Below are 56,532 nucleotides of genomic sequence, written 5' to 3'. Positions count from 1 at the left end.
CCGCTTATTCTCAAGTGCAACAGCTCCAACAGCCTTGCGACCGAAAAAGACCAGGCCGTAACCGGCACCGTGGCTGACGCGCTGCGTCTGGGCTGTGCTGGTATTGGCTTTACCATCTACCCCGGTTCTGAATACTGCTTCGACCAGATGGAAGAACTGCGTGAACTCGCAGCCGAAGCCAAGTCTGTTGGTCTGGCTGTGATCGCATGGAGCTACCCGCGCGGTCCGGTGCTGGACAAAAAGGCTGAAACCGCAGTGGACGTCTGTGCCTATGCCGCACATATGGCTGCCCTGTGTGGTGCGCACATCATCAAGGTCAAACCGCCGACCGATGTTGTTGCACTCGACGCCTGCAAACCTGTGTATGAAAAAAACAAGGTGGACGTGGCCACTCTGGCAGCCCGTATCAACCATGTTGTGCAGTCCAGCTTTGCTGGCCGCCGTATCGTCATCTTCTCGGGTGGGGAACATACCGGCACGGACAACCTGCTGGCGACCATTCAGGGTATTCATGACGGTGGCGGTTTTGGCTCCATCATTGGCCGTAACGTGTTCCAGCGCCCCAAGGCGGAAGCTCTGGCTCTGCTGGACCAGATCATCACCATCTTCAAGAGCTGAATGATGGATCAGCGCATCGTGTGGGAAAGGTAGCCGGAGTGTCGGAGCTTTATCTTGTTACGCCTCCGCTTTTGCATGCCGATGCGTTTTTGCCGGTGCTGGAACAGCGTCTGGCCCACCACCAGCCAGCAGCCCTGCTGCTGCGTCTGGGCGGTGGGCTCACGCCTGTTGCCGCCACCGACCTGATCGGGGCTATTCGCCCCGTTGTCCAGAACAGGGGCATTGCCCTGATGCTGGAAGACGCCCCCGCACTGGCCATACAGACCGGGTGCGATGGCGTTCATCTGTCCTCGGGTTATCAGGACGCCAATGTGCGCGATGTTCGTCGCCAGATCGGGGATGAACTGCAACTTGGCGTGGCCGTTGGCAGCAGCCGCGATGCCGCCATGCGTGCGGGGGAGGAAGGGGCGGATTACATCTGTTTTGCGCCAGATACCCCCGATAAGGCAGAGGCCACGCAGGCCGTGCAGGCCCTCGCCCAGTGGTGGTGCATGATGATGGAACTGCCCGCCGTAGCCTACGCCAGCACCCCGGAGGAAGCCCGCACGCTTGCTGGGTGTGATGTGGATTTTGTTATGCCAGATGCATGCTGGTGGGATGACCCCACTCCATGGGTGCTCTGAGCAGCCAGAACCCGGAATAAGGCCTCCGCCCCGCTTGTATGGGGGCGTCAGAGGCGCGCTGGTTTGTTACAGCGCACCTGCTGCTGAGGTATTGGGTACGGGAGCCGCCTGTGCCTTTGGTGGCAGCAGCAGCGCGCGCGTAAAATATAGCACACCATTGGATTGGGGAATGCCCATAACCCATAGCTGGCTGTTTACGCCATTGGGTGTGCCAACCATAATCTGATCTGTCGTCTGGTCCAGCCAGACCGTAAGTGGCTGCCCGCTCAGGGTCGGGAGCCGCAGGCTGTGGGCAGGGGCGGCATCAACCGCTGCACGCAGGGCCTTGTGTGGCCAGTTTCCTGCAACAATCGTGTACGCCAGTATGTCCCGCACCGTGTTGATGTGGGCCGGGTTGAGCAGTTGCCCCCCCATGCGCGTATTGTACTGTTCCAGTGCAGCATTGGGCAGGGCAAAAACCGTAAATGGTCCTGTCTGCTGCAAGGTGGCAAGCAGGCCGGAGCTGTCCAGCAGATGTGTGTAATCGGCCAGTTCCAGCGCACTGCGTAGTGTGTCCGGTAGCGGGCGGTCGCAGAAGGCGGGTGTCTGCGGGTTGCTATACGCTACCGCACTCTCAACCGGATTGTTGCCGGGGGTGGTGCCGGGCATGCCCCGGTACCCGTGTGTGCGGGTGCCGGAGACTGTTGGCATCATATAGGCACAGGTTGAAAGCGGAGTGATGTAACTATCCTGCCGGGCAGGGCTTTGTTGTTGACACCCCGCCAGAACACTCATGCCTGTGAGTGCCATCAGGCAGGCCACCCGCCCGCTCTGCTCTGTCAGGGAGCGTAGCGGGGCAGAGGGTGTCCGGGCAGCCATGGTGCCGTGTGTGTTGGATGGGCTGCTCAGATGGTGCATGGTGCAGATGGCCTAGCAGCCATCACCGCGCATGGTCCAGCTGATGACAAGGCCATTCACCACCTCAAAGTTGGTCTGGCAGCTGTAGGTATAAGCCGTGCCTATGCCGCCGCCCCAGCCACCCCATCCGCCGCCGTAGCCACCCCAGCCACCATAGCCCCATCCACCATCCCAGCCGGGGCCATAGCCCCATCCGCCGCCCATGGGCATGGTGTAGTCGGTCTCCTGCGTGATGTAGGCCAGAAAAGTGTGGTCCCCGGTGGTAAACTGGCGTGTGGGCACGCCAAATGTCCGGATGACATCCACGGTGGGGCGCCCGATCATGGAGTCAAGTTTGCGGCGCTCCTGCTCGCTGGGAACCTGGCAGCCGGCAAGGGCCAGAAGCCCGACCAGTAGAATTTTCTTTGCATGTGGCATGGCACGGACTTGCCTCTTGGTGGAATACGCCTTTGGTGTTCAGCGCAGGGGTGGATCATGCATCAGAACACCTGTGGAGGCTAAATGTTGCAGACTAATCCTGTATCCACAAGACATCCTGTATATGCCGCGCCCCACTGGCGAGCATGACCAGCCGGTCAAAGCCCAGTGCAATGCCCGAGCATGGGGGCATGTGGGGCAGGGCGTGGAGCAGTTTTTCGTCCATGGGCCAAGTGGGGCGGGTGGGGTAAAGGCTCTGGCGCTCGGCCCTGTCCTGCGCAAAGCGCTGGCGTTGTTCGGCGGGGTCTGTCAGCTCGTCAAACGCATTGGCCAGTTCCATGCCTGCGGCGTAGAGTTCAAAACGCAGGGCCACGCGCGGGTCGGTGGGGTCCTTGCGGGCTAGGGCAGCCTGACTGGCTGGCCAATGGGTTAAAAACGTGGGGCGTGTCCGGCCAATGGCGGGTTCGATTCGTTCCAGCAACAGGCGGAAGAACAGGTCCTCCCAGAGTTCCCCTTCACGCAGGGGGCAGCCTGCGGCTTGGGCCAGTGCCTGTGCATTGCTCTGTGTGGGCAGCAGGTCCACCCCCGCATGGCGGTGAAAAGCCTCCTCCATGCTCAGCCGTTCAAAGGGCTGGCTCATGTCCAGCGTGCAGGCGTTGCGGTGCAGGGTTGGTGGAAGGACCGCCTTGAGCAGGGCTTCGGTCTCATCCATCAGGCCGGTCAGGGGCATGCCGGGCTGGTACCACTCCAGCATGGTAAATTCCGGGGCATGCGTGGCGCTGGCCTCGCCATTGCGCCAGACGCGGGCAAACTGGAACACCGGCAGCCCGGTAGCCGCGACAATGCGCTTCATCGCGAACTCGGGACTCGTGTGCAGGAACAGGGGCTGGCGCTGGCCATCGGGCGTTTCGCGCATGGTCTGGAAAGGCAGCAGATGGACCTCTTCCCCCGGTGTGGGGGTGGCGCAGGGGGTTTCCACCTCCATGCAGCCGCGGGCCTCCAGAAAGGCGCGTGTGCCACGCAGGACCATGTTGCGGCGGCGTAAAAATGGCAGCCGGTCCCGAAGATGCTCAGGGTCCGGTGCGCCAACGGGCAGATGAGATGTTGCAGACACAGACATGGGCGGAGTAGAGGCGGTACATGTCTTCCCCGGTCAAGCCCCCTTTTGCGACCAGCCGAACGCTGCGCACCCCAGATGAACTGATTGCCGCCGGTATGGTGGCCCCCACGCAGGCGGCGGAGTTGCGGGCGGTTGCGCAACACTACGCAACAGCCATCCCCCCTGCCTTTGCAGCCCTGATGCAAAGCCCCGATGACCCGATTGGCGTACAGGTTGTGCCCAGTGCGCGCGAACTGGTGGTAACCCCCGAAGAACGTTCTGACCCGATAGGGGACGATGCCCTCTCCCCCGTGCCGGGTATTGTGCACCGCTACGCGGACCGTGCGCTGCTCAAGCCGCTGCTGGTGTGCCCGCTGTACTGCCGCTTCTGCTTCCGGCGTGAGCATGTGGGGCCAGACGGTGGGGTGTTGGATGAGAACGCCCTGCACCGTGCGCTGGAGTGGCTGCGCACGCATGAGCAGATCAGGGAAGTGATCCTGACCGGAGGAGACCCGCTGATGCTGTCCCCCCGTCGGTTGGGTGAGATTGTGGCAGCACTTTCCGCCATGGCGCATGTGAGCACCATTCGGGTGCATACGCGTGTTCCTGTGGCGGCTCCAGAGCGTGTGACGGACGCCTTGCTGGATGCGCTGGAAACAGAAAAAGCCATGTGGATGGCGATCCACGTCAATCATGCACGGGAGCTGGCACCCGCAGCGCGGGAGAGCCTGCGCCGTATTGTCCGGCGCGGCATACCCCTGCTTGGGCAGTCAGTCCTGCTGCGTGGTGTGAATGATAGCGAAGCTGCGCTGGAAGCCCTGTTCCGCACCATGGTGGAAAACCGTATGCGGCCCTATTACCTGCACCAGCTCGACCCCGCTCCGGGGACTGCGCATTTTCATGTTCCGGTAGAGGAGGGGCTGCGCCTTCTGGCCGGGCTGCGTGGGCGCGTTACGGGGCTGGCATGGCCGATTTATGTGCTGGATATTCCCGGTGGCTACGGCAAGGTCCCCCTTGGCCCGGACTATATTACCGGCGCGCATCAGGTGCGTGACCCGCAGGGGGTCACGCACAGGCTGGATCGTCTGTAAGGCAGGGGTGGGGGATTATTCCCCTATGGCCGCACCACCGGGGTGGCGGTGGTCGGAGCCGCCATAAAAGCGTGCAGGGCCGTGGCTGCTCAGGCTGGGGCCACCAACCAGAATCCCTTCGGGAATACCCCACGGTGCATGCAGGACAAAGCTGTACCCTTCCTGCTCCAGTGCCTGCTGTACCTGTGTGCTGAGTGCTCCGGCCTCCACTTCCACACTCTGGGGTATCCATTGTTCATGCAGGCGGGGCAGGTCTATGGCCTGCTGGATGTTCAGCCCATAATCCACCACGCCCAGAATGACCGACAGCACAATGGTGGGAATGCGCGACCCGCCGGGGCTGCCAATGACCATGACCGGCCTGTTTGCGCGGGAGACAATGGTCGGTGCCATGGAGGACAGCGGCGTTTTGCCCGGAGCAATGGCATTGGCCACGCTGCCGGGAATACCAAACATGTTGAGCGCGCCGGGTTTGATGGAAAAATCGTCCATCTCGTCATTCATGATAATGCCGGTATCGCCCCCCATGACCTTGGCACCAAACCAGCCGTTGAGTGTGTAGGTGGTGGAAATGGCAAAACCATGCTGGTCAATAACGGAAAACTGTGTGGTTTCTGGTTTTTCGGGTTCGGCAATGCCTGCACGTAGCGTGTCCGATGGGGTGGCGTGGTCTGTGGGCGTGTGGGCGCGCACGCTGGCAATATAAGCGGGGTCCAGCAGGCTGCTGACCGGGTTGTGGACAAAAGCCGGGTCGCCAAGGTTGCGTCGGTCGGAGTAGGCGCGGCGCATGGCCTCAATTTCGCGTTGGAGAGCGGGGGCGGAGTGCAGGCCCAGCGCGTGCATGTCATACCCGGCCAGAATTTCCAGCATTTCGCACAGGGCGATGCCGCCTGCGCTGGGTGGTGGTGCGGTTTCCACCAGCAGACCACGGTAGGAGCAGGTTATGGGGGGCAGTTCACGGGGTTTATAGTGCTCAAAATCCTCGGCCTGCAAAATGCCGCCATGCGCCTTGGACTGGGCCAGCAGGGTGGCGGCAATTGGTCCTTTGTAAAAGGCATCGGCCCCGTTGCGTGCGATCAGTTCCAGCGAGTGGGCCAGGTCTTTTTGCACCAGCCTGTCACCGGGTTGGAAGGGGGAACCATCGGGGCGCAAAAAGACTTTGCGGGCGTAGGGGTCTTTGGCCAATGCTGCGGTGGATGTGTTCAGGAGTTGCACATCGCCTTCGCCCAGCACAAATCCGTCACGCGCCAGTTTTATGGCAGGGTCCATGATGACCTGCCGGGGCAGGTGCCCCCAGTGTGTATGCACGGCCTCCAGCCCCGCAACCGTGCCGGGCACGGCAACGGCTTTCCACCCCAGAACAGACAGGTCGGGAATCACGTTGCCCTTGCTGTCCAGATACATGTCAGCCGTGGCGGCAAGTGGTGCTTTTTCCCGGAAGTCGAAAAAAATGGCGGGCTGGCCCGGTGGGCGCAGCATCATAAAGCCGCCGCCACCCAGATTGCCAGCAGCGGGGTAGACAACCGCCAGCGCATACCCCATGGCCACGGCCGCATCGGCTGCATTGCCGCCTTTGGCCAGAATACGCGCCCCGACCTCGGACGCCAGCTTCTGGGCGGAAACCGCCATGCCATGCTGCCCTGCAACCGGGGCCGCAGGGGCTACGGTGGCGGGAGTGCTCCCATAGGCCAGCGGGTCTGCAGCCGGGGCAGCCTGAGCGTGCAGGGTCGTAGCCCCGCCACCCAGACAGAGTGCCGCCAGCACCACATGACGCATGACAAGGGAGGAAAGCGTGGTGGAGGCGGCCTGCATGGAGTTTATCCTTCGGTCGGGTAGGGGGGGCAGTCGTAACCGGCGGGGGAGCGGGTAAAAATTTCATACCCGTTCTGTGTGACCGCCAGCATATGCTCGAACTGCGCAGACAGGGAACGGTCGCGTGTGACTGCGGTCCAGCCGTCTTCAAGAATTTTTACTTCGGGTTTGCCAATGTTGAGCATGGGCTCAATGGTAAACACCATACCGGCCTTTAACTTCATACCTTCGCCGGGGCGGCCGTAGTGCAGGACGTTTGGCTCGGCATGAAAAACCTGCCCGATGCCATGACCGCAAAAATCTTCCACAATGGAGTAGCGGTGTTTTTCGGCATGGCTTTGAATGGCATGGCCGATGTCACCAAGGGTTGCGCCGGGGCGCACCACCTCTATGCCACGCATCAGGCTTTCGTAAGTGGTGGTAATCAGCTTGGCTGCTTTTATGGAGACTTTGCCCACCGTGTACATGCGGCTTGTATCGCCAAACCAGCCGTTCAGCTTTGGGGTGACGTCAATATTGACAATGTCGCCTTCAATCAGCGGGCGGTCGCCCGGAATGCCGTGGCACACAACATGATTGACCGAAATACAGCAAGACTTGGGGTAGCCACGGTAGTTCAGCGGGCCGGGGGTGGCGCCGTGTTCAAGCGTATAGGCATGGATAATACGGTCCAGCTCACCCGTGGTTACGCCGGGTTTGACGTAAGGCGTAATCATGTCCAGCGTTGCAGCGGCCAACTGGCCTGCCGCGCGCAGGTGTTTGAAGTCTTCTTCGGTATGGAGAACGATACCGCCTCTGCCCGCCATTCTGCACTCCCTCATCATTGTTGGTGCTTTTGAGAAAGCAGCAAGATGAAGAGTGCAGGCCACAAAGGCAACCCGCTTTGGTTATAACGGGTAATCTGAATGAGCAGAAAATGCTCAGGTGCGGTTGTGGCTGGCGCTGCGCCGGGTCAGGCCATGGCGGATTGCGGGGGTGGAAATGGTGTGCACCTTGGCGCCAATAACCGTTGCATGGTGGCCGTGGCTTACGCTGGTAATGGCACCATGGTGGCGGCGCGGGGCGGGGGCTTCCGCCACTTCAAGTGGTGCATGCCTGTGGCTGGCGGCTGCCATAAGCAGCGTACTATGGCGGCCATGCTGGCGCTGGCTGGCGCTGGCCTGCGCCACAATAAGCGGGCGGGCAACCGGGGCCACACCTTCTGCATCAAACCCATGGTCAAGCTGGTTGGCCATAACCAGTGAGCGCTGGGTGTTGCTGGACGCCCCCATAACCACCCCAACCAGACGCACATTGCTGCGTATGGCGGAGGTTACAAGGTTGCGCCCTGCCTCTTGCGTATAGCCTGTCTTCATCCCGTCTGCTCCGGCATAGACCTTGAGCATGGGGTTGTGGTTGGGAATGAAGCGGCCATGGAAGCGGAAGGCGGGTGTGGCAAAGTAGTGGTAATACTCGGGAAAGTCCGCAATCAGGCGTCGGCCAAGAGTGGCAAGGTCCCGTGCCGTGGTCATCTGGTCGGGGTCCGGCAGGCCGGAGGCGTTGCGGAACACGGTCTGGGACATGCCAAGTGCATGGGCCTGCTGGGTCATCATGGCGGCAAATTGCGGCTCGCTGCCACCACCAATCAGTTCACCCAGTGCGCAGGCGGCATCGTTGGCGGATTTGGTGACCAGCGCAAGGACGGCCTGCTCAACACTCAGGCGTGACCCCGGGACCAGCCCAAGTTTGGACGGCTCCATGGTGGACGCATGAATGGAAACCGGGACAGACTGATTAAGGGATATGGCCCCCGCGCGCAGGGCGTTGAAGGTCATATACAGGGTCATCAGCTTTGTCAGGCTGGCAGGGTAGCGGCGCAGGTCCGGATCGGTCTGGGAGAGAACGGTCCCGGTGTTGGCATCCATAACAATGGAGCTGATCTGCCCGGCATACTGGGCATGGGCCTGCCCGGCCCCTGCAAAAGCACCAAGGGTTACACCAGCAAGCAGTGTTGCCCACCGACGTGCACGCAGGTTTTTGGGGTTATTGCCACATGCTGGCCTGTTGTGTTGCCCTGTCCGCCGTAACGCTGCTTTGTCTGCCACTGCTACCCCCACCTGTGCCGTATGGAGCACTATTCCGCCTACTGTTGGGAATCGCAAGAGCATGGCGGTAAAAAACTGGAGGCCCTGCACATGGAATCCGTATGGGGCATGTCTGGGACCTCTTTGTGTCATGTTGGGCCAGTATGCGGCATAAATATGGCACAGTGTGGGTCTATACGGGTATGCATCCGCCCTAGTCTCGTTCCGCCACCTTTTATTGTGCTTTGGCTTTGCCAATATGGTGGTAAGGAACACCTCAGTTTTTCCACCCCTGCCTTTGGAGTTTGGTTGCCATGGCCGCGTTTCATTTTCCTGTTCTGCATACAGGCAACGGGCCGTCGCGGCGTGATGGGGGGATGGATTCGGACCGCGATGATGCGGAAATTGGCGTGGTGGTGCGCTCAAAGCCCAAAACCCGCAAACCCGCCATGTATAAAGTGCTCATGCTCAATGACGATTACACACCCATGGAGTTTGTGGTGTACGTCCTTGAGCGTTTTTTCCAGAAGAATCGGGAAGAAGCGACAGACATCATGCTCAACGTCCACCGCAAGGGTGTGGGCGTGTGTGGCGTGTTTACCTACGAGGTGGCGGAGACCAAGGTCTCTCAGGTCATGGACCTTGCACGCCAGAACCAGCACCCCTTGCAGTGCACCATAGAAAAAGACTGAAGCACAGGGCACGGCCTTAGTCGCGGTGCCAATGCCATGCCTGAGGATGAGGCCGCGTCTTTTTTGCGGTTGAGGCAATCGTGCAAAAAGCGCGAAAAACCAGCATTTCTGTAGAGCGTGAGAACGAAAAATGCGTGAGCGCACGTTTTTTGCGTGGTTATGACTCGCATTTCTTGTCGAAGCGGCCAAATATGATTGCAGGGCATGTGATCGTGGTCTCCCGTTAGTTCTGCCATGATCGGAAAGTCCTGGGAAAGGAGCGTCTCGTCATGTTGTCACGCAATCTTGAGCAGACGCTGCATCGGGCGCTTATTCTGGCCGGAGAACGGCACCATGAATATGCCACGCTAGAGCATCTGCTTCTTGCCCTGGTTGATGATTCGGACGCCGTTACGGTGTTCCGCGCCTGTGGGGTTGATCTGGACCGGTTGCGGACAGACCTGACAGGCTTTCTCGACAAGGATCTGGCAGGTCTGGCGTCCGATCGCCCGACTGAACCCAAGCCCACGGCCGCGTTCCAGCGTGTTATCCAGCGTGCGGCCATTCATGTGCAGTCCACCGGGCGGGATGAGGTGACGGGGGCCAATGTGCTGGTCGCCCTGTTTGCCGAGCGCGAAAGCCATGCCGTATATTTCCTGCAATTGCAGGATATGACGCGGCTGGATGCGGTGAACTTCCTCTCCCACGGGATTGCCAAAGCCCCCGACCGCGCTACCCGCCGCCCGGCTGCAAGCACGGGCTCGGGCACGGAAAAGGGCGAGGAACCCGAGCGTGCTGAGGCAAAAACCCAGAAAAATCAGGACGCGCTGTCCACCTACTGCGTCAATCTGAACGATAAGGCGCTGGCCGGTAAGGTTGACCCCCTGATCGGGCGGGATACCGAAATCGAACGCACGATCCAGATTCTGTGCCGCCGCACCAAAAACAACCCGCTGTATGTGGGCGACCCCGGCGTTGGCAAAACCGCCATTGCAGAAGGTCTGGCCCGCCGGATTGTGGAAGGCAGCGTGCCTGAAGTGCTGCTCAAGTCCACCATCTACTCGCTGGACATGGGCGCACTGCTGGCTGGCACCCGTTACCGTGGTGATTTTGAGGAACGCCTCAAAGCCGTGGTCACGGAGCTGGATCAGGACCCGCACGCCATCCTGTTTATTGATGAAATCCACACCGTTATCGGTGCAGGTGCCACCTCCGGTGGGGCCATGGATGCGTCCAACCTGCTCAAGCCCGCACTGGCGGCAGGCACGTTGCGCTGCATTGGCTCGACCACCTACAAGGAGTTCCGCCAGCACTTTGAAAAAGACCGTGCCCTCGTGCGGCGGTTCCAGAAAATTGACGTGCCTGAACCTAGCATTGATGATGCGGTCAAAATCCTGCGCGGCCTGAAGGGCAGCTACGAAAAGCATCACAAGGTCCGTTATACGGAAGAGGCCATTCGTGGGGCGGTCGAGTTGTCTGCGCGTTATATCCATGACCGCAAACTGCCCGACAAGGCGATTGACGTGATTGACGAGGTCGGGGCATCGCGCATGCTCCAGCCAGAAGGCCGCCGCCGCAAGACGGTGAACCTGAAGGACGTGGAAGACATTATTGCCCGCATTGCGCGCATTCCACCCAAAAGCATTTCCGCCGATGACAAGGAAGTGCTGCGGTCTTTGGAGCGCGACCTCAAGGGGATGGTGTTTGGTCAGGATCAGGCGATCGATGCACTGTCCGCCGCGATCAAACTGGCGCGTGCAGGGCTGCGTGATCCTGAAAAGCCGATTGGCAACTATCTGTTCTCCGGCCCGACCGGGGTTGGTAAAACGGAAGTGGCCCGTCAGCTTGCCAATGCGCTGGGGATCGAGCTGATCCGCTTTGACATGTCGGAATACATGGAGCGTCACTCCATTTCCCGCCTGCTTGGAGCGCCCCCGGGGTATGTCGGGTTTGATCAGGGTGGGTTGCTGACCGATTCCATTGACCAGCATCCGCATGCCGTGCTGTTGCTGGACGAGATCGAAAAAGCACACCCTGACCTGTATAATGTTCTGCTTCAGGTCATGGATAATGGCCGCCTGACGGACCATAACGGTAAGGTTGTGGACTTCAGGAATGTTATCCTGATTATGACCACCAACGCTGGTGCGTCCGACATGAGCAAGGAGGCCGTGGGCTTTGGCCGCAAAGTGCGCGAAGGCGAGGATGAGGAGGCAATCAAACGCCTGTTCACCCCCGAGTTCCGCAACCGGCTGGATGCGGTAATTCCCTTTGCCCATCTGACGCAGGAAATTGTCGGGCAGGTTGTAGAGAAATTTGTTCTACAGCTTGAGGCACAGCTTGCTGACCGGCATGTCACAATCGAGCTGTCTTCGGCAGCAAAAGAGTGGCTGGCCGAAAAGGGGTATGATCGTCTGTATGGTGCGCGCCCACTGGGTCGGGTTATTCAGGAGTCCATCAAAAAACCTCTGGCCGAGGAGCTGCTGTTCGGGCGGCTGACCAAAGGTGGGGCTGTGAAAATCGGCCTTAAAAATGGTGAGCTGTCGTTTGATATCGTACAAAGCGATGGCAATGCTACGGTCCCCGGTGAGGATGAGCGTGGCAGCGAAAAGGAAGAGGAAGCCGCAGACTAGGTCTGTCGGTAAAACCTGCAAAACACCCGGTGGCTGGCCAGTTTTTTCTGGCCAGCCATTTTTGGTTCAGTCGTACTGGGTGTTGTTGACGCGCACATAACCCGGAATCCCCCATGAGCGGCCGGTACCACGGTGCGTCCAGTCCACCCCCTGCTGGCGGGGTGAGTCATAATAATAGCGGCCTACCACCTCCACATGGTCCCCTTTGGCAACCCACGGCCATGCGGGCGTGTGCATTTCATCCAGATTGGTCACAATACGGATGGAAATATTGGGGGCGACTGTCATGTAAAAATAACCATGTCGCCCGCTGCGGGTTACTTTGGCTGCTGGTGATACAGCAACCACAGTGCCGCAAATATGCACGGCAGCGTCTGCTTTTGGGCCACCTTTTTCAAACGTCTGCTGTTTGTTCAGAAAATCCTGATTATCGCATGTGGCCGATACGGTTTGGGGCTGTTCTGCCTGAGCGTGTCTGTGGCGTGCCTGAGCAGACTGGCCAAGGCCAGACAGACCCAGCCCCGCACATAAAGCCCACAGGGCCATACGGTTTTTAAAACAGGTCATGACAATCCTTGTTGCTGAATGGAGTGTGTGTCTGAGTGTGTGTCTGAGTGTGTGTCTGAGTGTGTTCATGACGGGGCGGTCACGGCCTGTCAAATGCGCGTGAGTATGGTGGAACAGGCCAGATGGCGGGAGTTTACAGGTCAGAATAATTTAGGCAGAACAGGGGGATAGGGCATATTCTGCCTGAATGTGGGTGAGAATGGTCGTGTCCCTTCCCACATCAAATTGTTCCGTTTTCGAATTGAAAGACACATCCCGCATGCAAGACGATATTCTCAAACTTGCTTATGAAGTTTCTCAAATGACGCGGGAAAAAATTCATCTGATCGCTTCGGTCATGAACGAAGCCAAATTTCTTGCCATCAACACCCGTATAGAGGCCGCCCGTGTGGGGCAGGCCGGAGCGGCCTTTGGCCTTCTGGCTGATGAAATGGGGCGTATTTCCACCCGCATTGTTGGCATCGCCGCCGAACTGCGCACCGCTACTGACAGCAGCACGGACCGTTTGCTAAAAGCGGGGAATGACCTGCTCGTGCGTGGCCGGGGGGAGCGCCTGACTGATTTGGCCCTGAACGTTGTCGATCTGATTGACCGCAACCTGTACGAGCGTTCGTGTGATGTGCGGTGGTGGGCTACAGACAGTGCCATGGTGCAGGCGCTGGAGAGCCGTACCCCTCAGGCGTACCAGTATGCAGCGGACCGTCTGGCTACAATTTTAAAATCCTACACAGTATATCTGGACCTTTTTGTGGTGGACCCCAGTGGCAAGGTGGTGGCGTGCGGTCGCCCACAAACGCACCGCTCCCTGCTTGGGTATGATATGTCGGGCGAAGCATGGTTTGTGCGCGCCATGCGCACGCAAAGTGGCGAGGACTACGCGGTGGCCGATGTAAACCGTGTGCCAGCGCTCAATAATGAACAGGCTGCCATTTACAGCACCGCCATCCGCGCAGGGGGGGAAGCACGCGGGCAGGTGCTGGGTGTGCTGGGCATAGCATTTGACTGGGCGCCACAGGCAGAGGCCATTGTACATGGCGTGCGTCTGTCCGATGTAGAACGGGGCCAGACGCGGGTTATGCTGGTGGATGCGCACAAGCGTATTATTGCATCGTCCACTGGCAGTGGTGTGTCGGGCGAGTATTGCAAGTTCACCCCGCAGGAGGAGCGGGGTTATTATGTGAGTGGCGACAAGCTGATTGCTTATGCCCATACCCCCGGTTACGAAACCTATAAGGGCCTTGGCTGGTACGGGGTGCTGGAAAGTACCCTGTAAATACGCAGTGCGCGCCTGCGGGGAGAGGGGAGACCTCTACCGTGCGCGGGCGTGGCAGGCTGGTGCGCATCTGTGGCGCAGCGGCCTGCCGGTGACTATGGCCGCAATGTTGCCGGGGGCGTGCTGTTCAGGGTTTTTCCTGTAGCAGGCGTGTGCGGTAATCATCGAGCTGGTGCATGACGTCAGGGTCGGGCTTGGGGGTGACCTGCCGCAAATTGTGCAATGCCCGAATGATGGTGCCAATCACCACAAGGCGTGCGTACCATTTGTGGTTGGCTGGCACGATGATCCACGGCGCATGTGGGCGGGCGGTCTGGGCAATGGCATCCTGGTAGGCGGTTGCGTAGTCATCCCAGTATTCGCGCTCATGCAGGTCGGAGGGGGAGAATTTCCAGCGCTTTTCGGGAATATCCAGCCGGGCCAGCAGGCGCTCACGCTGCTCCTCGCGTGAGATGTTGAGGAAGAATTTCAGAACAATGGTGCCCTGTCTGCTCAGGTAGTGCTCAAGGTGGCGGATGTCGCTATAGCGCCCCTGCCAGAATTCAGGCGTGTCGAGCGCTCCGGGCAGGTGCCCGTTTTTAAGCAGTTCGGGGTGTACGCGGCTGACCAGTACATCCTCATACTGGCTGCGATTGAAAATAACGATACGCCCTGCCTGCGGGGCCGCGGCATGGATGCGCCATAAAAAACCATGCAGCAGGTCGGTGGGACCCGGCTGTTTGAAGGAGGTAACCGCAACTCCCTGCGGGTTTACCCCGGACATGACATGCTTGATCGTGCCATCCTTGCCCGCAGCATCCATGCCTTGCAGAATAATCAGGAGCGAGTGGTTCTGGTTGGCGTACAGCAGTTCCTGAAGATCCTGTAACAGGCCTTTGACCTGCCGGAGCAGTTTTTTCCCCGTGTCCTTGTCCAGCCCCAGATGTCCATCATCATCGGGGTTGTGGTCGGCAAGGTGGAACTGGCTGCCATCCGTAACCTTGTAGCTGTCCAGTGCGTTAAGAAAGCGGGAGAGGGTGTTCATGCACAGGTGCCCTGACAATTGATCCGTATATGGCGGATGGATAGAATTACAGACAACAGATGCGCTGGCAATCTTGCCAAAAAAGGAAGTGTTTCTCATATCTTCAGGGATGGCATTTGCAAACACTCCCCAACCCGACCCCGCTGTGATGGATAACGGCCTTTCCCTTGCAGGTATGCTGCTGGTGGCAACGCCCATGCTGGGGGGTACCCTGTTTGGGGAATCCCTTATTTACATGTGCAGTCACACACCCGATGGCGGGGCAATGGGGCTTGTTATTAACAAACGCCTCCCACGCCCTGATTTTGATGACCTGCTTGAGCAATTGCAGATCGCGCCCATACCCCCCGTGCGCAGGATTGGCCTTTGCGCAGGGGGGCCGGTGGAGGAGGGGCACGGTCTTGTGCTGCATTCTGCGGAGTGGAGCGGGCAGGACAGTCTGCGCGTGACGGATAACGTGGCGCTGACATCCAGCATGGATGTGCTGCAAGATATTGCGCGTGGAAGCGGCCCGCGTGATGCCCTGCTGGCCATGGGGCACGCGGGCTGGTCTGCCGGGCAGCTGGAGCAGGAAATTCTGCATCACGATGCATGGCTGGTCGTGCCTGCTACGCGGGAACTGATTTTTGGCATGGACCATACCGTAAAATGGCGGCGCGCTCTGGCCTCCATTAACATTGATCCGGCACGGCTGAGCAGGCAGGCAGGCCACGCCTGAACGGGCATGGCCGCAGCGTAATCCGGGGTCAGTAAGGATCGGGGTGTGGGGTTTCGGTCGGCTTTCTGGCCCATCGCCACGCACTTATGCCCTGACGTGCCAGCTCGCGGTGCATGATCATGATCGGCCATTGGCCAGACCCCTGATAATGACCCATGCCATCAGGGGCAGACAGGCGTTTGGCCAGAGCCTCCACCACCGTAACGGAGCGGTGTCTGCCGCCGGAGCAGCCAATGGCAATGGTGGCGTATTTTTTGCCTTCCTGCACAAAGCGCGGCAGCACAAGCTGTAGCATGGCGTGGATCTGCTCCAGAAAGGGCAGGTAGTCCGGGTCGTGTGTTACGTAGGTTGCCACATCCTCGTCCAGCCCGGTTTTGGGGGCGAGTTCGGGTATGTAGTGCGGGTTGCGCAGGAAGCGCGCGTCAAACACAATATCCGCCTCACGCGGTAGACCCGCAGGGTAGGCGAAGGACATGAGTGTGACGGTCAACCCCTCGCTCGGCCCACCCACCCATGGGCTGAACCGGCTTTCCACAAACTGCCGTAGGTCCGGTGGGGGCATGTCTGTTGTATCAATGACCAGATCGGCGGCCGCACGTAGGGGGGCCGTCAGGGCCACTTCGGCTTCTATGCCTTCTTTTACGCTGCTGTGGGGGGCTAGGGGGTGCCGCCGCCGGGTGGCTGTGTAGCGGCGCAGGAGCACGCTTTCATCCGCTGTGGCGTAAATCAGCTCCACGCGCAGGTGCGGGTTGACCCGCAGGCGGGCCAGTGCGGCCAGCACGGCGGAAGCATCAAACCCACGGGTGCGGGAATCGACGCCAATGGCAACGGGGCGCTCCGCACGAGCGACAATATCATCCAGCATGCCCAGCGGTGGATTATCGATGACCTCATGGTCAAGGTCTTCCAGAATCCGCAGGATGGAAGATTTGCCCGCTCCGGACAGACCAGACACCAGCAGAATGCGGCGCGGAACCGACGTGTCATCCGCCATGGGCATGGACGGCTCTTCCTTTTTACTGTCCGATAAGGTGCACACCCGTAATGAGCCGGTCATGGCAAATGGCGTGCAATTCGGTTGCGGCGAGAGTTTAAAGCAGTTTTACGCTGGAAGAGAAGGCATTCTGCTCAGACCTGCTATACCAGATATTAACGAATGGCTCCCGCAGGCCTGTGGCCGGGCATTTGTTACGAAAGGGAAAATTGCGGTTGCCGCCAAGCTGCCTTACAGCATCGTCCTGTGATGAAAGATAAAACTCTGACACGGACCCCACGCTCCGTCGCCAGTCGTCCGCGCGTTGTGCAAACGGCGGAAGGTCTTGTGCTTGCAGGGCTGCAAGCGTCCCGCTCTTCCGGCATGGATATGGCCGATCAGTGCAGGGCAGCCTTTGAGGAGGCTGTTCTCTTGCTCAAAGAGCAGAATCTGGCATTGCGCGATGTCAGCCGCATTGTCTGCCATATTGCAGACGCGGATGAGTTTCCCGCCAGTTTTCCTGTGTTCCGCCAGTTTTTTCCGTCCACATCGCCGGGTATGACCATGATGTGGCTCAAGGACGCCCCATCGACTGCGCCAAAAGTCGTGTTTGATCTGGTGATCTGCCTGCCAGAGGAAGAAGACCCCGCAAGCACTGCCGGGTTCTGAGCGCGCTGCACACCCCCGCAGTGTCAGCGCGGGGGCAGGCTGGGCACACGGGGCAGTTCGATGATGAACTGGGCACCACGGATGTGCCCCTTGTGGTCATGCAGGTTTTCCACAGCAATGCTGCCGTGCAGGGCTTCTATGATCTGGCGGCTGATGGACAGGCCAAGGCCGGAGTGCTGGCCAAAGTTCTCGTTTTTGGGGCGTTCTGAATAAAAACGGTCAAAAATGGAATCCAGCTTGGCCTGCGGAATACCCGGCCCTTCGTCCGAGACGGCAATGCGCACCATTTTGCCATTGGCTGCGGCATGGAGGATGATCTGCCCATCGGGGGGAGAGAACGATATGGCGTTGCCGATCAGGTTGCGCAGGACCTGTACCAGCCTGTCCTCTACGGCCAGTGCGCTCAACGGGTGTTCGGGCGAATCGTTTTGCACATCGGTGACAATAATCGGCTGGCCTTCCTGCCGCGTAGCCTGATGAATTTCTGCCAGAACAGACAGAAGCGGGCCAATGGCGACCGGTTTTGCCTTGGCGCGCGACATTTCCGCATCCAGTCGGCTGGCGTCGGAAATATCGGTAATCAGCCGGTCCAGCCTGCGGACATCATCGTTAATAATGGTCAGCAGGCGGCGCTGCTGGTTCAGGTCTTCAATCCGCAGCAGGGTTTCAATGGCCGAACGGATGGAGGTGAGCGGGTTTTTAATCTCATGGCTCACATCGGCGGCAAAGCGCTCAATGGCGTCCATGCGCTTCCACAAAGCCTGCGCGCTGGCCTGTAGTGCGCGGGCGACATCACCAATCTCGTCCCGTCGGGCCAGCAGGCGGGCGGGAACTGTACCGGTGCGCCCTGTTGTATCGCGCATGACCTGTGCGGAGGCCGCAAGGCGCAGCAGAGGCCGTGCAATGGTGAGCGAGAGGTACCATGAGAGCAGGACCGTCAGCACCAGTGCCAGAAAGAAAAGAGAGAGAATGGTCGAGCGGATGGCAAACAGCGAGCGGTCCACCTGCGACGCCACGCGGGTAAGCTGGATGACGCCCACCGTCCAGCCGTCACGCATGACCGGCTCGGCAACGGTGATGATCAGCCTGCCCCGCGCAGTGCGGCGGATGTAGGGAGGGGCTTCTGGCGGGGGATGGTCCGCGCTGCCGGGGGCCTGTGGGTGGGCCGGGCGGGCGGGGATATCTTCCTCATCGGTGTTGAGGGTCACAATACCGGGGTTATGGCCCGACCAGAGCCACGTGAGGAATCGCTCGTAAATGCCGGGCTGGAACGCGGGGGGGAACGGAATGGTATGGGAGTGGAAGTGATGTGGCTCCGGTGGTGTGTCCTGCGTGTCGGCCACATCAATCAGATTATCGGCCACCAGCCGTCCGTCCGGGCCAAACAGGCGGGCATGGGCGTTGGGGCTGGGTTCGGTCAGGCGCTGGAGCAGGGGGCGGGCCAGGCTGGCTTCCAGCTCGTAGCCGCGGTCCTGTAGCAGTGTGGCGTGGGGGTGGGCGGCCCGCACCGCACTTTGCCCCAGTGCTCCGGCGTAAATACGGGCCTGTTCACGCAGGGCTGTAACCTCTGTTGCCAGCAGGCTGTTGCGGAACTGGTTGAGGAACAGGACCGTCAGCCCCAGCAGGGCCAGCGGCAGAATATTGACCAGCAGCACACGGCGCATAAGGGGGGAGATCAGCCGCGTGCGCGACGCCTGATAGGCGGCTGTGGCCTCCACCCCGCCATTGTGCGGGCGTTGGCCGGGTATGCGCAGGCTGCGGGCCTGCGCGAACAGATGCGCCAGCAGGGGGGGGCGGTCGGTCATGCCCTTGGGTCAGTCTTCCTTGTAGCGGTAGCCAATGCCGTACAGGGTTTCAATCTGGTTGAAGTCATCATCCACCTGACGGAATTTTTTGCGGACCCGCTTGATGTGGCTGTCAATGGTCCGGTCATCCACGTACACCGTGTCCCCGTAGGCGGCGTCAATCAGTTGGTCGCGGGATTTGACCAGACCGGGCCGCTGCGCAAGCGTTTTGACCAGCAGGAACTCGGTTACGGTCAGGGGGACATCCTCCCCTTTCCATGTGCATTTGTGGCGCAGTTCATCAAGGGAGAGGTTGCCCCGTGTGAGCGCTCCGCCACCGGCGGGCGCGCCACTGGCTTCCGCCCGGCTGACCTCGTTCCGGCGCAGCAGGGCGCGGATGCGCTCCAGTAGCAGGCGCTGGGAGAACGGCTTGGTAATATAGTCATCCGCCCCGAGCCGCAGGCCCATGAGTTGGTCGACCTCCTCGTTCTTGGAGGACAGGAAGATGACAGGCAGGTTGGAGCGGGTGCGCAGGCGCTGCAAAAGTTCCATACCGTCCATGCGGGGCATTTTAATGTCCAGTATGGCCAGATCGACCGGGTAGGCCGTCAGGCCCTGCAACGCCGACTCGCCATCCGTATAGGTACGGACGTTAAAACCCTCAGCTTCCAGGGTCATCTGAACCGATGTCAGAATATTGCGATCATCATCAACCAGCGCAATTGTCTGCTTGGTGCGCTCTGTCATCGTTTGTGTGTTCCTTCCCTTGCCATCCGCGCAAGCTGCCTAACTTAGGCGCCGCAGCCGATCCATGCCAAGGGGGGAATGGCAAGAGACACGCTTTTTTCAGCCCAAGGGCGGTCGTGGGCAAAATCCTGCCCTGCAGGGGGCCAACGGGTCTTGTCGGCGCGTGCGGTGTTCCCTACTTCTTGCTACATGACCCAAGATACAGAACCCACACAGGTCGAGACCCCGGTAGAACCGGCTCCGGCCGAACAGGCTGCCCCCCAGCATGAGGGTGCCGCCGAGAGCACTGCCGATGCGCGTGTACAGGACCTTGAACGCACCGTAACGGAGTTCAAGGAAAAATGGCTGCGCGCGGAAGCGGAAAACCAGAACCTGATGGCCCGCGCCAAGCGCGATGTGGACGATGCCCGCCAGTATGCGGTGCAGAAGTTTGCGCGCGATGTGGTGGAAGCGGCAGAAAATCTGCGTCGCGCACTCGACAGCCTGCCCGCCCCGACGGAGGGTGAGGATACAGTCGTCACCAAAATGCGCGAGGGGATTGAGAGCACCGAGCGCTCCTTCCTGTCCATTCTGGAACGGCATGGCATCAAGAGCGATAACCCTGCGGGCAAGGCGTTTGACGCCAACCTGCATCAGGCCATGGCCGAGCAGCCGAGTGCGGAGCACGCGCCCGGCACGGTCATGCAGGCATGGACACCCACATGGACGTTGCATGGCCGCCTGCTCAAGCCCGCCATGGTGGTTGTGGCCAAGGGTGCCAGCGCGCAGTAACGCTGCGGGGCGGGAGGGGATAAAAAACCTTTCCGCCGTGTGGTTTTTCCTTCTTGAAAAAGGGAAAACCACACCATACATCTGAGTTGTCATTGTGGTTGCGGCCCGGTTTTGTTCGGGCACACCCGGTTACGATAAAAAAGGGCTTTATCTGATGCTTCGGGTCGGATGAAGTCGCTACAAGGAGCACGAAATTGAGCAAAGTCATTGGTATCGACCTCGGCACCACCAACTCCTGCGTGGCCGTGCGCGAAGGTAACGAAACAAAAGTCATCGAAAACAGCGAAGGCGCACGCACAACGCCGTCCATGGTCGCTTTCACCGAAGGGGGTGAAATGCTGGTCGGGCAGGCTGCAAAGCGTCAGGCTGTTACCAACCCCACCAACACCCTTTATGCCGTAAAGCGCCTGATTGGCCGCCGTTTTGACGATGCAACCGTCCAGAAGGACAAGGGCATGGTGCCCTACAGCATTGTCAAAGGCGACAATGGCGATGCATGGGTCGAGGCACGCGGCACAAACTACGCCCCCTCCCAGATTTCCGCCTTCATTCTGGGTAAGATGAAGGAAACTGCGGAATCCTACCTTGGCGAAAAAGTCACGCAGGCCGTTATTACGGTTCCCGCGTACTTTAACGATGCCCAGCGTCAGGCAACCAAGGATGCAGGCCGCATTGCCGGTCTGGAAGTGCTGCGTATCATCAACGAACCCACCGCAGCGGCTCTGGCTTACGGGCTGGAAAAAAAGAGCGGCGGCACCGTGGCCGTGTATGACCTTGGTGGTGGTACGTTTGACGTATCCGTGCTGGAAATTTCTGACGGCGTGATCGAAGTAAAATCCACCAACGGGGACACCTTCCTCGGCGGGGAAGACTTTGATAACCGGATCATCGCGTTTCTGGCTGACGAGTTCAAACGCGAGCAGGGCATTGACCTGCGCTCCGACAAGCTGGCTCTGCAGCGCCTGAAGGAAGCCGCAGAAAAAGCCAAGATCGAGCTGTCCTCCTCCAAGGAAACCGAAATCAACCTGCCGTTCATCACGGCGGATGCCTCCGGTCCCAAGCACCTTGTGGTCAAGCTGAGCCGCGCCAAGCTGGAAAGCCTTGTGGATGACCTGATCAGCCGCACGCTTGAACCCTGCAAAGCCGCGCTGAAGGATGCTGGCCTGTCCGCTTCGGGGATTGATGAAGTCATTCTGGTCGGCGGTATGACCCGCATGCCCAAGGTGATTGAAACGGTTAAAGAATTCTTTGGTAAAGACCCTGCCCGCAACGTGAACCCGGATGAAGTGGTTGCCATTGGTGCCGCCATTCAGGGGGCTGTGCTCAAGGGTGATGTCAAAGACGTTCTGCTGCTTGACGTAACCCCCCTGTCTTTGGGGATTGAAACCCTCGGTGGCGTGTTCACTCGCCTGATTGACCGTAACACCACCATTCCGACCAAGAAGAGCCAGGTGTTCTCCACGGCGGAAGACAATCAGGGCGCTGTGACCATTAAGGTCTATCAGGGCGAGCGCGAAATGGCGGCGGACAACAAGCTGCTTGGTAACTTCGACCTGACCGGTATTCCCGCAGCACCGCGTGGCGTGCCCCAGATTGAAGTGACCTTTGATATTGACGCAAACGGCATTGTGTCCGTTTCCGCCAAGGATAAGGCGACTGGCAAGGAACAGCAGATCAAGATCCAGGCATCTGGTGGTCTGTCGGACAATGACATCGAAAAGATGGTCAAGGACGCCGAAGCCAACGCAGCAGCCGATAAGGCCAAGCGTGAGCAGGTGGAAGCCCGCAACAGTGCGGAATCCCTTGTGCATCAGGTCGAAAAGTCTCTGGCTGACGTTGGTGACAAGGTGCCTGCGGCTGACAAGTCCGAAGCTGAAAGCGCCATTGCCGCCGTTAAGTCCGCTCTGGAAGGTACGGATGTGGACGCGCTCAAGAGCGCAACCGAACGTCTGACGCAGGCCGCCATGAAGGTGGGTGAAGCCGCCTACAAGGCTGGTCAGGAAGCTGAGGGCGCAGAAGCCGGTGCCGCTGCTGGTGCCAAGGCTGATGAAAAAGACATCGTTGACGCCGACTTTGAAGACGTGAACGAAAACAAAAAGTCCTGATCGGACGTATGCAGCCTATGGGGCCATGTGACATGCATGGCCTCAATGCATTTTTTATGCGGCGTCCGTGCTTTTTATAAGGCGGACGCCTTTTTACGTTTTACATTCTGGACAGATGCTGTGCTCATGCAAGAGGCAGCCCCAAGAGGACTTTCATGGCTACTAAGCTTGATTACTACGAAATTCTTGAGGTAACCCGCACGGCCTCTGGCGAGGAAATTAAAAAAGCCTATCGCAAGCTGGCCATGAAGTTCCATCCCGACCGTAATCCGGGGGATGATGCGGCTGAGGCCAAGTTCAAGGAAATCAATCAGGCTTACGATGTGCTCAAGGATGAGCAGAAGCGCGCCGCCTACGACCGCTTTGGCCATGCTGCGTTTGAAGGGGGTGGCCCGGGGCCGGGCGGGTTTGACTTTAACGGGTTTGGTGGCGGTGGTCTGGGCGATATTTTCGAACAGATGTTTGGAGATATGATGGGTCGCCGTGGTGGGCAGGCCCGCAGTGGCAATGATATTCAGACCCATGTCGAAATTACGCTCGAAGAAGCGTTTGCAGGCGTGGAAAAAGATGTGCGGGTCATCACCCGTGTGGCGTGTGATACCTGCCACGGCACAGGCTCCAACAGTGGTGCCGCAGGGGTGGAAACCTGCCCAAGCTGCCATGGTGCAGGCAAGGTGCGCGCGCAGCAGGGCTTTTTTGTGGTGGAACGGGCCTGCCCGACCTGCCATGGCGCTGGCCGGGTGGTCAAGGACCCCTGCAAGGCCTGCCGTGGGGAAGGGACCGTGGAGCAGGAACGCACCATTAAGGTGCAGATCCCCGCAGGGGTGGAGGATGGCACACGCATCCGCCTGACTGGCGAGGGCGAGGCCGGTGGCAATGGCGTGCCAGCGGGCGACCTGTATGTGCATGTCTCTGTTTCCGAGCACTCCATTTTCCAGCGTGATGGGGCCAATGTGTATTGCCGCGTACCCCTGCGCATGGCGCAGGCTGCTCTGGGTACGGAAATAGAAGTGCCCGTGATTGATGGTGGGCGCACCAGTGTTAAAATTCCGGCCGGAACACAGACCGGCGCGCATTTCCGCCTGCGGGGCAAGGGGTTCTCGGTCCTGCGTTCGAGTGCGCGGGGGGATATGTATATTCAGGTCACAGTGGAAACGCCGCAGGTGCTGACCAAGCGCCAGCGCGAACTGCTGGAAGAATTTGAGAAAGAAGCGGGGGAGGATGTCAAGCACAGCCCCGAACACACGGGGTTCTTCCGTCGTGTGCGTGATTTCTTTGAGGGATCGGAATAAGACAGATGCGTATTGGCATTGCAGGGATTACAGGCCGCGTAGGACAACTGCTGATTGAAGAGGTGCGGGCGGCAGGCGCCACTGTTGCAGGGGGCACCACGCGCGCGCCAGAACAGGCCACAGGGCTGGCAGCCGAGGTTCCACTATTTACCAGCATGTCTGCTCTGGCGGAAAAATGCGACGTGGTGATCGACTTCACCCATGCGGATACAGTCGTTTCCAGCGCCAGGGCTCTGGTTGGTACCGGCGTTGCGTGGGTGCTGGGCACAACGGGCCTGTCGGCGGCGCAACTGGGGGCGCTGCAAGAGGCATCTGGTGATATGACCGTGGTGCACGCGGCCAATTTTTCGCCCGGTGTTACGCTGGTGCAGCGCCTTGCCCGGATGATGGGGCAGGCTCTCCCCGCAGAAACCTATGATGCAGAAATTGTGGAGATGCACCACAGACAGAAGGTGGATGCCCCATCCGGCACGGCGCTGGCCATTGGTCAGGCGGTAGCTCTTGGCCGTGGCGTGGCGCTGGAAGACGTGCGTGAAAGTGGGCGTGATGGCCTGACCGGCCCCCGCCAGACGGGCGCCATTGGCTTTGCCGCCCTGCGTGGTGGGCAGATTGTGGGCGAACATGACGTTCTTTTCACATCTGCGGATGAGCAGATCACCCTGTCGCACCGTTCGTTCAACCGCCGCATCTACGCAACAGGTGCGGTGCGGGCGGCATTGTGGACAAAAGGGCGGGAAGCCGGCCTTTACAACATGGAAGATGTGCTGGGTCTGCCGCCGCTGTAAGCATGTGCCTGTCTGTTCAGCGCATGCCCCGCGTTTGGCGCAGGGCTGAAAACAGGGGCTTGTTTTTTGTGGCGGGGCCGTATGGCTCTTGACCATTACAGTCTATAACGCCATACGGTCCCGTCCCCTTTTTTTGGGGATGGTTACCTGTTTCCTTTTTTCACTGGCGTGGGGCGAACGGCACCATCATGCGTAAAGACGGCGATTTTCTGTTTACTTCGGAATCTGTTTCTGAAGGTCATCCCGATAAAGTTGCTGACCGGATCAGCGATACCGTTCTGGACGCGTATCTGGCGGCGGATCCTGAAGCCCGCGTGGCGTGTGAAACGCTGGTAACGACCAACCGAATCGTTATGGCTGGTGAGGTGCGCGGACCTGACTCCGTTACATCCGAACAGCTGATCCATCTGGCGCGTGAAGCGGTCAAGGACATCGGCTACGATCAGGAGGGTTTCTCCTGGCGTCATGCCGAGGCCTCCAACTACCTGCATGCTCAGTCCGCTGACATTGCCGTAGGTGTGGACAGCACATCGGACAAGGACGAAGGTGCTGGCGATCAGGGCATCATGTTCGGCTATGCCTCTAACGAGACAGACACCCTCATGCCTGCGCCGCTGTATTATGCGCACCGCATCCTGCACACCATCCGCGACCTGCGCCGCGCTGGCGATGCGCGCGTTGCTGGCCTCCAGCCCGACGCCAAAAGCCAGGTAACCCTGCGCTACGTCAACGGTCGTCCGGTGGGCGCGACCTCGGTCGTGATTTCCACACAGCATGATGAAGGTGCGGACCAGAACGCCCTGCGCGAGCGTCTGCTGGACGTGACCCGTGGCGTGCTGCCCGAGGGCTGGATGCCGCCGGAAAACGAATTTTACGCCAACCCGACCGGCGTATTCGTGATCGGTGGCCCCGATGGGGACTGCGGCCTGACCGGGCGTAAAATCATTGTGGACACCTACGGTGGTGCTGCTCCGCATGGTGGTGGCGCATTCTCCGGTAAGGATCCGACCAAGGTTGACCGCTCCGCAGCATACGCCTGCCGCTACCTTGCCAAGAACGTTGTGGCGGCTGGTCTGGCTGACCGCTGCACCATCCAGCTGTCCTACGCTATTGGCGTGTCCCATCCGCTGTCCGTTTATGTGGATCTGGATGAGAGCGGCAAGGATGTGGACGAAGCCCGTCTGGGTGCAGTCCTGCGTGAGGTCATGGACCTGACGCCGCGCGGCATTCGCAAGCACCTGCGTCTGAACCGTCCGATCTATGCGACCACGTCCGCATATGGACACTTTGGCCGTACGCCGGACGACAAGCTGGATACCTTTACGTGGGAACGCACCGATCTGGTGGATTCCCTGCGCAGCGCACTGAAGCGTTGATATAAAGGTAGCGTGCTCATGACGGAGGCAAAAGGTCAGGTTATTACTGGCCAGCCCGAAGCAGTGGATGTAAAGCCCCCGCCGGAAAGGCTGTATGGCCGCCAGCGCGGGCATCCGCTCCGCCCCCGTCAGGAACGCCTGCTGGACGAAACGCTGCCACGCCTGCGGTTTCCGCTGGACAAGGCAGCAGACCCAGCCTCTGTTTTTGGCCATGCGCCACAGCAGATCTGGTTCGAGGTCGGTTTTGGTGGGGGCGAGCATGTGCTGGCCCAGACCAAAGCCCACCCCGAGGTCGGCTATATAGCCTCCGAAGTTTTTCATAACGGTCTGTGCTCGCTGCTCAACAAGCTTGTGCCAGTGGAGCAGGAAGCAACCGCCCCACTGCCGGATATGCTCCGCTTGTGGGATGATGATGCGCGGCTGGTGTTGCGGGCATTGCCGGATGCCAGTCTGGACCGCCTGTTTCTGATGTTCCCGGACCCGTGGCCCAAGGCCCGCCATGCAAAGCGCCGCTTTGTGCACCCGCAGAATGTGGAACTCTGTGCGCGTGTGCTCAAACCCGGTGCCATCTGGCGTGTGGCCAGCGATGACCCGACCTATCAGGCATGGGTGGAAGAAGTCATGTCCGCCCAGCCGTATTTTGAAGCACCGCCACCCGCCACGACCCGGCCGGATGGATGGTTCCCTACCCGGTATGAGGCCAAGGCCATAGCCGCTGGCCGCCAGCCGCTTTACTGGACGTTTACCCGCCGCTAGGCGGTGTCCACTTCTTTGTCCCGGTTGGTTGCCTGCGTGCGGCATGTTGGCTAATCAGCCGCATTACGTTTTTGCCGTGCGAAAGGTCCACCCATGAGCCAGACGACGCTTCCTATCCGTCGTGCCCTTATTTCCGTCTCCGATAAAGCAGGTCTGCTGGACCTGGCCCGTGCCCTTGTGGCGCAGGGGGCGGAAATCCTGTCCACGGGCGGTTCCGCCAAAGCCCTGCGTGATGCAGGGGTGCCTGTGACGGAAGTATCGGATTACACGGGCTTTCCTGAAATTCTGGATGGGCGCGTTAAAACTCTGGTGCCCAAAATTCATGGGGGCATTCTTGGTCGCCGTGACCTGCCAGCCCACGTGGCGCAGATGCACGAGCACGGCATTGGCCCGATCGATCTGGTGGCTGTGAACCTGTATCCGTTTGAAAAAACGGTTGCCTCTGGTGCGGATGCAGAAACCTGCATTGAAAATATTGATATTGGCGGCCCGGCCCTGATCCGTGCTGCGGCCAAGAACCACGCGCACGTGGTGGTGCTGACCGACCCCGCCCAGTATGAAGGGCTGATTGACGCACTGGGCAATGGCGGCACCACGCTGGACACGCGCCGCTTTTACGCTGGAGCAGCCTATGCTCGTACGGCTGCGTATGACGCTGCCATTGCCGCATGGTTTGCAGCACAGGCGCAGGATGCGTTCCCCGAGCGTTTTGCCCTTGCTGGCCAGCGGGCTGAAATCCTGCGGTATGGCGAAAACCCCCACCAGCAGGCTGCCTTCTACCGCGATGGCAGCCCGCGTCCCGGCGTTGCAACGGCGGTGCAGGTGCAGGGCAAAGCACTGTCTTATAACAACATCAACGACACGGATGCAGCGTTTGAGGCTGTGGCCGAGTTTGATGAACCTGCTGTGGTCATTGTCAAACATGCCAACCCTTGCGGGGTTGCCGTTTCCAGCGCATTGACCACAGCCTGGGATCAGGCCCTGCGGTGCGACCCGGTTTCTGCCTTTGGTGGCATTGTTGCGCTCAACCGCCCGCTTGATGCTGCTACGGCGGAAAAAATTTCCACCATCTTTACCGAAGTCATTGTCGCCCCGGATGCGGCAGAAGATGCCAAAGCCCTGCTGGCGCGCAAAAAAAACCTGCGTCTGCTGCTTACGGGCGGCCTGCCTGACCCGACGGCGGCTGGTACGGTCGTGCGTTCAGTTGCCGGGGGCTTTTTGGCCCAGACGCGTGATAACGGGCGTATTGCCCCCGAAGCGCTCAAGGTTGTGACCAAGCGCAAACCCACCGAGCAGGAAATGCAGGACCTGATCTTTGCATTCCGGGTAGCCAAACACGTCAAATCCAACGCCATTGTATATGCCAAGGACCGCACAACGGTTGGTATTGGGGCAGGCCAGATGAGCCGCGTGGATTCTGCACGGATTGCCGCAAGCAAAAGCGGGGAGGCGGCAAAGGCGGCTGGCCAATCTGCACCTCTGACGCAGGGCTCGGTGGCAGCGTCTGATGCGTTCTTCCCCTTTGCTGATGGGCTGGAAACCATTGTGGCTGCCGGTGCAACGGCCGTCATCCAGCCCGGTGGTTCCATCCGTGATGATGAGGTGATCGCCGCAGCCGATGCCGCGGGTATTGCCATGGTGTTTACTGGTATGCGTCATTTCCGCCACTGACGCGCTTTTCCCGCTCTTGCGGGAATGGCTTTTCGTGGCAGATTATGCAGACGAGTCTCACGCATTGCCGCGCCTTGCCCGCTTTGGGGCAGGGCGCGCCTGTCCTTAGTGGTTGTTTCATGCGCTCTTTGCTTAGTTTGTCTGCTCTCATTCTGGCGTCTTCCGTTGCGGTGGCAGCCCCTGCCCATAAGGGGGAGCAGGCTCATGGCGCGCCTTTTGCCTCCAGACAGACCACAACAGAAAAACAGGCGACCGGGGTTTATGACCTGTCTGTCCTGCCCGTGTTTACGGGGAATGTGGTGCAGTTCCTGCCCGCACCACACGGGGGCATTGTGGGTTTTGTGCTGGATGATGGCACACAGGTTTTTGTCTCTGCCGCGCAGGCCCACACATTTGCGGGCTTGGTCAAGGTGGGGGACAAGGTCGATATTCGCGGGCTCAAAGGGCAGGTTCTGCCGATCATGCGGGCATTCAGCGTGACCAGCCCGCGCGGGCGCACCGTGCAGGACAGCTTTATTGAGATGCCCCTGCACTCACCGGAAATGATCGCAGGGCCAGACCTTGTTCTCCATGGTGAGGTCTGGATGCCCCTGTATGATGTAGGGGGCAATCTGAGCGGTGCGGTGCTCAAGGACCATTCTGTGATTTATCTGTCCCCGCGTGAGGCTGCGCGTGTGGCCAGCCTGCTCAAGCCGGGGCAGACGCTCTATGCCGTGGGTGGTGGGAGCAGTGGTGAGCTTGGCATTGCCATTGATGCGCGAGAAATTGGCCCTGCTGTAGACAAGCTGGTCAACATTACGGTGGGGAATGTGCCGCCTCCCGGCCCCGCACCGGGGACACCGGGTTATGATATTATTCCCGGAGCGGACGAGCACTAAATTACCGGCACACAAAGTATCATGCCAAAATGGCGACCACAGAACCGTGGTCGCCATTTTGCGTTAAACACCTATGAGATCATTAAACACGCATGCAAATGCGTGGCGTGTGGGAGGCTGGCATGGCGTTGATACGGTGGATTATTGTTTTTCTTATTTTTGCCCTGCTGGCGTCCCTGTTTGGGTTTAGCGGTGCGGCTTCCGGTTTTTCGGAAATTGCCAAGGTGCTGCTGTTTGTTTTTGTTGTGCTGCTCATTATCAGCCTGTTTTTTGGCGGGCGTTCACGTTCGGGGCCATAATGCACAAAGGGGTCGCACATTCCAGATGTGCGACCCCTCCTGCTTAAAGCCCGGATATTTTGCCCCCCACTTTACCGGATAGGTTGGTGGGGGCTTTTTTTTTAACCTTCAATCTGGCTGAAATCTGCGATCATGCGCATCATGCGCACAAGGCGTGACAGCAGCTTGAGCCGGTTCTGGCGAAGTGCCACTTCTGGCGCGTTGACAGTCACGTCTTCAAAAAAGCGGTCAAGGGGCTGGCGCAGGCTGGCGGCAGCGCGCATGGCGTCCGCAAAGTGCTCGGCAGCAAAAGCCTGTTCTACCGCAGGTTCGACCGTTTGGAGTGTTGCGTAGAGTGCGCGCTCCTCCTCCTGTGCGAACAGGGCGGGATCGGGCGTACCTTCGTGCGGGCCGTCCTTTTTGTCTTCAATCCGCAGGATGTTGGCAGCCCGCCGGGTGGCGGCCAGCAGGTTTTTGCCATCCTCCGTTTCCAGCATGGTCTGCAATGCCTGAGCACGGGCGAGCAGACGCACAATGTCCGTGTCGTCATTATCCACCGAGATAGCGGCGAGGCAGTCATGCCGTGCCCCTTCGGCACGGACCTGTACGCGCAGGCGCTCGGCAATGAACTGGGGCAGCAGGGCCAGATCGGGGGCGTCACGCAAGGGTTCTGGCAGGGCTTGTGCCGCCAGCACGAACAGTTGCACCAGGTCCAGCCGCAGCCCGTTCTCGCGGATCAGGCGGATGATGCCAAGGGCAGCGCGGCGCAGGCCAAAGGGGTCGCCCGAGCCGGATGGTTTTTCGCCAGCAGCAAAAAAGGCTGTCAGCATATCAAATCTGTCGGCCAGCCCGACCACGACGGAAACGGGGGCTACCGGCACCTCATCCCCCGGTCCGCGGGGGGTGTAGTGCTCGCTAATGGCCTGTGCCACATCGGCATGTTCACCGTCATGGCGGGCGTAGTAGCCGCCCATGACCCCCTGCAATTCGGGGAACTCGCCAACCATGCCGGTTGTCAGGTCGGTTTTGCTCAACTCGGCTGCGCGCTCGCACAGGTCTTTGGGGGCGCCGACCATATCGGCCAGAATACCGGCAAGGCGCACCATGCGGCGCGTGCGTGCGCCCTGTGAGCCAAGTTTGGCATGGAAGGTAATGCTGTCCAGCCCGGCTACGCGTGAGGCAAGGCTCTGTTTGCGGTCAAGGTTCCAGAAGTGCCGCGCATCGGCAAAGCGGGCACGCAGCACACGCTCGTTGCCGCTGACAACCAGAGACCCATCATCGGTAGGAATGATGTTGGCAACAAAGGCAAAGCGCGGCGCAGCCGAACCATCGCTGTTACGCAGGGCAAAATAGCGCTGGTTCACACGCATGGACACCTGCATGACCTCGGGCGGCAGGTCCATGAAGATGGGGTCGATCCGTCCGAGGAAGGGGACGGGCCATTCGACCAGCCCTGCGACCTCGTCCACCAGTCCGGCATCGGCTACAATGCTCAGCCCTTCGGCCTGTGCAAGGGTGTTCAGGCCCGTTGTAATGGCCTCGCGCCGCTCGGCGGCATGGACCATCACATGGCGTTCGTGCAGACCCTGCTGCCATTGCGCGGCACTGCTGACGTCCATGGCGCCGGGGTTGAGGAAGCGGTGCCCCTCGGTCTGGTTGGACGCACTCAGCCCATGCCCGTTGTCCTCCGCCGTGGCCATGGAGAACGGAACAATCTGGCCATCAAGCAGGCAGACAATCCGGCGCAGGGGGCGTACCCATGTCATGCTGCTGCCTGCACCCCAGCGCATGGATTTGGGCCAGGGGAAGCGGCGCAGAAGATCGGGCATGATGGCGGCAATATGCGCTGCGGCTCCAAGGGGGGCTTCCTCACGCTCCAGCACCCAGAAGCCGTTTTGCAGGGTCAGTGCATCCTTGCCCACACCATGCTTGCGGGTAAAGCCTTCCAGCGCTTTGTCGGGCGCACCCTCACGCGGGCCACGTTCGGAAATGGTGCGGCCCGGCACCATGGCGTCCAGACTAAGGGAGGCTGCAATGCGGCGTGGGCCGGTGTAGCTTCTGGCATCGGTCGGGTTGAGGGGGGCCAGTGCATCGTTCAGCAGGCGGAGCAGGTTTTCTCCTGCCTGCTGTTGCATGCGGGCTGGAATTTCCTCGGAAAAAAGTTCGATCAGCAATTCGGGCATGGTTTTATTGGTCCTCGCCTGCCAGCCAGGTTTCGCAACACAGTTTGGCCAGTGTGCGCACCCGGCCAATATAGGCGGCGCGTTCGCTTACGCTGATGACGCCGCGCGCATCAAGCAGGTTGAACAGATGGCTGGCTTTAAGGCACTGGTCATAGGCGGGCTGGGCCACGCCTGCTTCTGCCAGAGCCACACTTTCCTTTTCCGCATCGCTAAAGTGCTGGAAGAGCAGTTCCGTGTTGGCCAGTTCAAAATTATGGCGCGAATAATCCTGTTCGGCGCGCAGGAACACATCGCCGTAGGTCAGGCCCGCGCCGTTGTAGTCGAGGTCATACACATTCTCGACCCCCTGCACGTACATGGCCAGACGCTCCAGCCCGTATGTCAGCTCCGTGGAGGGCAGGGTTACGGGAATGCCGCCTACCTGCTGGAAGTAGGTAAACTGCGTGACCTCCATGCCATCGCACCAGACCTCCCAGCCCAGACCCCATGCGCCAATGGTCGGGTTTTCCCAGTCATCTTCCACAAAACGGATATCGTGCTTGTCAGGGTCAATGCCTATGGCGCGGTAGCTGTCCAGCAGGAGCTTCTGGCTCTCCTCCGGTGTGGGTTTGAGCAGAACCTGATACTGGTAGTAGTGCTGCAGGCGGTTCGGGTTTTCCCCGTACCGGCCATCGGACGGGCGGCGGCAGGGCTGCACATAGGCGGCCTTCCACGGCTTGCTCCCCAAGGCACGCAGGGTGGTGTGGGGGGAGAGTGTACCGGCACCTATTTCCTGATCATAGGGCTGGAGAATGGCGCACCCCTGTTTTGACCAGAACTGGTGCAGGGTCAGGATCAGGTCCTGAAAGGAGAGGGGCCGCTCTGTGGGGCGGGGAGACGCCGGGTCCATGGTATGGATGAAACTCCGCAATATGACGGTCAGGTTGGATGTGCGCGTGGCACGGTTGGCCACACCATACAGCCCCGCGCGCCAGACCGGAAGAGAAGGCAGGCTTTATGGCAGGGTTTCCTTCTTGGCGTACTCTCTTGTAACAGGCTTGTGGGCGCGCCACATCTTGGCCAGAGTGTTCTGGCACAAAGCTCTGGTGCTGCAATTGGCCCGTCAGGGCGGGAAGGTATGGAATGACAAACGAAGAACGCGACCTTATTGAAAAATTCATGGCCCGTGTTGGTGGGGCTGCCCAAGGTGGCTTTGGCAGCGTGCCGGGGAGCCAGCCCAACCTGCCCGCGATTGACCAGCAGGCAGACCAGTTTATTGCGCAGGAATTCCAGAAGTACCCCGAAGCCCGCTACCGCGTGACCCAGATGGCCGTGGTGCAGGAGGCCGCACTGGTGCAGGCACAGAATCGGATTCAGCAGCTCCAGTTCCAGCTCCAGCAGGCACAGCAGGCTCTTCAGGCAGCACAGCAGCAGAGCAATGCCGGGCAGCAGAAGTCGGGCGGTTTTTTTGGTGGCCTGTTCGGTGGTGGGCAGTCGGCCCAGCCGCAGTCCGCACCGCCTCCGGGTTGGGGTGGTCGGCCTGCCATGCCGCCGCAGTACCAGCCGCAGCCCATGCCCTATGGCATGCAGCCTTCCGCGTTTTCGGGTGGGTCGGGTTTTCTGGGAAGCGCGCTGACCACAGCCACGGGTGTGGCGGGCGGTATGCTTGCGGCCAATGCGCTGACCAGCCTGTTTAGCGGTCACCACGATGCTGGCGGTATGGGCGAAGGGGCCATGGGTGGGACCACCACCAATGAAACCATTGTCAATAATTATGGTGACACCGGAGCCGACCCGTTTGCCGGAGGCGGCGTACAGGCCGATCAGGGCTTTGACGCAGGTGGCGATTGGGGTGGTGGAGACGGTGGTGACTGGGGCGGTGGCGACGACCAGAGCTTCTGATGGCGTCACCTCTGCTTACGGTACGATAATATGAGTAAAAAAGAGGGTGGTGCGCAGGCACCGCCCTCTTTTTTTATGGACAGGTTTTGGGCCTGTTTGTGCAGATATGCTGCGAACAGGTCCGGATTTTACCGTGTTGTGTTAGGGCGGGCCATGGACTGGATCAGTTCCAGCATTTTCTGCCGCAGGTCACGGTCGGGTATCTGGTAATAGGCCCGCACCAGATCCAACGTTTCTTTTCTGGCCAGCATATCCTGTTCATCCGTCATGGCTTTTATGGACGGATTGCTGGGAAGAGCCGGTGGCGTGGCGGTGTTGGGGGCGGGGGTGCCAAAAGGCTTGCGTGTTTCGGCAAAGCCCTGATGACGGACGCCTGGTTTGGCGGGGGAGAGCATGTCGTCAAAAAAGAAGCTGATCGGCACGTCCAGCGCTGTGGCAATGTCATACAGCCGGGACGCGCCGACCCGGTTGGTGCCGCGTTCATATTTTTGAATTTGCTGGAACGTGACCCCCAAGGCCTCCCCCAGTTTTTCCTGCGAGAGCCCAAGCAGTGTCCTGCGCAGCCGAATGCGCTTGCCAACATGCGCATCTATCGTTTCCGCATGGGTGGAAATCGTGGCGGTTGGATCCGTTAGAGGCTCGGTATTGCTCACGACTGTTTTTTTTCCCGCGGCTGTAAAGGCTGGAACAGGAGGACGGATACCATGTAATCTTAATGTTTCATAAAGGAAAAATTGTAATGCTTCATATAAATTCCTGCTTTGTTAAAGCAGCGTTGCTTATGGTCGTCTGGGGTAGGGTATGCATGCCAGCCCCAGCAGCATAAGGCAAAGTGCCAGAGGGATGGACTGGCCCAATCTGCCAAACAAGGTTGGCGGAAGTGGGGCAGGGAGTGCCACGCTGAGAACACCCGGCCTGCCCCACCCCAGATGGTCGAGCATGCGGCCCATACCATCATAAGCAACGGAAATACCTGTATTGGCTGCGCGGGCAATGGGCAGCCCCTCCTCTACCGCGCGCAAACGCACGGAGGAAAGATGCTGCCGTGGCCCGGCACTGTTACCAAACCATGCGTCATTGGTCACGTTGGCCAACCAGCGCGGGCGGTCTTGGGCATTCACAACATCGCCTGAAAAAATAACTTCGTAGCAGATAAGAGGGCCAACAGCGGGTACGTCGGCCAGATGCCATGTTTGCGGGCCGGGCCCTGCGGCCATGCCACCTTGTGGTACAATCTGCAGGGGGATGAACGGGGGTTGATACTCGCCAAATGGCACAAGCCGGGCTTTGTCGTACACGGCCTCAATGGCGCCGTCGGGGGCCAGAGCAACTACGGAGTTGCGGTAATGCCCGCTGTCATCCATGCGCAGTGCGCCGATAATGCCTGCGTCGGCCCCGACAGCCCATTCCATAATAGCCTGCCGTGCACGCGGGCTGTTCTGGATCAGGTCATAACCGGGGAAAGAGGTTTCGGGCCACAGAAAAACAATAGGCCGAAAGTGCTCGCCCGGTTTGCGCTGCGTGGTTTGTAACGCTTGGGCTGCCTGAACCCCCTGAGCCGTCAGGCCTAGGTAGCGCATAAAAATATCACGCGGGGATTGTCGGCCAATTTTTTCGGTCTCGGGGACATTCCCCTGTACAATAACAGCAATGGGGCCGGGCTCGCCTGTGGGCTGCACGGTGTATAGCCGCAAACCTGCTGCCATGCCCCACGCCAGAAGACCAGCCCCCGAACACATCAACACGCGCCTGCGCAGGTGGGGCAGGCAAAGGTAGGGCATATGCCCGGGGTTGAGCGTGCGGCTTATCCAACGGGCAAGGGGTGTTTGCTCCAGCATGGTGGTGCCGCACAGCAGCGCAAGCGCAACAAGGCCCAAAGTCAGCCCGTCCTCCCCCACCCACGCGGCAGGTTGGATCAGCAACTGCCCTACAGGGCCGGGAATGGCTAGACAACTCCCCAGCGCATTCCATGTAAAGCCGCTAAAAATAAAGCTGCGTCCCATGTCAAACAACGTCCACAGGGCAGCAAAGGCGCTCAGGCGGCGTATGCCAGCGGGCAGCAGGGTGGAGAGTGCCGCAGGGGTGGCAACCGTGGGTGCCAGAATGAGCGCGCAACCAAGGGAGGGAAACGGGACAAACCACCAGAACTCATCGGCACGGATGAGCACGGCATGGACCAGCCAGTAAAGACCGGCGGCATAAAAGCCAAACCCGAACAATGCTCCGGTCCAGGCTGCGCGCTTCCAGCTTTGGGTAGTGTTGAGGATGTGGCCCAGTAGGCCAAAGCTCAGCAACAGCACGGGCAGGCCATGCAAAGGGGGCAGGGCCAGTGTGGCAAGGCCGCCAAGACCCAGCAGAATGGCAGCAAAGCAGAGAGTTTCCCGTTTTGGGTAAAAGCGGGAAAACACAATTTTACGGGGCATGGGGGCGCTCATGGTGCAGGCAGGTCGCCTGCCCGTGGGTGAAGTCCGTTTGAGTCAAGGGGCTGCCCCCACGGGCGAGTGCTATGCGCGGCTTAGTCCAGTGCGTCGCGCAGGCGGCGTTCATAATGGCGGTAGTATTTGTCCGCCAGAAGCTCACTTTTAACCAGAATGGCAACGTCGGTGGTGTTGAACTGCGGGTCAATGACCGCGCCATCCCCCACATAACCCCCAAGGCGCAGATACCCCTTGATAAGGGGCGGCAGGCCTACAAGGCAGCGGCGCACATTAAGGGTATGTGGGTCCGTGCGCAGCATTTCCACCCGCCGGTTTTCCAGCGCGCGGACACGCAGGGCTGGGGGGGCGAGGTGGTTATGGTAGAGGTAGGTCAGCTCGTCCGCAATCTGGTCGGGGTCCGTGCAGGGCAGGCTGGCGCAACCAAACAGCAGGTCAATACGGTGGAGAAAAATGTAGGACGCAATGCCACGCCACAAGAGCTGCATGGCAGCACGGCCACGGTAGTTCTTGTCTACGCAGGAACGCCCGACTTCAAGCAGTCGGCCCGGGAATTCCTTGAGCGGGGTAATGTCATATTCATTGGAGGAGTAAAAGCGACCGATCTTTTGCGCCGCATCCCCCTGCACAAGCCGATAGGTGCCAATAACCCCGCGTGCGTCCGAGGCAATAGCGTTGTCTATGACCAGAAGGTGGTCTGCAACGCTGTCAAACTCATCAATATCGCGCTTCAAGCGCAGGGTTTCAGCACTCGGGTGAGCGCCCATTTCTTCATAAAATACGCGGTAACGCAGGGCCTGAGCCGCGTCACGTTCGTCATCTGTTTCGGCAATGCGGACGCTCAGGCTGCCACCATGCAGTTCCGGGAAGCGTGAGCGGTCCAGATCCAGCGCCGAAAGTCCGCCTGTGGTTTGTGTGGAACTCATGTCTGGTCTTTCTTGCGGCGGGGGCGGGGAGTTGTCTTGCCTGATGGAGCCGCGGCTGCCTGACGTTTTTTGCCAAACAGTTCCAGCCGCATGGAGACAAACTCGAATCCAAGCCGCTCTGCCACCTTCATCATAAAGGCTTCGTGCTCAGGGTCTTCAAACTCGATCACTTTGCCGTTATCAACGTCAATCAGGTGATAATGGTGTCGACCATGTTCCGTTGCTTCATACCGAGCACGTCCGCCGCCAAAATCCCGGCGTTCCAGAATGCCCTTTTCCTCCAACAGCCGTACCGTGCGGTACACGGTGGCGACCGAAATGCGGGAATCCAGTACCAGCGCGCGGCGGTACAGTTCTTCCACATCCGGGTGGTCGTCTGCTTCGGAAAGAACACGGGCGATAACCCGCCGTTGTCCGGTCATTTTCAGGCCGTGTTCGATACACAGCTGCTCAATCCGCGATTCTGCCGCTTGTACCTTCAAGGTCACAAACCCTGTCTAATGTTATCATCTCTGCGTTCGTCTTTCAGGTAGCCGAAGTCAGAGGTGTTTGTCCAATTTTACACCACCATGCAGTTTTTTTATGCTGTGTAGGCCTGTCTGTATGATGGTCGCCTGTGGTTTTTCCCTCGGAAGGAGGAAGGTTGGCATGAATGATGCCCTGATGCCAGAGCAGCACAATGGTACTAGTGCTACGGCTCTGGATATTACTGCGGAAAAATGCCCCATGACGTTTGTACGCACACGTCTGGCGCTGGACGTGCTGGCTCCCGGTGGCCTGCTGGCAGTGCGCCTTATGGGGGAGGAGCCGCACCGTAATGTCAGCCGGTCAGCTAGGGCGCTGGGCCATAGCATTGTAGCGGACACCCCCCAGCCAGATGGCAGCGTGGTGCTGACAATCCGCAAAAAAGAGGCCAGCCCCACGCCCGCCTGACAGGTCAGGGCGTTTATGGGGCTGGCCCTGCTGTGGGCTAGTTGTTCATGGCTTCGAAGAAGTCATTGTTTGTTTTGCTGTATTTGAGCTTGTCGAGCAGGAAGTCCATCGCGTCCATGGTGCCCATGGGTGCCAGAATCCGGCGCAGTACCCACATTTTGGACAGGGTTGCGCGGTCCACCAGCAGCTCTTCTTTACGGGTGCCGCTCTTGGTGATGTCAATGGCAGGGAAGGTGCGTTTGTCGGCCAGCTTGCGGTCGAGCACCAGTTCCGAGTTGCCCGTGCCTTTGAACTCTTCAAAGATCACTTCGTCCATGCGGCTGCCGGTATCAATCAGGGCTGTGGCGATAATGGTCAGGGAGCCACCTTCCTCAATGTTACGGGCTGCACCAAAAAAGCGCTTGGGCCGCTGCAGGGCGTTGGCATCCACACCACCTGTCAGCACCTTGCCCGATGAGGGGACGACCGTGTTGTAGGCGCGGGCCAGACGGGTAATGGAGTCGAGCAGGATCACCACATCGCGCTTGTGTTCAACCAGACGCTTGGCTTTTTCGAGCACCATTTCGGTGACCTGCACGTGGCGGTGTGCGGGTTCGTCAAAGGTGGACGCAATGACCTCGCCCCGCACGGAGCGGGCCATGTCGGTCACTTCCTCTGGGCGTTCGTCAATCAGCAGCACGATCAGGAACACTTCGGGGTGGTTGGCCGAAATGGAGGAGGCAATGCTCTGGAGCATGACCGTCTTGCCTGAACGCGGCGGTGCCACGATCAGGGCGCGCTGGCCCATACCGATGGGGGAGACAAGGTCGATCACCCGGGGGGTGAAGTCCTTTTGTGCGCCTTTTTTGTTTTTGTCGCCCTTGGGTTCGGGGGCGGTGGCCTGACTTTCCACTTCCATCTGGAGGCGGCGCTCGGGGTAGAGCGGGGTCAGGTTGTCAAAGTTGATCCGGTGGCGCACCGCATCGGGGGACTCAAAGTTGATCGTGTTGATCTTGAGCATGGAGAAGTAGCGTTCTCCATCCCGTGGGGCGCGAATCTGGCCTTCAACCGTATCCCCGGTGCGCAGGCCAAAGCGGCGGACCTGTGTGGGGGAGATGTAAATATCATCCGGGCCGGGAAGGTAGTTGGATTCGGGCGCACGCAGGTATCCAAACCCGTCATGCATGATCTCAAGCGTGCCTTCGCCATAAATGGCCTGATCGTTGTCCGCCAGTGTTTTGAGGATGGCGAACATCATGTCCTGCTTGCGCAGGGAGGACGCGTTTTCGATATTCAGGTCTTCAGCGCAGGCCAGAAGGTCGGCTGGAGACTTGGCCTTGAGTTCCGCAAGATGCATCTAACAAATGCCCTGACTGGCAAGAAAAGTTCAAAAGGGGAAGGTCCGGGTCGTTCCATGCACGGCAGAGCCGGTCGGGGAGACCGGTAACACGCATGCCTGAAGAGGCATGTCCGGGCCAGAAGGAACCTGACGGGAGGGGAAACCGCTGGGCAGGTGAAGTCAGCCAGCGTCTTGGGGAGGGATAATACCTGCGGCGCCATGGATCGTCAACACAGGATATGGCGCGTGCGCGGGCGGTGCCGGGCGTTATTTGATGCCGCCCAGCCAGCCCTTTTTCCAGAACCACAGCAGCGGCAGGATGATGGTCGTAGCCATGAGCCCGAGCGAGTACCAGTAACCAAAAGACCAGTTAAGTTCGGGTATGTACTTGAAGTTCATACCATAAATACCCGCAATTAGGGTTGGTGCGACCCCGATGAAGCTGACCACGGTCAATACTTTCATCACCCCGTTCTGTTCAATGTTGATGAACCCCAGCGTTGCATCAAGCAGGAACTCCACCTTGTCCTGCGACTGGGAGACATAGGCATCGAGCGAGGACAGGTCATGGCTGACGGAGGTTATGCGCGCGCGCAATGTGCCCGACAGAGCATAGGCCGCAGTGACCTTGCCCTCCTCATCCGGGGCGGGGGTGGTGAGCGGCGTTGGGGGGGATGAACGCGGCGTGCACAGGGCAAACCCCGTAACCGGGAGTGTGGAAGAAGTTTTCCGGCTTTCGCCCAAAAACAGGGCAATACGCTCCATGCCCAGCAGTGTGTCGCGCATGCGCGAGCACAGGTTGCCTGCCTCGCCCACGCGCTGGAGCAGGTTGCGCTGCCACACGGCCACGTTGCGGATGGGGGTCTGCTGCGTGCGGGCGCGAAAAATATCGTGCGAGAGTGTGTCCAGCAGGTTGCCCATGCTTTCCAGAATATCGGCCAGCCGGTCCACAATGGCCTCAATCAGGGCTACCAGTATTTCTCCCGCGTAGAGCAGGGTTTCATGCTGGGGGGGGATTTCGCTGGGTTGGGCGGGCAGGCCCTGCCGTTCCGGTGTGGTGTGCGGCGGTGGCATGGTGGCGGCAACACAGTCCGCCACAAGCTGGGCGACTGTCTCGAACGCCAGATAGAACTGGAAGCGGATGGTAAAAAGCCGCTGCTCGGTCAGGATAAAACCGACCGGCATGGTTTGAAAATCCGACCCGCTCTTGCGCAGCAGCGGGGAGGACAGGAACGCAGCCCCATTGCGTACGCTAATGCGCGAGGAGCTCTCGATCGCACTCAGGTCGTCCAGCGTGGGAATGGGCTGGCCACACAGCTTTGCCGCCAGCGCCAGTTCGTCCGGAGTGGGGTTGAGAAGATCCAGCCAGATAGCGTTTTTGGCATCGTCTTCCGTTTCAACGGCGCGAGCAGGCATACCGGGCCTGTGGGCCAGAAACATACGATTCTCCCAGTTTTTGCCTTGCAGGCGGAGCGTGTGCGTGCCGGTGACGGCCGGGTTGGCGACCTGCCCCCAAGTATACGTGTTCCGCCAAGTATGACGCCTTTGTCCGGTTTGTGGCAAGATGACCGCACGGGACCGTGCAATGCGGCCGCGCATCTGGTAAGCCATTTTGCCAGTTGAAAATGATAAGGACATATGGCCCCCGACAGGGCGCGCCATGGGGCTATTGTAAGGAGCGGCAGGACAGAGAATGGCGAACCCGAGCGAACACGGCGCCGCAGCGGCACAGAGCAATTCCTTCAGGCAGCAGCCTGATGAACACGGGCATTTTGGTGGCCGTTATGGCGGCCGCTTTGTGGCCGAAACGCTTATGCCGCTTATTCTGGAACTGAACGCGGCATACGAGGCCGCAAAGGCCGACCCCGCTTTTCACAAGGAACTGGCGTATTACCAGACCGACTATATCGGTCGCCCCAGCCCGCTGTGGTTTGCCCGCCGCATGACAGAGGAGTTGGGGGGCGCCAAAATCTATCTTAAACGTGAAGAGTTGAACCATACCGGTTCGCACAAGCTCAACAACGTCATGGGGCAGATTCTGCTGGCCCGCCGCATGGGGCGTACCCGCATTGTGGCCGAGACCGGGGCAGGCCAGCACGGTGTGGCCACTGCCACCGTATGCGCCCTGTTTGGCATGAAATGCGTGATCTACATGGGTGCGACCGATGTGGAGCGGCAAAAGCCCAACGTGTTCCGTATGCGCCTGCTGGGGGCCGAGGTTGTGCCTGTAACCGCCGGGGCCGGCACGCTCAAGGATGCCATGAACGAGGCCATGCGGGACTGGGTGGCCAATGTGGCGGACACCTACATGCTGATCGGCACCGTAGCTGGCCCGCATCCGTACCCCGCCATGGTGCGTGACTTCCAGAGCGTGATCGGGGAGGAAACAAAAGCCCAGATGCGCGCGGCCGAAGGCCGCCTGCCGGATGTGGTGGTGGCGGCCATTGGTGGTGGCTCCAACGCCATGGGTATTTTCTACCCCTTCCTGGATGATGTGAGCGTCCGCCTGATTGGGGTGGAAGCCGCAGGCCATGGGCTGGATAGCGGCAAAACCGCAGCATCCATCGAGCGTGGCCGCCCCGGTGTGCTGCATGGCAACCGCACCTATCTTCTGCAGAACGCGGACGGGCAGATCGATGAGGCGCACTCCATCAGCGCCGGGCTTGATTACCCCGGTGTCGGGCCGGAACATTCATGGCTGAATGATATTGGCCGTGCCGAATACGTGGGTGCGACCGATACGGAAGCACTTGACGCCTTCCAGCTCTGCACAAAGCTGGAGGGGATTATTCCTGCCCTCGAATCGGCGCATGCCGTGGCCTACGCCGCCAAACTTGCCCCCACCCTGTCCAAGGACACGCTGCTGGTGATCAACCTGTCCGGTCGTGGGGACAAGGACATCTTTACTGTTGCCGAGCATCTGGGAGTTACGCTGTGAGCCGTATTGCCGCCCGTTTTAAAGCCCTTGCTGCCGAAGGTCGTGGCGCGCTCATTCCGTATCTGGAGGCGTATGACCCCGACCGTGCCACATCGCTTGAACTGCTCCGGGCCATGCCCGCAGCCGGTGCGGACCTGATTGAGGTTGGCATGCCTTTTTCCGACCCGTCAGCCGATGGTCCGGTTATTCAGGCAGCAGCCCTGCGCGGGCTCAAGGCCGGGGCCACGCTGGTTGGCGTGCTGGATATGGTAGCGGAATTCCGTAAGGAGGATGACGCGACCCCGATTATTCTGATGGGCTACGTCAACCCCGTGGAATCTTACGGTTACGAGCGATTCTGCAAGGATGCCGCCGCCGCCGGGGTGGACGGGCTTATTCTGGTTGACCTGCCGCCAGAGGAGGGTGCTGTCATTGCCGCTCCCGCGCAGGCTGCGGGGCTGGATATTATCCGTCTGGTCGCCCCGACCACGCCTGATGCCCGCCTGAGCTATGTGCTCGCACATGCCTCGGGCTTTGTTTATTATGTCAGCATCGTGGGGATTACGGGTACCCGTTCGGCAAGTGCGCATGACCTTGCCGGTGCCATTCCCCGCATCCGTGCGGCGACTGATCTGCCCATTGCCATTGGTTTTGGCGTGCGCACACCAGAGCAGGCTGCTCAGGCCTCCAGCATAGCCGATGGCGCTGTTGTGGCCTCCGCCCTGCTGGCAACGCTCGCGCAAACGCTGGACGAGCAGGGGCGGGCCACAGCCCAGACCCTGCCGCGTGTGCTTGAGCAGATCCGTGGTCTGGCTCAGGCCGTGCGTGCGGCAGGCCAGAAGGCACCATGATCGGTAATTGCCACCATTCATGACCGATAACCCCCGCATTGTTGTTGTGGGCGGCGGCCCCGCAGGGCTTGCCGCCGCCGAGTATCTGTCCGGGGTGGGGTATGGTGTGCGGGTTATGGACCGCATGCCCAGTTTTGGCCGCAAGTTCCTTATGGCCGGGCGGGGAGGGCTGAACATTGCCCATTCCGAAGAGCATGCCGCAGTGCTTGAGCGCTATGGCCCGGCCAGCCCATGGTTGCGCCCGGCACTGGATGCATGGACCATGTCCGATATTCGTCACTGGATGTCGGGGTTGGGGCAGCCGAGTTTTATTGGCTCATCCGGCAGGGTTTTCCCTACAGGGATGAAGGCGTCACCCCTGCTGCGGGCATGGCTCGCGCGTTTGCATGCGGCTGGGGTGGTGCTTCAAACCCGCGCGGACTGGCTGGGGTGGGGCGAGGGCGCGCAGCTTCTGTTTACGACACAACAGGCGGGGGATGCGGCTGCGCAGCAGGTTGCGGTGGAGGCGGATGCCGTTCTGCTGGCCCTTGGCGGCGCAAGCTGGCCACGGTTGGGGAGCTCTGGTGGCTGGGTTCCCCTGCTGCAACAGCGTGGCGTGGAGGTGGCGCAACTGGAGCCCGCCAACTGCGGCTTTTGCACGCAGTGGTCCACTCTTTTTGCCGAGCGTTTTGCGGGCACTCCGCTCAAGCCCATTGCCCTGACATTTGAAGGCAGGCGTGTGCGTGGCGAAATTGTGCTGACCCGCACAGGGGTGGAAGGGGGCGCACTTTATGCGCTGTCCACCTCTGTGCGGCAGGCTATTGCCACGCAGGGGCAGGCTACGGTGCTGTGCGACCTGCGCCCGGACCTGAGCGAGCAGGAACTGCTGGGCAGGCTGCGTGCAACCCGTGTGCGGGAGAGCCTGAGCAATCGTTTGCGTAAGGCGCTCCGTCTGCCCCCCGCAGTGGTGGGGCTGCTGCGTGAGCAGGGTGATGTCCCCGCAGACCCCCGCGCTCTGGCAGCACTTATCAAGGCCGTACCGCTGACCTTTTATGCCCCTGAGCCACTGGCCCGTGCCATTTCCACAGCCGGAGGGGTTACACGCGCGGCGTGTGACGAGTCTTTTATGCTCAAAGCGCTCCCCGGTGTGTTTGTTGCGGGGGAAATGCTGGACTGGGAGGCCCCGACAGGGGGGTATCTGCTCCATGCCTGTCTTGCTACCGGCCGCGCTGCAGCAAAGGGAATGGAGGCATGGTTGCGCAAGGGTGGGCCAAGGCGGTATCCCCTCCAACCATGAACAGCATGATTACAATGGGGGAGGTGCCGGGGGGTGGTCCGGCACGCATGGACCTGGGCGAACTCCTGGCCACGCGTCTTCTGGTGCAGGGCAACTCCGGGTCGGGTAAATCGCATCTTCTGCGGCGTTTGCTGGAGCAGTCTGCGCGCATGGTCCAGCAGGCGATTATCGACCCCGAGGGCGATTTTGTCAGTCTGGCCGAAAAATTCGGGCATCTGGTCATCGATGGTGCGGACCATTCGGAAATGGCGTTGCATGCGGCGGGTGAGCGTATGCGCATGCACCGTGCCTCTGTAGTGCTCAATCTGGAAGGGTTGGACGCGGACCAGCAGATGCGTTGGGCCGCGGCTTTTCTGGGCGGTATGTTCGAGGTGCCGCGCCAGCACTGGTACCCTGTTCTGGTGGTGGTGGATGAGGCGCAGCTTTTTGCGCCTGCTGCGGCGGGTGAAGTCTCGGACGAAGCGCGCAGGGCCTCCCTTGGGGCCATGACCAACCTGATGTGCCGTGGCCGCAAGCGTGGACTTGCGGGTATTATTGCCACGCAGCGTCTGGCCAAGCTGGCCAAGAATGTGGCGGCGGAAGCCTCCAACTTTCTTATGGGGCGCACTTTTCTGGATATTGATATGGCGCGCGCGGCGGACCTGCTGGGTATGGAGCGCAGGCAGGCCGAAGCGTTCCGTGACCTTGCGCGTGGCACGTTTGTGGCTCTTGGTCCTGCCCTTAGCCGCAGGCCACTCTCTGTGCGCATTGGCGCTGTGGAGACGGAAAGCCGCTCGGCAGGGCCGGTGCTTGCACCGTTTGAGCCCCCGTCCGCCCCCGTGCACGAGCTTATTCTGGCCCCCGTACCCGTGCAGGACCTGCCCGCCCGCCAGCGCAAGGCGCCTGCTCCTTCTGCCCCCGATCTGCTGACACAGCTTGCCGCCCATGGGGAGGCACAGGCCAGTGTGCAGGCCGAGCAGGAGCAGGAGGATGACACGCCCGAAACACAGGCCGAGCGTGAAAGCCGCATGAACGCCATCCTGCGCGACATGATGGTGGATGAGGATTCGTCCTTCAGGCCCGTGCCTGTCCTGTATCAGGATTTTCTGGTGCGCTGCCGTATTGCAGGGCTGGGGCGCAATGCTTTGGACCTGCGCCGCTTTAACCGCGCGCTGGCCACAGCCCGTAGCGGGGTAGGGGAGGATACGTCCGCCTCCACACAATGGCAGGAGGCCGAAGCCCGGGCCTCCGCCCTGCCAGAGGACCTTCAGGCGGTCTTTCTTTTTCTGGCCCGTGCCGCCATTGAGCGCGCGCCCTGCCCATCGGATGCGCAAATTGCCAAGGTATATGGCACGGTGTCCACCGGTCGGGCGCGCCGCCTTCTGGCATGGTTCGAGGACCAGAATCTGCTGGTGCTGCGGGCCGATGGCATGGGGCGGCGGGTGCTCACCTTTATCGGCTCAGGGTGGGAAACGCTGCCCGGTGTTGCCGAGGGCTGAGCACATCCACCCGTTTTGTGTGGTAAAAGGCGCAAAAGAACACGCCCACGGGCATGACGGGCGGAGCATGGAGTGCTATAGCCCGAGGCATGACGGACGACCCGCCCTTTAGCCCGGCCCTGCTGCCTGCTGGCTTTGTAGATCTGCTAACCCCCGATGCCCGTACGGAAGCGCGGGGTGTGGCAACCCTTATGGATGTGTTTGCCTCCCACGGCTACGACAGCGTCCGCCCGCCTCTTATGGAATTTGAGGAAACCTACCTTGCTGGTGCAGGGGTGGCTCTGGCGGAACAGTGCTTCAGGGTCATGGACCCGGACACCCGGCGCATGATGGTGCTGCGGCCAGACATTACGCCCCAGATCGCCCGCATGGCTGCGACTCGTGTTAGCGGACTGCCGCGCCCGCTCCGCGTATCCTACGCAGGCCCGTGCGTTGTGGTCGCTCCTGTAGCTGCGGAGGAAAGCAGCCGCCAGATCATGCAGACCGGCATTGAGCTGATCGGCCCGGATTCCCCCGAAGCCGATGCAGAGGTCATGTCTATCGGGGCCGAAGCGCTCATGCGCCTTGGCGTGCAGGATGTCTCCTTCGACCTGACCATGCCGCCCTTTATTCCCGCCCTGCTGGAAGAGGCGGGTGTGCCCGCCGCACAGCGCCCGGCACTTATGCGCGCGCTCGACCGCAAGGATGCCGCAGCCGTGGCCCAGCATGGTGGAGCACTGGCTGCAACGCTTATTGCCCTGCTGGACGCAACCGGGGCTGCGGAGCACACGGTGGCGTTGCTTGCTGAGCTGAGCCTGCCACCCAAAGCCCGCATTGTGCTGGACCGGTTGATTGATACGGTCGCCGCTGTGCGTGAAATCTGTCCGACCCTGCGTATGACCGTGGACCCGGTAGAATTCCGGGGCTGGAAATACCATACCGGTGTGTGTGTGACGCTGTTTGCCGTGGGCCGCTCGGAAGAGCTGGGGCGTGGCGGGCGTTACATCTGCAATGATAACGAACCGGCCTGCGGGTTGACCCTGCGGCCCGATGTGCTCTTCCGCATGATTCCCCCCGCCCCGGCCCGCGCCCGCGTATATCTGGCGCTGGATGCCAACCGGCAAGAGGCCGCAAGCCTGCGCACGCAGGGCTATGCGACCGTGCGCGGTTTTGCCTCAGGCGCACAGGCAGAGGCGGAGGCCCGCCAGCTTGGGTGTGGCAGCGTTCTTTCCGGCACCCACAGGGTGGACCTCGCCTGAGAGCCCTTCAGGCGTGATTTTTCTTTTTTGACCAGCAGGCAGTTTTTTTCAGGAGCAGACCGTCTATGTCCAACGTAACCGTGATCGGCGCCCAGTGGGGCGATGAAGGCAAAGGCAAAATCGTTGACTGGCTGGCCAGTCGGGCCGACGTGGTGGTGCGTTTTCAGGGCGGGCACAATGCAGGCCATACGCTTGTGGTTGGCAATCAGGTTTACAAGCTGTCGCTCCTGCCGTCAGGTGTAGTCAGCGGCAAGCTGGGCATTATCGGTAACGGTGTGGTGGTGGACCCGCAGGCTCTGCTGGCCGAAATTGCGCGGATTGCAGAGCAGGGGCTGAACGTGACCCCTGAAACCCTGAAAATTGCAGAAAACGTCCCCCTTATCCTGCCCGTGCACGGCGCGCTGGACCGTGCGCGTGAGGCCGCCCGTGGCGACCGCAAGATTGGCACCACAGGGCGTGGTATTGGCCCCGCGTATGAGGACAAGGTGGCCCGCCGTGCCATCCGCCTGTGCGATCTGGCCGAGCCCGAAACGCTGGACTGGAAGCTGGACGAACTGCTCCTGCACCACAACACGCTGCTGGCCGGGTTAGGCGCGCCAACCTTTGCCAAGGAAGAGCTGCTTGCCTTCCTGAGCGATGTTGCTCCCAAGGTTCTGCCCTTTATGGCTGCTACGTGGGACATTCTGGATGATGCGCGCCGCAACGGTCGCCGCATTCTGTTCGAGGGTGCGCAGGCGGTCATGCTGGATGTGGACCATGGGACTTACCCGTTTGTTACCAGCTCCAACACCGTTGCCGCCAATGCGGGAACAGGTTCTGGCATGGGGCCGTCCGCTGCAGGGTTTGTGCTGGGCATTGCCAAGGCATACTGCACCCGCGTGGGTGAGGGGCCGTTCCCGACCGAACTGCATGATGCCATTGGCCGCCGCCTTGGTGAGCGTGGGCATGAGTTTGGTACGGTTACGGGGCGCCCGCGCCGCTGTGGCTGGTTTGATGCTGTTCTGGTCCGCCATGCCGTGCGGGTTGGCGGTGTTAATGGGCTGGCCCTGACCAAGCTGGACGTGCTGGATGGTCTGGATGAGATCAACATCTGTGTCGGCTATGAACTGGACGGCCAGAAGATTGAGCGCTTCCCCTCTGGCTCCGCGGCACAGCAGCGTGTTCGCCCGGTGTATGAGACAATCGAAGGGTGGAAAGAAACCACTCAGGGCGCGCGTCGCTGGGCCGACCTGCCAGCTCAGGCCATTAAATATGTGCGCCGTGTAGAAGAACTGGTAGGGGCTCCGGTCACGCTGCTGTCCACCAGTCCGGACCGTGATGACACCATTCTGGTCCGCGATCCGTTTGAAGACTGAGTTATGACGGTTTGATGACAGATATCTGAAAGACCCCGGCACTGTGCCGGGGTTTTTTTATTGGTGGCCTGCTGGTTTTGTGGGTGGGTCATAAAAGATTCACAAAGCCGTTTTTGCCGTGTGAACGGCGGCTTTTATGCATGTGCCCTACGCCATAATGGGGTGTGTGCAGGGTTTTGGGCACGCGGGCGGTTGTTTTTTGTCATCTGCGCGTCATATCCTAGTGGCAGGTTTTTAAAAGGCATTCTGGTATGCACAAGGCAGATCTTCTGGTTGTTGAGGATGATCCGGCACTCGCCCGGCTTGTTAGCTACAATCTGGAAAAACAGGGTTACATGGTGCGCCATGCGGCGGATGGAGAGGCTGCACTGGAGTATGTGCGGCAACGTCGGCCTGACCTGATTCTGCTGGACTGGATGCTGCCCGGTATTTCCGGGCTGGAAGTCTGCCGCCGCCTGCGTGAGCAGGCCAGAACAGCGGCCCTGCCCATTATCATGTTCAGCGCCCGGGGTGAGGAAGCTGACACGATCCGGGGGCTGGATACCGGGGCGGACGACTATCTGGTCAAGCCCTTTAGCATGGACGCGCTGTTTGCCCGTGTAAAAGCCATTTTGCGGCGTGCCCCACCGGTCGATAAAACCTTGCGGTTTGACACGTTGGTCATGGACCGGGTGAGCCACAAGGTGGAGCGGGATGGGCGGCTGCTGTCTCTGGGGCCGACCGAATATCGCCTGCTGGAATTCCTGATGTCGCACCCGGCTCAGGTATTCTCGCGCGAGGAATTGTTGAAGCATGCGTGGGAGCGCAGTTCCTTTGTGGAGTTGCGCACAGTGGATGTGCATATCCGCCGTCTGCGGCAGACCCTGAATGAAGGGGGAGGGGCGGATCTGATCCGCACCGTGCGGGCGCGTGGTTATGCACTGGATAAAGTGCAGGATCAGGACTGAACACACCGCAGAAAGGGGCGGCTGATCATGCATGCTTGGCTGGCGGCACTCTGCGGTATGGCGGGGGGTGGCGCGTTGGCGGCTTTGCCGCTGTTTTTTGTGCGTTCGAACCATTTTGAACCGCTACCCGACGACTCCGAAAACCAGAAAAACCGCATAGGGCGGGACAGCACATCTGCCGTCACGCTGGATGAGGTCATGGCCTGCCTGCCCGCCGCAACGCTGGTGCTGAATGACACGCGGCTACCGTGTGTTATTTCGCCCGAGGCCAAAAGGCAGTTCACAAACAGCATTGGCAGCATTATCCGCCACCCGGCTTTTCAAAGCTGTGTGGACAGGCTTGTGGCGCAGAAAAAAGATGACCAGCAGCCAGCCGAGGCGCTGATAGTGCTGGATATTCCCCACTACCGGGTGGTGCGTGCGTGGTTGCAGAAAAAAACCGTACCAGATGTGTTTCTCTCCGAAGGCTATCGTAAGGGAGGGGGGGCGTTTTCATCCAGAACAACGCTGGTTTTTGTTGCTCTGCATGATGAGACGGAGACCGTTCTGGCTGAGCGCCAGCATACGGATTTTGTGGCGTTTGCCAGCCATGAACTGCGTACGCCACTGGCCTCCCTGCTGGGATTCATAGAAACCCTGCAAGGCCCTGCGGCCGATGATCCGGGCATTCAGCAGGAGTTTTTGGGTATTATGTCCGAGCAGGCCAAGCGGATGCAACGGCTGCTGGATGGTCTGCTCTACCTGTCACGCGTGCAGATGCAGGAGCACCATAGACCCAAAGAAACAATAGGCATTGCCGAACTGCTCAAACGCCTGTCGGATGAGGCAGCGGGGCTGATCGCGGGTAAGCCTGTACGTTTTCAGGTTCAGGCGGACGACGTGCAGGAGTTGTGCGTGCAGGGGGATGAGGCCCAGCTTTTGCAGGTGCTGATGAACCTTGTGGAAAACGCGCTCAAATATGGCCTGTTTGACCGCAGCAAACGCCATGATGAGCCTTTGGGTATTACGGTTGCCTGTGCCCGTGCTGCCAAAAATGCAGGCTGGCCTACTGAACCCGGGCTGGTATTGAGCGTTACGGATACCGGGCCGGGTATTCCTGCGCGGCACCTCAACCGTTTGACCGAACGTTTTTACCGTGTGGCCAAAACAGCCGCCAGCGTGCAGGGCAGTGGTCTTGGGCTTGCTATTGTACAGCAGATTCTGGCCCGCCACGATGGGCGCCTGAGTGTGGAAAGTACGGTGGGTGAAGGTACAACATGCCGCATATGGCTCCCGCTTATTGGCTAGGGAGTGGGTTGTCATAAAACCGTCACCCAATTGTCCTGAAAGCATAATACCATTTTGCCCGGACTTACTTTAACCCAGAACAGCACGGCACGTTTTTGCTGCCGTTAAGCTTTTGCAATTGGCTCAGGGAAAAAACCAACATGCGTTTTTCAGTCAGGTCTGGGATGTGTCTGGCCGTCATGACCACCTTCCTTACGGCACTTCCAGCAGCATCTCGGGCCGAGAGCGTGACCGGTGCAGGTTCCAGCTTTGCCGCTCCGATCTATGAAGGCTGGGGTGCAGTTGCCAAGTCTGCCACCGGCGTGACCGTTAACTACCAGAGCGTTGGTTCCAGCGCAGGTCAGAACCAGATCGTGGCTGGCACGGTGGATTTTGGCGCGTCTGACGCTCCCATGGATGCTCAGAAGCTGGAAACCAACCATCTGTTCCAGTTCCCCACCGTTATGGGCGGCATTGTTCCGGTTGTGAACATTCCCGGCGGTATCAAGCCCGATACGATCACGCTGAGCGGTGACGTGCTGGCCGATATTTATGCAGGGACCATCACATCTTGGAATGACCCCAAGATTGCGGCCCTGAACCCCGGCGTCAAGCTGCCGGAAGTGGCAATTGCGCCTGTTCACCGTGCGGATGGTTCGGGCACAACCTTTGTGTTCACGTCCTACCTTGCCGGTTCTTCTTCCTCCTGGAAGGAAAACTACGGTGCGAGCACATCCATTAGCTGGCCCGGTGGCCTGGGTGCCCGTGGGAACGATGGCGTTGCCGCAACCGTGCAGAACACCGAAGGTGGCATTGGTTATGTGGAATACGCTTATGCAAGCCGTAACCACCTGACCACCATCCGTCTGCGCAACCATGCTGGCGCCAGCGTTGTTGCTGGTATGAACAGCTTCTCCCACGCTGCACAGGCTGCTGACTGGGGCCATGCTTCCCATTTCGCAGTGAACCTGCTGGACACGGATGGCAAGGAAGCTTGGCCGATCATGTCTGCAACTTACGTGCTGGTTCCTGTTCCTGCCCGTAACCCCGACCGTGATCAGGCTGTGCAGAAGTTCTTTAGCTGGAGCTTCAATAACGGTGATGCCATTGCCACCAAGCTGGACTATGTGCCTCTGCCCAAAGCCGTTAAGGACAGCATTATGTCCGCATGGAAAAGCGGCAAATAAGTTAAGCTTTGTAATTTTTACTGCGCATTTGAGCTTACTGGAAAGCGGCCCGGAAACGGGCCGCTTTTTTTTAATAAATCCGTAACGAAACCATCACCGAAGCATCACGCACAAAAAAGTTAGCGCGGGTTATTCACTCCTCATCGTTCTTATCATGGAATGGCCACAATGCGCTGTAACTCGCTTTTTTCTTCTGTTGCTCTAACGTCTTTTATGTTGGCTGGAATCGCTCCTGTGGCCGAGGCGGCTTCCACTGAGGATTCCGAAATTCGCCTGCTGCGTGCCGAAATGTCCCAGATGCGTCGGGATATGCAGCAGCAGATCGTCACCCTCAAGCATCAGCTGGCAAAAAGCGATGCGACCTCAACCAAAGGCCGCATGGGTCAGGCGGCTGGCCACGGCCGCAACACCATGCATGTTGCTGACGGCACCTACGACCCGAACGTACAGTTCGGTGAGCAGGAACCCCTCAAAAAAGTTGCTCCCCTGTCCGGCGTAGGCACCCCTCCGTCCGACCGTGGTGACACCATGTCCTGGAAGGACTTCAAGGCTGCTACGGCGTCTGATGAAGAAGTTCGCATTGGCGGCATGATTGTCGGCTTTCCCAAAGGCCGCTTTACGGTCTCCTCCGAAGACGGCGCTTATGGCTTCTCCGTTGGTCTTGCGTTCCATGAAGACTTTGGTGGCTTCCTGGGTGGCGGTCCGCGTGGGAATGAAACCCATGGTGACTTCAACGGCTTTACCGAAAATGCTCGCCGTATCCGTATTCCCTTTACCTTCCGCTATAAAGACTGGGTTGCTAACGTAACACCTGATCTTGGTGCAGGTGGTGCCGATGGTAACTCCACGGATCAGGGTTTGTATGAAGCCAACCTGAACTATACCGGGCTGCACAACACCATCCTGACGGTTGGTTACTTCCAGCCGCGCGTGACGGAAGAAGACTCCGAAAGCTCGAACGACTTCGAAATGATGGAACGTCCCGCCATTACCGATGCTGTGCGTAAGATCGCAGCAGGGGACGCCCGCTTCAGCTTTGGTGGCTTGCATTACGAAAAACGCTGGTGGATTGCCTCTTACTTTACCGGGCAAAGCTATGGTGACCGTAAGAGCAATGCAGCTAATAGCGGCGGTGTAGCGAATAGCCAGACAGGTGCTACATTCCGTGCCGCTGGTCGTCCTTATGTGTCAAAAGATATTGACGTACACGTGGGTATTTCTGCCATTAGTGCTTTTAAGGTTGCAGAAAGTTGCACGAGTTGGAGCACAGGCAGCACCTGCAGCCGTGCTTATAAGCCTAGCCAGTCTCCAGAAGTTAACCTGACCAGCACAAACCTGATTGGTGCTGTTGTTAATAATGCTTCTTCCGTATGGTCTGCTGGTCCGGAACTGGGCTTCCGTTGGAAAAAACTGTTACTCAAAGGCGAATATTATAATATTGGTATTAACCGCGGTAATCAGTCTGTTTCGCAAAGCGGTTCCACAATTCCTGACTCTATTTCGCAAAAAACGGTTCACCTTCAGGGCTATTATGGTTCTGCTAACTACACTCTGTTTGGTAAGGGTCGTGAGTATAACATCAAAGAAGGTGCATTCGGTGCTCCCGGTGTTGAGCATGAATTTGACCCCTCACGCGGTTACTGGGGTGCGCTGGAAATCACTGGTCGTTACAGCGTAACTGACTTCAGCGATGTTTCCGCAGACATTCGTGGTGGTCGTCAGACGGTATGGTCTGGTGGTATTAACTGGTATCCCAACCGCCATTTCCGCTTTATGCTTGACTTCAACCACTTCATTGTTTCCCGCACTGCCAATGGTGGTGGTATGAGCGCGTCTTCGTGGAACACCATGGGTCGCGATGGGAACTCCCTCGGTGCTCGTGTGCAGGCTGCGTTCTAAAGTCGTCAGCCTCTGGCTTCGGTCAGATATTCAGTGTGGAAAAAGGGTCATTCGTAAGAATGGCCCTTTTTTGTTGCTGGTTGAAGGACAGAAGAATAAAAAAACCATGCCACAAGGCATGGTTTTTTTATTTTAATCATGATCGCGGGAGACGTCGTATAGAGCTGGCGACTTATGTAACGGCATACGCTCTCTGCATTACCCGCGATCTGTATCCCCCGGATTTTACGCTAACAATCCGGGTCATGGTTTAGCGCGAGTAACCATAGCCATATCCATAAGCAGGCTGGGGCGCGGGCAGGACATTTTTGTAAGAGATCATGCACGCTACATACGCATTGTTATACTGCGTTTGAATGCCGCCCTGCTGGCTGTTGGAATAGAGGCTCCCCCCCAGACCACCACCCATAGCGCCCGCAGCAGCACCAATGCCAGCGCCAGCGCCGCCACCGGCAGCAGCGCCAAGCCCCGCACCCAGTGCGGTTGCGGCCAGCCCGCCATAAATAGCCTTATGGTTCTGCCGTTCAGCCTGCCCTTGCACGGCTGCGGCGGCTTGTGAGCGGCAGAAGTTCTGCTCCTGCAGAAACTGGCCATAGTTTTTGCCCGGTCCGGGTAGAACCTGAGTGGTTGGCCCCATGGGTGTTTCCGCACAGCCTGCCAGTAAAAGAACGGGCAAGAAAGCAACGGGAATCGCTAAAAACTTCATCTCACTCTCTCCAAATATATTGGATGCTGTTAAGGTGAGAGAAGTATGTCATTTTTTAGTTAATAGAGGAATAATAGAAAAAAGGGACAAGGAAGCCACTACCGGCCCGCCTTGCCCCTTTTTCTGCTCTGCTTTTTTTATACAGTGGTATTCAGCCGTGTCACCAAAAGCTGGTTGATGCGGAAACCTTCCACGTCCACGACTTCAAAACGGAAGCCGGAGGCATCCACCCGGTCAGTTTTGCGCGCCATGCGGCGCAGGCGGTGCATGATAAAGCCGCTAATTGTATCAAACTGTTCATGGTCGGGCAGGGTGGCAATATCCAGTTCACGCATGACTTCCCCAATAGGGGCCGCGCCATCTACCAGCCAGGAGTTGGCGTCACGCTGGACAATGGCCTGCTCCTCAAACGGGCTGGCCAGACCATCCATGAGCACACCCATGATGTCCTTGAAGGTAATAAGCCCCACAACCAGACCATATTCATTGACCACCAGCGCAAAACCCACGCCGGATGTGTCAAACTGGGCCAGAGTGTCCCACAGGTTCAGTGTTTCGGGTACGGAGGGAACGTCGCGGCGCATGCGGGCAATGGGGTTGGAATGGGGGCGGCCAGAGGGCGCGGTGGACGGGTCCACGACTGATGCCAGAACGTCTTCCGCACGGATGGAGCCAATGACCTTGTCCAGCCCGCCATTGCACAGCGGATAGCGCGAATACGGCTCCATGCGCACTTTTTCGTGGTTATGTTCAGGGGTGTCCTGAATATCGAGAAAAATAATCTCGTCCCGGGGTGTCATGGCGGAGGTGACCGAGCGGTCCTGTAGCCCCAGCACGTTCTCAATCATCTGGTGCTCCTGATGGAGCAGAGCGCCAGAGGCTGTGCCAGCGGCCAGAATGGCGTGCAGGTCTTCCGGAGTTACGGGTTCCACTGCCGAGGCCGCAGGAATTTTGAGCGCTTTGAGTACCACATCGGAAATTTTGGAAAAAATCCAGACAACGGGGTAGAGAATGCGCAGCGCCAGCCGTGGGAACCAGCCCACGGCAAGGGCGACCTTGTCGGGGTTGCTCATGGCAACGCGTTTGGGCAGCAGGTCCGCGAACAGCACAAACATGCCGGTAACAAAAACAAAGCTCAGGGTGGATGCCAGATTTTGTGCCCACCAGTCGGACAGTTTCCACTGAGTGAAAAAGTCAGCCAGTGGGGGGGACAGCATTTCGGAGCTGACAATACCCCCCATAATTCCCACGCCATTTAGGCAGATCTGGATAACGGTTATGACCTGCCCGCTGTTGCGGCGGAGTGCCAGAAAAGCCTGGGCACGGGGGTCTCCTGCTTCTGCACGGCTGCGTAGCCTGACTTCCCGGGCAGCGGCAAAAGAGATTTCGGAAAGCGCGATCAGGATACTGATTGCGATAAGCAGAATAAGGGTCAGCAGACCCATTATGAACAGGAGCAAGAGAACGTCCGGTATACTGTTAGGATGTCACAGTATGAACAAAAAGTGAGCCGCTGGCCAGCGATGATTACCATTGTATTTTTTATGTCATGGATCAATCGCGGGTCTTCAAAACTCTGTCAGTTCGGAACAGACGGGCTTTGCAGGCGTTGGGGAGGGGCTAGCATGCGTGCGCCACTGCCCGCTGGTGGCGTTTTGGCTATATTGCTTGCTCCCGCTGGATAAAACTGATGTTTGATGCGCTCTTTCTTGAACAGGCCGACCAGATGGCCAAGCTCGTGTCTTTGCCTGATGATGCCCTGCCGGCGGAGGAGGTGACAGTCCGTGTTCACTGGTCGGGGCTGAATTACAAGGATGCGCTGGCCATGACCGGGCGTGGTCCTGTGGTGCGGAGTTGGCCAATGGTGCCGGGCATAGATTTTGCCGGTGTGGTCGAGCGCTCGGCCAGCCCAGATTTTTCTGTCGGGCAGGAAGTCATGCTCAATGGCTGGGGTGTGGGCGAAAAGCACTGGGGCGGCTTTGCGCAAAAAGCCTGCGTGCCGGGGGCATGGCTGCTGCCTTTGCCACACGGGTTGAGCGGTCAGCAGGCTATGGCGCTTGGCACGGCTGGGTTTACGGCCATGTTGAGTGTGCAGGCTTTGGTGCGTGAAGGTGTGGAACCCGCTCATGGTCCTGTGCTGGTAAC

At 59.5% G+C, this 56,532-nt stretch carries 52 protein-coding genes (2 of these 52 cut by a window edge); 31 read left to right on the top strand and 21 right to left on the bottom strand.

From position 1 onward, the window contains the following. Both HK26_RS01365 and HK26_RS01360 read left to right on the top strand, forming a co-directional pair. Window positions 1-618: the 3' portion of a class I fructose-bisphosphate aldolase gene (locus HK26_RS01365; protein WP_086638149.1), read on the top strand. The gene continues 297 nt to the left of window position 1, outside the view; 618 of the gene's 915 nt are visible here — the last part of the coding sequence; its start codon lies off the left edge, out of view; the stop codon is at window positions 616-618. 38 nt (window positions 619-656) lie between these two features. Continuing rightward, complete coding sequence (locus tag HK26_RS01360; protein ID WP_086638148.1) at window positions 657-1,241, top strand: thiamine phosphate synthase; 585 nt, start codon at window positions 657-659, stop codon at window positions 1,239-1,241. 66 nt (window positions 1,242-1,307) lie between these two features. Here the strand turns inward: HK26_RS01360 and HK26_RS01355 are convergent, their stop codons facing one another. The 3 genes from HK26_RS01355 to epmA form a co-directional block, all read right to left on the bottom strand. Beyond that, window positions 1,308-2,138: a fasciclin domain-containing protein gene (locus HK26_RS01355; RefSeq protein WP_086638147.1), complete on the bottom strand. Its 831-nt coding sequence runs from the start codon at window positions 2,136-2,138 to the stop codon at window positions 1,308-1,310. Window positions 2,139-2,150: 12 nt separating this feature from the next. Next, window positions 2,151-2,555 (bottom strand): hypothetical protein, encoded by a 405-nt coding sequence (locus HK26_RS01350; protein WP_086638146.1) that lies wholly within the window; start codon window positions 2,553-2,555, stop codon window positions 2,151-2,153. 94 nt (window positions 2,556-2,649) lie between these two features. Beyond that, a complete protein-coding gene (gene epmA, locus HK26_RS01345; protein WP_086638145.1) occupies window positions 2,650-3,675 on the bottom strand; it encodes an EF-P lysine aminoacylase EpmA in 1,026 nt (341 codons plus the stop codon). 20 nt (window positions 3,676-3,695) lie between these two features. Here epmA and HK26_RS01340 point away from each other — a divergent pair, with 20 nt between their 5' ends. Beyond that, complete coding sequence (locus HK26_RS01340) at window positions 3,696-4,745, top strand: lysine-2,3-aminomutase-like protein (RefSeq protein WP_086638144.1); 1,050 nt, start codon at window positions 3,696-3,698, stop codon at window positions 4,743-4,745. Window positions 4,746-4,760: 15 nt separating this feature from the next. Here the strand turns inward: HK26_RS01340 and ggt are convergent, their stop codons facing one another. The 3 genes from ggt to HK26_RS01325 form a co-directional block, all read right to left on the bottom strand. Continuing rightward, window positions 4,761-6,557, bottom strand: coding sequence for a gamma-glutamyltransferase (gene ggt / locus HK26_RS01335; RefSeq protein WP_180539241.1), 1,797 nt, complete (start codon window positions 6,555-6,557; stop codon window positions 4,761-4,763). A gap of 5 nt (window positions 6,558-6,562) precedes the next feature. Further along, window positions 6,563-7,363 carry a type I methionyl aminopeptidase gene (map, locus tag HK26_RS01330; protein ID WP_086638143.1) on the bottom strand — a complete coding sequence of 267 codons (801 nt, stop codon included), beginning with the start codon at window positions 7,361-7,363 and terminating at the stop codon, window positions 6,563-6,565. Window positions 7,364-7,477: 114 nt separating this feature from the next. Next, complete coding sequence (locus HK26_RS01325; protein ID WP_374188201.1) at window positions 7,478-8,569, bottom strand: D-alanyl-D-alanine carboxypeptidase family protein; 1,092 nt, start codon at window positions 8,567-8,569, stop codon at window positions 7,478-7,480. A gap of 365 nt (window positions 8,570-8,934) precedes the next feature. Here HK26_RS01325 and clpS point away from each other — a divergent pair, with 365 nt between their 5' ends. Further along, on the top strand, window positions 8,935-9,312 hold the full coding sequence (gene clpS, locus HK26_RS01320; RefSeq protein WP_086638208.1) for an ATP-dependent Clp protease adapter ClpS: 378 nt from the start codon (window positions 8,935-8,937) through the stop codon (window positions 9,310-9,312). A 269-nt stretch (window positions 9,313-9,581) separates the two neighbouring features. Continuing rightward, the gene (clpA, locus tag HK26_RS01315) at window positions 9,582-11,924 is read left to right on the top strand and encodes an ATP-dependent Clp protease ATP-binding subunit ClpA (RefSeq protein ID WP_086638142.1); all 2,343 of its coding nucleotides are present in this window, start codon (window positions 9,582-9,584) and stop codon (window positions 11,922-11,924) included. Window positions 11,925-11,990: 66 nt separating this feature from the next. Here the strand turns inward: clpA and HK26_RS01310 are convergent, their stop codons facing one another. Next, window positions 11,991-12,491 (bottom strand): DUF3465 domain-containing protein, encoded by a 501-nt coding sequence (locus HK26_RS01310; RefSeq protein ID WP_086638141.1) that lies wholly within the window; start codon window positions 12,489-12,491, stop codon window positions 11,991-11,993. Window positions 12,492-12,750: 259 nt separating this feature from the next. Between HK26_RS01310 and HK26_RS01305 the strand changes: the two genes are divergently transcribed. Next, window positions 12,751-13,764 carry a cache domain-containing protein gene (locus tag HK26_RS01305; protein ID WP_086638140.1) on the top strand — a complete coding sequence of 338 codons (1,014 nt, stop codon included), beginning with the start codon at window positions 12,751-12,753 and terminating at the stop codon, window positions 13,762-13,764. Window positions 13,765-13,891: 127 nt separating this feature from the next. Here the strand turns inward: HK26_RS01305 and HK26_RS01300 are convergent, their stop codons facing one another. Further along, complete coding sequence (locus HK26_RS01300) at window positions 13,892-14,788, bottom strand: polyphosphate kinase 2 family protein (RefSeq protein WP_086638139.1); 897 nt, start codon at window positions 14,786-14,788, stop codon at window positions 13,892-13,894. Between the two features lie 109 nt (window positions 14,789-14,897). On the opposite strand from HK26_RS01300, the gene HK26_RS01295 reads away from it, so the two are divergent. Then, entirely contained in the window at window positions 14,898-15,506 is a 609-nt protein-coding gene (locus tag HK26_RS01295) for a YqgE/AlgH family protein (protein ID WP_086638138.1), read from the top strand. A 28-nt stretch (window positions 15,507-15,534) separates the two neighbouring features. On the opposite strand, the gene rapZ is transcribed toward HK26_RS01295, so the two are convergent. Continuing rightward, a complete protein-coding gene (gene rapZ, locus HK26_RS01290) occupies window positions 15,535-16,506 on the bottom strand; it encodes an RNase adapter RapZ (protein ID WP_086638137.1) in 972 nt (323 codons plus the stop codon). Between rapZ and HK26_RS01285 the strand changes: the two genes are divergently transcribed. Together HK26_RS01285 and HK26_RS01280 are read left to right on the top strand one after the other, a co-directional pair. Continuing rightward, window positions 16,505-16,750 (top strand): hypothetical protein, encoded by a 246-nt coding sequence (locus tag HK26_RS01285; RefSeq protein WP_143296267.1) that lies wholly within the window; start codon window positions 16,505-16,507, stop codon window positions 16,748-16,750. The two genes, rapZ and HK26_RS01285, sit on opposite strands and share 2 nt — an antisense overlap. Further along, window positions 16,750-17,148 carry a RidA family protein gene (locus HK26_RS01280; protein WP_086638135.1) on the top strand — a complete coding sequence of 133 codons (399 nt, stop codon included), beginning with the start codon at window positions 16,750-16,752 and terminating at the stop codon, window positions 17,146-17,148. The genes HK26_RS01285 and HK26_RS01280 overlap by 1 nt, the downstream gene beginning before the upstream one ends. A gap of 23 nt (window positions 17,149-17,171) precedes the next feature. Here the strand turns inward: HK26_RS01280 and HK26_RS01275 are convergent, their stop codons facing one another. Next, the gene (locus HK26_RS01275) at window positions 17,172-18,953 is read right to left on the bottom strand and encodes an ATP-binding protein (RefSeq protein ID WP_086638134.1); all 1,782 of its coding nucleotides are present in this window, start codon (window positions 18,951-18,953) and stop codon (window positions 17,172-17,174) included. Between the two features lie 9 nt (window positions 18,954-18,962). Then, complete coding sequence (locus HK26_RS01270; RefSeq protein WP_025826580.1) at window positions 18,963-19,679, bottom strand: response regulator transcription factor; 717 nt, start codon at window positions 19,677-19,679, stop codon at window positions 18,963-18,965. Between the two features lie 189 nt (window positions 19,680-19,868). Between HK26_RS01270 and HK26_RS01265 the strand changes: the two genes are divergently transcribed. The 9 genes from HK26_RS01265 to HK26_RS01225 all read left to right on the top strand — a co-directional run bounded on the left by HK26_RS01265 (window position 19,869) and on the right by HK26_RS01225 (window position 29,612). Beyond that, entirely contained in the window at window positions 19,869-20,450 is a 582-nt protein-coding gene (locus tag HK26_RS01265) for a nucleotide exchange factor GrpE (protein WP_086638133.1), read from the top strand. A gap of 194 nt (window positions 20,451-20,644) precedes the next feature. Continuing rightward, window positions 20,645-22,555 carry a molecular chaperone DnaK gene (gene dnaK / locus HK26_RS01260; RefSeq protein WP_025826584.1) on the top strand — a complete coding sequence of 637 codons (1,911 nt, stop codon included), beginning with the start codon at window positions 20,645-20,647 and terminating at the stop codon, window positions 22,553-22,555. 155 nt (window positions 22,556-22,710) lie between these two features. Then, entirely contained in the window at window positions 22,711-23,847 is a 1,137-nt protein-coding gene (gene dnaJ, locus HK26_RS01255; RefSeq protein ID WP_086638132.1) for a molecular chaperone DnaJ, read from the top strand. Between the two features lie 5 nt (window positions 23,848-23,852). Then, window positions 23,853-24,632, top strand: coding sequence for a 4-hydroxy-tetrahydrodipicolinate reductase (dapB, locus tag HK26_RS01250; protein ID WP_086638131.1), 780 nt, complete (start codon window positions 23,853-23,855; stop codon window positions 24,630-24,632). A gap of 188 nt (window positions 24,633-24,820) precedes the next feature. Then, on the top strand, window positions 24,821-26,008 hold the full coding sequence (gene metK / locus HK26_RS01245) for a methionine adenosyltransferase (protein WP_086638130.1): 1,188 nt from the start codon (window positions 24,821-24,823) through the stop codon (window positions 26,006-26,008). A gap of 18 nt (window positions 26,009-26,026) precedes the next feature. Then, window positions 26,027-26,764, top strand: coding sequence for a tRNA (guanine(46)-N(7))-methyltransferase TrmB (gene trmB / locus HK26_RS01240; protein WP_086638129.1), 738 nt, complete (start codon window positions 26,027-26,029; stop codon window positions 26,762-26,764). A gap of 93 nt (window positions 26,765-26,857) precedes the next feature. Then, the gene (gene purH, locus HK26_RS01235) at window positions 26,858-28,435 is read left to right on the top strand and encodes a bifunctional phosphoribosylaminoimidazolecarboxamide formyltransferase/IMP cyclohydrolase (protein ID WP_086638128.1); all 1,578 of its coding nucleotides are present in this window, start codon (window positions 26,858-26,860) and stop codon (window positions 28,433-28,435) included. Between the two features lie 119 nt (window positions 28,436-28,554). After that, window positions 28,555-29,313 carry a hypothetical protein gene (locus HK26_RS01230; RefSeq protein WP_086638127.1) on the top strand — a complete coding sequence of 253 codons (759 nt, stop codon included), beginning with the start codon at window positions 28,555-28,557 and terminating at the stop codon, window positions 29,311-29,313. 122 nt (window positions 29,314-29,435) lie between these two features. Further along, window positions 29,436-29,612 carry a DUF1328 domain-containing protein gene (locus tag HK26_RS01225; protein WP_025826588.1) on the top strand — a complete coding sequence of 59 codons (177 nt, stop codon included), beginning with the start codon at window positions 29,436-29,438 and terminating at the stop codon, window positions 29,610-29,612. Window positions 29,613-29,713: 101 nt separating this feature from the next. On the opposite strand, the gene glyS is transcribed toward HK26_RS01225, so the two are convergent. Together glyS and HK26_RS01215 are read right to left on the bottom strand one after the other, a co-directional pair. Further along, on the bottom strand, window positions 29,714-31,774 hold the full coding sequence (gene glyS / locus HK26_RS01220) for a glycine--tRNA ligase subunit beta (RefSeq protein WP_086638126.1): 2,061 nt from the start codon (window positions 31,772-31,774) through the stop codon (window positions 29,714-29,716). A 4-nt stretch (window positions 31,775-31,778) separates the two neighbouring features. Beyond that, entirely contained in the window at window positions 31,779-32,663 is an 885-nt protein-coding gene (locus HK26_RS01215; RefSeq protein WP_025826591.1) for a glycine--tRNA ligase subunit alpha, read from the bottom strand. Window positions 32,664-32,896: 233 nt separating this feature from the next. Here HK26_RS01215 and HK26_RS01210 point away from each other — a divergent pair, with 233 nt between their 5' ends. Beyond that, window positions 32,897-33,655, top strand: a complete 759-nt coding sequence (locus HK26_RS01210) for a DUF2076 domain-containing protein (protein WP_086638125.1) — start codon at window positions 32,897-32,899, stop codon at window positions 33,653-33,655. Window positions 33,656-33,783: 128 nt separating this feature from the next. Here HK26_RS01210 and HK26_RS01205 read toward each other — a convergent pair whose 3' ends face one another. The 4 genes from HK26_RS01205 to HK26_RS01190 form a co-directional block, all read right to left on the bottom strand. Beyond that, window positions 33,784-34,308 (bottom strand): helix-turn-helix domain-containing protein, encoded by a 525-nt coding sequence (locus HK26_RS01205; protein WP_257640806.1) that lies wholly within the window; start codon window positions 34,306-34,308, stop codon window positions 33,784-33,786. Between the two features lie 126 nt (window positions 34,309-34,434). After that, a complete protein-coding gene (lnt, locus tag HK26_RS01200) occupies window positions 34,435-36,090 on the bottom strand; it encodes an apolipoprotein N-acyltransferase (RefSeq protein ID WP_086638124.1) in 1,656 nt (551 codons plus the stop codon). A gap of 80 nt (window positions 36,091-36,170) precedes the next feature. Beyond that, window positions 36,171-37,016 carry a GNAT family N-acetyltransferase gene (locus tag HK26_RS01195; RefSeq protein ID WP_086638123.1) on the bottom strand — a complete coding sequence of 282 codons (846 nt, stop codon included), beginning with the start codon at window positions 37,014-37,016 and terminating at the stop codon, window positions 36,171-36,173. Further along, window positions 37,013-37,504 (bottom strand): Fur family transcriptional regulator, encoded by a 492-nt coding sequence (locus HK26_RS01190; RefSeq protein ID WP_025826596.1) that lies wholly within the window; start codon window positions 37,502-37,504, stop codon window positions 37,013-37,015. The genes HK26_RS01195 and HK26_RS01190 overlap by 4 nt, the downstream gene beginning before the upstream one ends. Before the next feature lie 160 nt (window positions 37,505-37,664). Between HK26_RS01190 and HK26_RS01185 the strand changes: the two genes are divergently transcribed. Beyond that, window positions 37,665-37,949 (top strand): sulfurtransferase TusA family protein, encoded by a 285-nt coding sequence (locus HK26_RS01185; RefSeq protein WP_086638122.1) that lies wholly within the window; start codon window positions 37,665-37,667, stop codon window positions 37,947-37,949. Window positions 37,950-37,986: 37 nt separating this feature from the next. Here the strand turns inward: HK26_RS01185 and rho are convergent, their stop codons facing one another. Further along, the gene (rho, locus tag HK26_RS01180) at window positions 37,987-39,285 is read right to left on the bottom strand and encodes a transcription termination factor Rho (protein WP_086638121.1); all 1,299 of its coding nucleotides are present in this window, start codon (window positions 39,283-39,285) and stop codon (window positions 37,987-37,989) included. Between the two features lie 249 nt (window positions 39,286-39,534). Then, on the bottom strand, window positions 39,535-40,683 hold the full coding sequence (locus tag HK26_RS01175) for a magnesium transporter CorA family protein (RefSeq protein ID WP_086638206.1): 1,149 nt from the start codon (window positions 40,681-40,683) through the stop codon (window positions 39,535-39,537). Window positions 40,684-40,960: 277 nt separating this feature from the next. On the opposite strand from HK26_RS01175, the gene trpB reads away from it, so the two are divergent. The 10 genes from trpB to HK26_RS01125 all read left to right on the top strand — a co-directional run bounded on the left by trpB (window position 40,961) and on the right by HK26_RS01125 (window position 53,681). Continuing rightward, on the top strand, window positions 40,961-42,205 hold the full coding sequence (trpB, locus tag HK26_RS01170; protein ID WP_086638120.1) for a tryptophan synthase subunit beta: 1,245 nt from the start codon (window positions 40,961-40,963) through the stop codon (window positions 42,203-42,205). Then, window positions 42,202-43,035, top strand: a complete 834-nt coding sequence (gene trpA, locus HK26_RS01165) for a tryptophan synthase subunit alpha (protein WP_086638119.1) — start codon at window positions 42,202-42,204, stop codon at window positions 43,033-43,035. The genes trpB and trpA overlap by 4 nt, the downstream gene beginning before the upstream one ends. Window positions 43,036-43,054: 19 nt before the next feature. Next, window positions 43,055-44,311 (top strand): TIGR03862 family flavoprotein, encoded by a 1,257-nt coding sequence (locus tag HK26_RS01160; RefSeq protein WP_086638118.1) that lies wholly within the window; start codon window positions 43,055-43,057, stop codon window positions 44,309-44,311. Beyond that, entirely contained in the window at window positions 44,308-45,789 is a 1,482-nt protein-coding gene (locus tag HK26_RS01155) for a helicase HerA domain-containing protein (protein WP_086638117.1), read from the top strand. The genes HK26_RS01160 and HK26_RS01155 overlap by 4 nt, the downstream gene beginning before the upstream one ends. 53 nt (window positions 45,790-45,842) lie before the next feature. Beyond that, window positions 45,843-47,027: an ATP phosphoribosyltransferase regulatory subunit gene (locus tag HK26_RS01150; protein ID WP_086638116.1), complete on the top strand. Its 1,185-nt coding sequence runs from the start codon at window positions 45,843-45,845 to the stop codon at window positions 47,025-47,027. Window positions 47,028-47,092: 65 nt separating this feature from the next. Beyond that, window positions 47,093-48,382: an adenylosuccinate synthase gene (locus HK26_RS01145; RefSeq protein WP_086638115.1), complete on the top strand. Its 1,290-nt coding sequence runs from the start codon at window positions 47,093-47,095 to the stop codon at window positions 48,380-48,382. Window positions 48,383-48,633: 251 nt separating this feature from the next. Next, complete coding sequence (gene phoB, locus HK26_RS01140) at window positions 48,634-49,329, top strand: phosphate regulon transcriptional regulator PhoB (protein WP_086638114.1); 696 nt, start codon at window positions 48,634-48,636, stop codon at window positions 49,327-49,329. A 27-nt stretch (window positions 49,330-49,356) separates the two neighbouring features. Further along, window positions 49,357-50,616: a sensor histidine kinase gene (locus tag HK26_RS01135; RefSeq protein ID WP_086638113.1), complete on the top strand. Its 1,260-nt coding sequence runs from the start codon at window positions 49,357-49,359 to the stop codon at window positions 50,614-50,616. A gap of 140 nt (window positions 50,617-50,756) precedes the next feature. Then, complete coding sequence (gene pstS / locus HK26_RS01130; RefSeq protein ID WP_025826610.1) at window positions 50,757-51,782, top strand: phosphate ABC transporter substrate-binding protein PstS; 1,026 nt, start codon at window positions 50,757-50,759, stop codon at window positions 51,780-51,782. Window positions 51,783-51,941: 159 nt separating this feature from the next. Beyond that, window positions 51,942-53,681 carry an OprO/OprP family phosphate-selective porin gene (locus HK26_RS01125; RefSeq protein ID WP_086638112.1) on the top strand — a complete coding sequence of 580 codons (1,740 nt, stop codon included), beginning with the start codon at window positions 51,942-51,944 and terminating at the stop codon, window positions 53,679-53,681. Between the two features lie 250 nt (window positions 53,682-53,931). Here the strand turns inward: HK26_RS01125 and HK26_RS01120 are convergent, their stop codons facing one another. Next, entirely contained in the window at window positions 53,932-54,387 is a 456-nt protein-coding gene (locus tag HK26_RS01120) for a glycine zipper family protein (RefSeq protein ID WP_086638111.1), read from the bottom strand. A 137-nt stretch (window positions 54,388-54,524) separates the two neighbouring features. Continuing rightward, window positions 54,525-55,847 carry a hemolysin family protein gene (locus HK26_RS01115; RefSeq protein ID WP_086638110.1) on the bottom strand — a complete coding sequence of 441 codons (1,323 nt, stop codon included), beginning with the start codon at window positions 55,845-55,847 and terminating at the stop codon, window positions 54,525-54,527. Window positions 55,848-56,077: 230 nt separating this feature from the next. Between HK26_RS01115 and acuI the strand changes: the two genes are divergently transcribed. Next, a protein-coding gene (gene acuI / locus HK26_RS01110) for an acrylyl-CoA reductase (NADPH) (protein WP_086638109.1) crosses the window boundary here: on the top strand, window positions 56,078-56,532 show its start. Its footprint extends 520 nt past the window's final position; only the first 455 of its 975 coding nucleotides appear in the window; its start codon is at window positions 56,078-56,080; the stop codon falls past the right edge of the window.

The organism is Acetobacter okinawensis (assembly GCF_002153655.1).
In the GTDB taxonomy this organism is placed as follows: domain Bacteria; phylum Pseudomonadota; class Alphaproteobacteria; order Acetobacterales; family Acetobacteraceae; genus Acetobacter; species Acetobacter okinawensis_A.
Note: the sequence above shows the minus strand (reverse complement) of the source record. Positions and strands in the feature narration are given on the sequence as shown.

What these genes read in the sequence shown, in the direction of transcription:
- HK26_RS01355 (WP_086638147.1), bottom strand. Translation starts at nt 2,138, where the DNA reads ATGCACCATCTGAGCAGCCCATCCAACACACACGGCACCATGGCTGCC.
- HK26_RS01350 (WP_086638146.1), bottom strand. Translation starts at nt 2,555, where the DNA reads ATGCCACATGCAAAGAAAATTCTACTGGTCGGGCTTCTGGCCCTTGCC.
- epmA (WP_086638145.1), bottom strand. Translation starts at nt 3,675, where the DNA reads ATGTCTGTGTCTGCAACATCTCATCTGCCCGTTGGCGCACCGGACCCT.
- HK26_RS01340 (WP_086638144.1), top strand. Translation starts at nt 3,696, where the DNA reads ATGTCTTCCCCGGTCAAGCCCCCTTTTGCGACCAGCCGAACGCTGCGC.
- ggt (WP_180539241.1), bottom strand. Translation starts at nt 6,557, where the DNA reads ATGCAGGCCGCCTCCACCACGCTTTCCTCCCTTGTCATGCGTCATGTG.
- map (WP_086638143.1), bottom strand. Translation starts at nt 7,363, where the DNA reads ATGGCGGGCAGAGGCGGTATCGTTCTCCATACCGAAGAAGACTTCAAA.
- clpS (WP_086638208.1), top strand. Translation starts at nt 8,935, where the DNA reads ATGGCCGCGTTTCATTTTCCTGTTCTGCATACAGGCAACGGGCCGTCG.
- clpA (WP_086638142.1), top strand. Translation starts at nt 9,582, where the DNA reads ATGTTGTCACGCAATCTTGAGCAGACGCTGCATCGGGCGCTTATTCTG.
- HK26_RS01310 (WP_086638141.1), bottom strand. Translation starts at nt 12,491, where the DNA reads ATGACCTGTTTTAAAAACCGTATGGCCCTGTGGGCTTTATGTGCGGGG.
- HK26_RS01305 (WP_086638140.1), top strand. Translation starts at nt 12,751, where the DNA reads ATGCAAGACGATATTCTCAAACTTGCTTATGAAGTTTCTCAAATGACG.
- HK26_RS01300 (WP_086638139.1), bottom strand. Translation starts at nt 14,788, where the DNA reads ATGAACACCCTCTCCCGCTTTCTTAACGCACTGGACAGCTACAAGGTT.
- HK26_RS01295 (WP_086638138.1), top strand. Translation starts at nt 14,898, where the DNA reads ATGGCATTTGCAAACACTCCCCAACCCGACCCCGCTGTGATGGATAAC.
- HK26_RS01285 (WP_143296267.1), top strand. Translation starts at nt 16,505, where the DNA reads ATGGACGGCTCTTCCTTTTTACTGTCCGATAAGGTGCACACCCGTAAT.
- rapZ (WP_086638137.1), bottom strand. Translation starts at nt 16,506, where the DNA reads ATGCCCATGGCGGATGACACGTCGGTTCCGCGCCGCATTCTGCTGGTG.
- HK26_RS01280 (WP_086638135.1), top strand. Translation starts at nt 16,750, where the DNA reads ATGAAAGATAAAACTCTGACACGGACCCCACGCTCCGTCGCCAGTCGT.
- HK26_RS01275 (WP_086638134.1), bottom strand. Translation starts at nt 18,953, where the DNA reads ATGACCGACCGCCCCCCCCTGCTGGCGCATCTGTTCGCGCAGGCCCGC.
- HK26_RS01270 (WP_025826580.1), bottom strand. Translation starts at nt 19,679, where the DNA reads ATGACAGAGCGCACCAAGCAGACAATTGCGCTGGTTGATGATGATCGC.
- HK26_RS01265 (WP_086638133.1), top strand. Translation starts at nt 19,869, where the DNA reads ATGACCCAAGATACAGAACCCACACAGGTCGAGACCCCGGTAGAACCG.
- dnaJ (WP_086638132.1), top strand. Translation starts at nt 22,711, where the DNA reads ATGGCTACTAAGCTTGATTACTACGAAATTCTTGAGGTAACCCGCACG.
- dapB (WP_086638131.1), top strand. Translation starts at nt 23,853, where the DNA reads ATGCGTATTGGCATTGCAGGGATTACAGGCCGCGTAGGACAACTGCTG.
- metK (WP_086638130.1), top strand. Translation starts at nt 24,821, where the DNA reads ATGCGTAAAGACGGCGATTTTCTGTTTACTTCGGAATCTGTTTCTGAA.
- trmB (WP_086638129.1), top strand. Translation starts at nt 26,027, where the DNA reads ATGACGGAGGCAAAAGGTCAGGTTATTACTGGCCAGCCCGAAGCAGTG.
- purH (WP_086638128.1), top strand. Translation starts at nt 26,858, where the DNA reads ATGAGCCAGACGACGCTTCCTATCCGTCGTGCCCTTATTTCCGTCTCC.
- HK26_RS01230 (WP_086638127.1), top strand. Translation starts at nt 28,555, where the DNA reads ATGCGCTCTTTGCTTAGTTTGTCTGCTCTCATTCTGGCGTCTTCCGTT.
- HK26_RS01225 (WP_025826588.1), top strand. Translation starts at nt 29,436, where the DNA reads ATGGCGTTGATACGGTGGATTATTGTTTTTCTTATTTTTGCCCTGCTG.
- glyS (WP_086638126.1), bottom strand. Translation starts at nt 31,774, where the DNA reads ATGCCCGAATTGCTGATCGAACTTTTTTCCGAGGAAATTCCAGCCCGC.
- HK26_RS01215 (WP_025826591.1), bottom strand. Translation starts at nt 32,663, where the DNA reads ATGGACCCGGCGTCTCCCCGCCCCACAGAGCGGCCCCTCTCCTTTCAG.
- HK26_RS01210 (WP_086638125.1), top strand. Translation starts at nt 32,897, where the DNA reads ATGACAAACGAAGAACGCGACCTTATTGAAAAATTCATGGCCCGTGTT.
- lnt (WP_086638124.1), bottom strand. Translation starts at nt 36,090, where the DNA reads ATGAGCGCCCCCATGCCCCGTAAAATTGTGTTTTCCCGCTTTTACCCA.
- HK26_RS01195 (WP_086638123.1), bottom strand. Translation starts at nt 37,016, where the DNA reads ATGAGTTCCACACAAACCACAGGCGGACTTTCGGCGCTGGATCTGGAC.
- HK26_RS01185 (WP_086638122.1), top strand. Translation starts at nt 37,665, where the DNA reads ATGAATGATGCCCTGATGCCAGAGCAGCACAATGGTACTAGTGCTACG.
- rho (WP_086638121.1), bottom strand. Translation starts at nt 39,285, where the DNA reads ATGCATCTTGCGGAACTCAAGGCCAAGTCTCCAGCCGACCTTCTGGCC.
- HK26_RS01175 (WP_086638206.1), bottom strand. Translation starts at nt 40,683, where the DNA reads ATGCCTGCTCGCGCCGTTGAAACGGAAGACGATGCCAAAAACGCTATC.
- trpB (WP_086638120.1), top strand. Translation starts at nt 40,961, where the DNA reads ATGGCGAACCCGAGCGAACACGGCGCCGCAGCGGCACAGAGCAATTCC.
- HK26_RS01160 (WP_086638118.1), top strand. Translation starts at nt 43,055, where the DNA reads ATGACCGATAACCCCCGCATTGTTGTTGTGGGCGGCGGCCCCGCAGGG.
- HK26_RS01155 (WP_086638117.1), top strand. Translation starts at nt 44,308, where the DNA reads ATGAACAGCATGATTACAATGGGGGAGGTGCCGGGGGGTGGTCCGGCA.
- HK26_RS01150 (WP_086638116.1), top strand. Translation starts at nt 45,843, where the DNA reads ATGACGGGCGGAGCATGGAGTGCTATAGCCCGAGGCATGACGGACGAC.
- HK26_RS01145 (WP_086638115.1), top strand. Translation starts at nt 47,093, where the DNA reads ATGTCCAACGTAACCGTGATCGGCGCCCAGTGGGGCGATGAAGGCAAA.
- phoB (WP_086638114.1), top strand. Translation starts at nt 48,634, where the DNA reads ATGCACAAGGCAGATCTTCTGGTTGTTGAGGATGATCCGGCACTCGCC.
- HK26_RS01135 (WP_086638113.1), top strand. Translation starts at nt 49,357, where the DNA reads ATGCATGCTTGGCTGGCGGCACTCTGCGGTATGGCGGGGGGTGGCGCG.
- pstS (WP_025826610.1), top strand. Translation starts at nt 50,757, where the DNA reads ATGCGTTTTTCAGTCAGGTCTGGGATGTGTCTGGCCGTCATGACCACC.
- HK26_RS01125 (WP_086638112.1), top strand. Translation starts at nt 51,942, where the DNA reads ATGGCCACAATGCGCTGTAACTCGCTTTTTTCTTCTGTTGCTCTAACG.
- HK26_RS01120 (WP_086638111.1), bottom strand. Translation starts at nt 54,387, where the DNA reads ATGAAGTTTTTAGCGATTCCCGTTGCTTTCTTGCCCGTTCTTTTACTG.